General features: G+C 72.8%; 31 protein-coding genes, 2 pseudogenes and 1 riboswitch (1 of these 34 running past the window's edge). Of the genes and pseudogenes, 23 read left to right on the top strand and 10 right to left on the bottom strand.

Annotated features, from left to right (window positions below; all coding sequences use genetic code 11):
* Positions 1–73: 73 nt before the first annotated feature.
* Entirely contained in the window at positions 74–784 is a 711-nt protein-coding gene (locus IH80_RS0105730; protein WP_030958214.1) for a ribonuclease HII, read from the top strand.
* A 59-nt stretch (positions 785–843) separates the two neighbouring features.
* Entirely contained in the window at positions 844–1476 is a 633-nt protein-coding gene (locus IH80_RS0105725) for a hypothetical protein (protein ID WP_030958212.1), read from the top strand.
* 253 nt (positions 1477–1729) lie between these two features.
* Here IH80_RS0105725 and IH80_RS0105720 read toward each other — a convergent pair whose 3' ends face one another.
* Both IH80_RS0105720 and IH80_RS0105715 read right to left on the bottom strand, forming a co-directional pair.
* A complete protein-coding gene (locus IH80_RS0105720) occupies positions 1730–2356 on the bottom strand; it encodes a hypothetical protein (RefSeq protein WP_030958210.1) in 627 nt (208 codons plus the stop codon).
* 215 nt (positions 2357–2571) lie between these two features.
* A complete protein-coding gene (locus IH80_RS0105715; RefSeq protein ID WP_030958207.1) occupies positions 2572–4731 on the bottom strand; it encodes a RecQ family ATP-dependent DNA helicase in 2160 nt (719 codons plus the stop codon).
* A gap of 122 nt (positions 4732–4853) precedes the next feature.
* Here IH80_RS0105715 and IH80_RS0105710 point away from each other — a divergent pair, with 122 nt between their 5' ends.
* The 7 genes from IH80_RS0105710 (at position 4854) to IH80_RS0105680 (ending at position 15529) form a co-directional block, all read left to right on the top strand.
* Positions 4854–6119: a DUF4192 domain-containing protein gene (locus IH80_RS0105710; RefSeq protein WP_063757249.1), complete on the top strand. Its 1266-nt coding sequence runs from the start codon at positions 4854–4856 to the stop codon at positions 6117–6119.
* Between the two features lie 209 nt (positions 6120–6328).
* Positions 6329–8317 carry a glycogen debranching N-terminal domain-containing protein gene (locus IH80_RS0105705; RefSeq protein WP_051808839.1) on the top strand — a complete coding sequence of 663 codons (1989 nt, stop codon included), beginning with the start codon at positions 6329–6331 and terminating at the stop codon, positions 8315–8317.
* A 327-nt stretch (positions 8318–8644) separates the two neighbouring features.
* Positions 8645–9391, top strand: a complete 747-nt coding sequence (locus IH80_RS0105700) for an NUDIX hydrolase (RefSeq protein ID WP_030958204.1) — start codon at positions 8645–8647, stop codon at positions 9389–9391.
* Positions 9392–9632: 241 nt separating this feature from the next.
* On the top strand, positions 9633–11423 hold the full coding sequence (locus IH80_RS0105695) for an ATP-binding cassette domain-containing protein (RefSeq protein WP_030958202.1): 1791 nt from the start codon (positions 9633–9635) through the stop codon (positions 11421–11423).
* A 137-nt stretch (positions 11424–11560) separates the two neighbouring features.
* Positions 11561–12502, top strand: coding sequence for a FadR/GntR family transcriptional regulator (locus tag IH80_RS0105690; protein WP_308296282.1), 942 nt, complete (start codon positions 11561–11563; stop codon positions 12500–12502).
* A 380-nt stretch (positions 12503–12882) separates the two neighbouring features.
* A complete protein-coding gene (locus tag IH80_RS0105685; protein WP_030958198.1) occupies positions 12883–14466 on the top strand; it encodes an RNA polymerase sigma factor in 1584 nt (527 codons plus the stop codon).
* Between the two features lie 136 nt (positions 14467–14602).
* Positions 14603–15529, top strand: coding sequence for a S1 family peptidase (locus tag IH80_RS0105680; RefSeq protein WP_051808835.1), 927 nt, complete (start codon positions 14603–14605; stop codon positions 15527–15529).
* 112 nt (positions 15530–15641) lie between these two features.
* Here IH80_RS0105680 and IH80_RS0105675 read toward each other — a convergent pair whose 3' ends face one another.
* On the bottom strand, positions 15642–15875 hold the full coding sequence (locus tag IH80_RS0105675) for a DUF7455 domain-containing protein (protein WP_030028922.1): 234 nt from the start codon (positions 15873–15875) through the stop codon (positions 15642–15644).
* Positions 15876–16322: 447 nt separating this feature from the next.
* On the opposite strand from IH80_RS0105675, the gene IH80_RS0105670 reads away from it, so the two are divergent.
* The 3 genes from IH80_RS0105670 to IH80_RS0105660 all read left to right on the top strand — a co-directional run bounded on the left by IH80_RS0105670 (position 16323) and on the right by IH80_RS0105660 (position 20692).
* The gene (locus tag IH80_RS0105670) at positions 16323–18443 is read left to right on the top strand and encodes a DNA gyrase/topoisomerase IV subunit B (RefSeq protein ID WP_030958196.1); all 2121 of its coding nucleotides are present in this window, start codon (positions 16323–16325) and stop codon (positions 18441–18443) included.
* A gap of 174 nt (positions 18444–18617) precedes the next feature.
* Positions 18618–19103, top strand: coding sequence for a DUF485 domain-containing protein (locus tag IH80_RS0105665; protein ID WP_051808833.1), 486 nt, complete (start codon positions 18618–18620; stop codon positions 19101–19103).
* Positions 19100–20692, top strand: a complete 1593-nt coding sequence (locus IH80_RS0105660; RefSeq protein ID WP_030958193.1) for a cation acetate symporter — start codon at positions 19100–19102, stop codon at positions 20690–20692. Before IH80_RS0105665 ends, IH80_RS0105660 begins: the two co-directional genes overlap by 4 nt.
* A gap of 65 nt (positions 20693–20757) precedes the next feature.
* On the opposite strand, the gene IH80_RS0105655 is transcribed toward IH80_RS0105660, so the two are convergent.
* The 3 genes from IH80_RS0105655 to IH80_RS0105645 all read right to left on the bottom strand — a co-directional run bounded on the left by IH80_RS0105655 (position 20758) and on the right by IH80_RS0105645 (position 24423).
* On the bottom strand, positions 20758–21459 hold the full coding sequence (locus tag IH80_RS0105655; RefSeq protein ID WP_030958191.1) for a DUF7342 family protein: 702 nt from the start codon (positions 21457–21459) through the stop codon (positions 20758–20760).
* Positions 21456–23057, bottom strand: coding sequence for a sensor histidine kinase (locus IH80_RS0105650; RefSeq protein ID WP_234432137.1), 1602 nt, complete (start codon positions 23055–23057; stop codon positions 21456–21458). The genes IH80_RS0105655 and IH80_RS0105650 overlap by 4 nt, the downstream gene beginning before the upstream one ends.
* A gap of 130 nt (positions 23058–23187) precedes the next feature.
* Complete coding sequence (locus IH80_RS0105645) at positions 23188–24423, bottom strand: citrate synthase (protein ID WP_030958187.1); 1236 nt, start codon at positions 24421–24423, stop codon at positions 23188–23190.
* A 65-nt stretch (positions 24424–24488) separates the two neighbouring features.
* Here IH80_RS0105645 and IH80_RS0105640 point away from each other — a divergent pair, with 65 nt between their 5' ends.
* Positions 24489–25664 carry a citrate synthase/methylcitrate synthase gene (locus tag IH80_RS0105640; protein ID WP_199819216.1) on the top strand — a complete coding sequence of 392 codons (1176 nt, stop codon included), beginning with the start codon at positions 24489–24491 and terminating at the stop codon, positions 25662–25664.
* A gap of 24 nt (positions 25665–25688) precedes the next feature.
* Positions 25689–26834 carry a CobW family GTP-binding protein gene (locus tag IH80_RS0105635; protein ID WP_051808829.1) on the top strand — a complete coding sequence of 382 codons (1146 nt, stop codon included), beginning with the start codon at positions 25689–25691 and terminating at the stop codon, positions 26832–26834.
* Here IH80_RS0105635 and IH80_RS0105630 read toward each other — a convergent pair.
* Positions 26831–28900 carry a restriction endonuclease gene (locus IH80_RS0105630; protein WP_030958184.1) on the bottom strand — a complete coding sequence of 690 codons (2070 nt, stop codon included), beginning with the start codon at positions 28898–28900 and terminating at the stop codon, positions 26831–26833. The two genes, IH80_RS0105635 and IH80_RS0105630, sit on opposite strands and share 4 nt — an antisense overlap.
* Positions 28901–29007: 107 nt before the next feature.
* The gene (locus tag IH80_RS0105625; protein ID WP_030958182.1) at positions 29008–31464 is read right to left on the bottom strand and encodes a DNA gyrase/topoisomerase IV subunit A; all 2457 of its coding nucleotides are present in this window, start codon (positions 31462–31464) and stop codon (positions 29008–29010) included.
* Positions 31465–31703: 239 nt separating this feature from the next.
* On the opposite strand from IH80_RS0105625, the gene IH80_RS0105620 reads away from it, so the two are divergent.
* From IH80_RS0105620 to IH80_RS0105605, 4 genes are all read left to right on the top strand, one after another.
* Positions 31704–33071 carry a M16 family metallopeptidase gene (locus tag IH80_RS0105620; RefSeq protein ID WP_030958180.1) on the top strand — a complete coding sequence of 456 codons (1368 nt, stop codon included), beginning with the start codon at positions 31704–31706 and terminating at the stop codon, positions 33069–33071.
* Positions 33072–33091: 20 nt separating this feature from the next.
* Entirely contained in the window at positions 33092–34459 is a 1368-nt protein-coding gene (locus tag IH80_RS0105615; RefSeq protein WP_030958178.1) for a M16 family metallopeptidase, read from the top strand.
* A 214-nt stretch (positions 34460–34673) separates the two neighbouring features.
* A riboswitch (cyclic di-AMP (ydaO/yuaA leader) is annotated at positions 34674–34833 on the top strand.
* Positions 34834–34845: 12 nt separating this feature from the next.
* Positions 34846–35646 carry a M23 family metallopeptidase gene (locus IH80_RS0105610; protein ID WP_030958177.1) on the top strand — a complete coding sequence of 267 codons (801 nt, stop codon included), beginning with the start codon at positions 34846–34848 and terminating at the stop codon, positions 35644–35646.
* 209 nt (positions 35647–35855) lie between these two features.
* Positions 35856–36533: a GntR family transcriptional regulator gene (locus IH80_RS0105605; RefSeq protein WP_030958176.1), complete on the top strand. Its 678-nt coding sequence runs from the start codon at positions 35856–35858 to the stop codon at positions 36531–36533.
* Positions 36534–36772: 239 nt separating this feature from the next.
* On the opposite strand, the gene IH80_RS0105600 is transcribed toward IH80_RS0105605, so the two are convergent.
* Positions 36773–37054: an HPr family phosphocarrier protein gene (locus tag IH80_RS0105600; RefSeq protein ID WP_030026990.1), complete on the bottom strand. Its 282-nt coding sequence runs from the start codon at positions 37052–37054 to the stop codon at positions 36773–36775.
* A 184-nt stretch (positions 37055–37238) separates the two neighbouring features.
* Between IH80_RS0105600 and IH80_RS0105595 the strand changes: the two genes are divergently transcribed.
* The 4 genes and pseudogenes from IH80_RS0105595 to IH80_RS41855 form a co-directional block, all read left to right on the top strand.
* Positions 37239–40022, top strand: a complete 2784-nt coding sequence (locus IH80_RS0105595; protein WP_030958175.1) for a bifunctional GNAT family N-acetyltransferase/acetate--CoA ligase family protein — start codon at positions 37239–37241, stop codon at positions 40020–40022.
* Positions 40023–40072: 50 nt separating this feature from the next.
* A complete protein-coding gene (locus IH80_RS0105590) occupies positions 40073–40669 on the top strand; it encodes a DUF5998 family protein (RefSeq protein ID WP_030958173.1) in 597 nt (198 codons plus the stop codon).
* Positions 40669–41871, top strand: coding sequence for an alkaline phosphatase family protein (locus IH80_RS0105585; protein ID WP_030958171.1), 1203 nt, complete (start codon positions 40669–40671; stop codon positions 41869–41871). The genes IH80_RS0105590 and IH80_RS0105585 overlap by 1 nt, the downstream gene beginning before the upstream one ends.
* Before the next feature lie 55 nt (positions 41872–41926).
* A pseudogene (locus tag IH80_RS41855) lies at positions 41927–42346 on the top strand (thymidine kinase); the annotation flags it as partial.
* 153 nt (positions 42347–42499) lie between these two features.
* Here IH80_RS41855 and IH80_RS0105580 read toward each other — a convergent pair.
* Positions 42500–43606 (bottom strand): annotated as a pseudogene (locus tag IH80_RS0105580) (DUF2254 domain-containing protein); the annotation flags it as partial.
* A gap of 302 nt (positions 43607–43908) precedes the next feature.
* Between IH80_RS0105580 and IH80_RS0105575 the strand changes: the two are divergent.
* Positions 43909–44421 carry the beginning of a glycoside hydrolase family 15 protein gene (locus tag IH80_RS0105575; RefSeq protein WP_030958168.1) on the top strand. The gene runs 1335 nt beyond the window's last position, so the window shows 513 of its 1848 coding nt (coding positions 1–513); it begins with the start codon at positions 43909–43911; its stop codon lies beyond the right edge, outside the window.

The following is a 44421-nucleotide window of genomic DNA, read 5'->3' as shown; positions in this document are numbered from 1 at the left end:
GGCCGGTCCCGTGCCGGTCGGGGCGGGGCGGGGGTGTGCAGTGGGCTCGGGGCGGCGTAACCTTGCTGGCGCCATGCCGTACGAAGCACCCACCCACACCGTCGAGCGCTCCCTCCGTGCAACCACCGGCGCCAAGATCATCGCCGGGGTCGACGAAGTCGGACGAGGGGCCTGGGCCGGTCCCGTCACCGTGTGCGCGGCCATCACGGGCCTGCGCCGGCCGCCCGCCGGGCTCACCGACTCCAAACTGCTCACCCCCAAGCGGCGCAACGCCCTGCTCGACGTCCTGGAGGGCTGGGTCACCGCGTACGCGCTCGGGCACTCCACGGCCGAGGAGATCGACGAACTGGGGATGACGGCCGCGCTGAGGCTCGCGGCGGAGCGCGCGCTGGAGGCCCTGCCGGTGCGGCCCGACGCGGTGATACTCGACGGCAAGCACGACTATCTCGGCCCGCCCTGGCGGGTTCGTACGGTGATCAAGGGCGACCAGTCCTGCATCGCCGTCGCCGCGGCTTCGGTCATCGCCAAGGTCCGTCGCGACCGCATGATGGCCGAACTCGGCGAACAGGGCGGCGGAATCGAGGACTTCGCCTTCGCCGCCAACGCCGGCTACCCCTCGCCCGTGCACCGGGCGGCCCTGGAGGAGCGGGGACCCACCCCCTACCACCGGCTGTCATGGTCTTACCTCGACGCGCTGCCCAGGTGGCGCCACCTGAAGAAGGTGCGCCGCAGCGAGGAGTCGATGGAGCTGGAAAACGGAGGCCAACTCGGCTTCGAATTCTGATCGCACCCATGTGCCACCGACCGGTACGTTTCGTACCGGTGTTTGATAGATATCAACTCATGCCTCTCACCCCCGCCATCGAGGAGCCTCAGATTCACGAGAGTGCCCAGGGTCCCCGCGTCACGCCGGCCGCGAGCCGCACCGCGCAGACCCCCCGCCCCGTACCTGGTCCGCGTCCCGCCGCCGTCCCGCGGCCCGGCCGCCCCGGTCCCGCCCGGCCCGCACCCCCCGCACAGCGTGCGGCGCAGGCCACCCCCGGACCCGCACCCGCAGCCCCCACCGCACCGTCCGTCTCCGCGGCGGTGCCGCAGATCCAGCTGATCCCGGCGTCCGCCGAGGGTGCGCTGGACGCGGCCGAAGAGGCCGTGGACCTGCTGCTCGACACCGGGCGCGCGCCCGGCGACATCCTGGTGCTCACCGTCGGCGACCCGCACCCGTGGGCCGCTCACGAGCTGTCCTTCGGCGAGGCCGCGTACTGGGCCCTGCACGACGCCGGGGACGACGTCTTCTACGCGGACGCGGCTCAGGTCGAGCGTGCCGCCGGCCGTCCCGTCGTGGTCTTCGCGGCCAACGGCGGTTCGGTCGACACCGTCGCGGCCTCCCTGCCGGTCGCGCTCACCCGGGCGGGTGCGCTGCTGATCGTGTGCGGCGACCCGAAGCAGATCAACTCCGTGCTGGGTGCGGGCGTCTGACGCCCTGTACCCCGGCACGGGCGAGGGGCGGGGCGGGCGTCGAGCCGGCCCCGCTGAAGCCCGGGCCGCGACCCGGGCCGAGGCGCGAGCCGTGGCCTGAGCCGCCGCCCGTGCGGGCCCCCCTGCAGGTGCCGGAAGCCTGATCCGCCGTACGCCCGGTCCCGGGTGTACGGCCGTGAGGCCTGCCCGCGACCCGGCTCTGCCATCGCGAACGAGCTCCGAGGGCCGCGTGGGGCCGAGAGTCGCTACGGATTCAGCGCGCGGCGGTCCGGCGCAGGGCCTCGACCGAGCCGCCACCGGTGTGCAGGGCGAGCGGGGCGAATTCGGCCACCGTGTCGCCGAGCCGCTGCGGGCGCGAGTCCGAGCTGGGCCGCCGGCCGCCCCGGCCTTCGCCCAGCACATGCCAGCCGTCACGGGTCAGCGTGATGTACGCACCGCAGCGCAGCCCGTGCAGCGTGCAGGCGTCCCGCAGACCCCACATCCACGCCCCGTCCTCCGGGGTCCACCGCTCGTCGCCCTCGCGGCAGTAGAGCAGCACGGCCGTCCGTACCGGGGTCCGTCGCCGCAAGTCGTGCGGAAGGACCCGGCGCAGCCGGGACAGCAGGGCGTTGCGGTACTCCCAGCCGTCGGCCGACGCGGAGCGCTGCACGAAGGAAGCGCTCGCCACGAGCTGTTCCTCCGGGCCGAGGACGGCGATCACCGCGGTCGAGGGCACCGGGCTGTGCCGGGAGTGCAGCCCGCTGACGACCTCGCGCGGATTGCGCAACAGGGGAATGCCCGCCGACGTCCACTCGGACGGTTCCAGCAGTCTGCCGTGCCGACTCGCGCCGGTGGCAGATGCCAGAGACGAAGTCGAAGGCGGCGTGAATCCGAAGGTCACGTTCCTCCCTTCGGGTACACGCCCGCGGACGGGCACGGCTGGAGTCAGGGCGCGCCGCAGCGCGGCCCAGGAGGGTGCCGAGGAGCCGAGCGGGAGCACTCCAATTCTCGCGTGGCTTCCGAGCATGCGGCAACGAGCAATTGATGACGCCGACCGGAATTCGCCGGTATGCCGCTCATATCCTTGCCCCGCCACGCCGAGAACGACGCATCGGGTCACCCCTGGAGCGCCAGCACCAGCGGGAACACCTCCTTTGCGCCTGCACGTCGCAGGAGCCGGGCGGCCACGGCGAGTGTCCAGCCGCTCTCCGCGCGGTCGTCCACGAGGAGCACCGACCCGGGAGTCCGCTCCAGCGCCGCAGCCAGCTCCTGCGGAACGGCCAGGGCGTGGTGGAGACCTCGGACCCGTTGGGCGCTGTTGGAGGACGCCAGCCCGAACTCGGGTACCTGATCGGTGTAGGCGACCGTACCCAGCAGGGGCATCCGCCCCACCTCGGCGATCCGTGCGGCCAGCGAACCGACCAACTGGGGGCGGCTGCGCGACGGCAGCGCGACCACACCCACCGGACGTTCCGGTGCGTCCGGTGCTCCCGAGGCCCAACCGCCGGGGCCCCGGGCCCAGTCGGCGAGCACCGCGACCACGGCCTGCGCGACATCATCCGGAACCTGTTGGTCGGGAGCCTGGGGGGCGAGCATCGGGCGCAGCCGGTTGCCCCAGCCGATGTCGGACAGCCGGCCCAGGGCCCTGCCCGTCGAGGCCTGCTCCCCTGCGGGAATACGCCCCTTGAGGTCCACACCGACCGCGGCGAGACCGGTCGGCCACATCTTGCGCGGCTCCAACTCCACACCGGGGCGGCCGAGCTCGCCGCGCGCGGTGTCCAGCGCGGTGGTGGACACCTCGGCGGTGAACCGCGCCCCCGCGCAGTTGTCGCAGCGGCCGCAGGGTGCGGCCTCCTCGTCGTCGAGCTGTCGGCGCAAGAACTCCATCCGGCAGCCCGTGGCCGCCGCGTAATCGCGCATGGCCTGCTGCTCGGCGGCCCGCTGGCGGGCCACCCAGGCGTAGCGCTCGGCGTCGTACACCCACGGCTCACCCGTCGAGGTCCAGCCACCCTTGACGCGGTGCACGGCGCCGTCGACGTCGAGCACCTTGAGCATGGTCTCCAGCCGCGTGCGGCGCAGGTCGACCAGCGGCTCCAGGGCGGGCAGCGACAGCGGACGCCCCGCCTGGGCCAGGACGTCGAGGGTGCGGCGCACCTGTTCCTCGGGCGGGAAGGCGACCGACGCGAAGTACTGCCAGATCGCCTCGTCCTCCCGGCCGGGCAGCAGCAGGACCTCCGCGTGCTCCACGCCACGGCCCGCACGGCCGACCTGCTGGTAGTAGGCGATCGGCGAGGAGGGCGACCCCAAGTGCACGACGAAGCCCAGGTCGGGCTTGTCGAAGCCCATCCCGAGGGCGGAAGTGGCCACCAGCGCCTTGACCCGGTTCGCCTGCAGGTCGTCCTCGGCCTGCTGGCGGTCGGCGTTCTCCGTCTTGCCGGTGTACGAGGACACGGTGTGCCCGCGGTGGCGCAGGTACGCGGTGACCTCTTCGGCCGCCGCCACCGTCAGCGTGTAGATGATCCCCGATCCGGGCAGCTCGCCGAGGTGGTCCGCGAGCCAGGCCAGCCGGTGCGCCGCGTCGGGCAGCGTCAGGACCGCCAGGCTGAGGCTCTCGCGGTCCAGCGGGCCGCGCAGCACCAGCGCGTCCGTGCCGGCGCCGGTGCCCAGTTGCTCGGCGACGTCGGCGGTCACGCGGGCGTTGGCCGTGGCGGTCGTCGCGAGGACCGGGACGCCCGGCGGGAGGTCCGCCAGCATGGTGCGCAGCCGGCGGTAGTCGGGGCGGAAGTCGTGCCCCCAGTCGGAGATGCAGTGCGCCTCGTCCACCACGAGCAGGCCGGTGGCCGCCGAGAGCTTGGGGAGCACCTGGTCGCGGAAGTCCGGGTTGTTCAGCCGCTCCGGGCTCACCAGCAGGACGTCGACCTCGCCCGCCGCGACCTCGGCCTGGATCCCTTCCCACTCCTCAGGATTGGCGGAGTTGATGGTGCGGGCGCGGATCCCGGCCCGGGCCGCTGCCTCGACCTGATTGCGCATCAGCGCGAGGAGCGGCGAGACGATCACGGTCGGTCCGGCGCCCGCTGCCCGCAGCAGCGACGTCGCGACGAAGTACACGGCGGACTTGCCCCAGCCCGTGCGCTGGACCACGAGCGCCCGCCGCTTGTGCGCGACGAGGGCCTCGATCGCGAGCCACTGGTCCTCGCGCAGCCGGGCGGTGCCCGTGGGGTCCCCCACGAGACGGGCGAGTACGGAGTCGGCCGAGGACCTCAGGTCTGCGTTCATGCCCCCATGCAACCCGATGCCTCCGACATCGCGCCAATGCTGCTCGCACGCTGTGGAAGTTGAAGCGTCAACACTTATCCACAGGGCTTTCGGGATCGGATCACGCACGGGACCTTCGGAGCATGACGAACAACAGCGAATCCCGTCGTCCGTCCGACCGGTCCTTCATCAGTCCGGCCGGAACCACCAGTGAACCTCAGATCACCCTGCGCAGCCCGGCCGAACTGGCCGATGCGTTGCCCTACATGCTCGGCTTCCACCCGTCCGACTCCCTCGTCATGGTCGCCGTGCACGGCGAGGGCGGGCGCTTCGGCGGCCGGCTCCGCGTCGGCATCCCCACTGCTGCCGCCGAGTGGGAGGACACCGCACGACAGGTCGCGGACTGCCTCATCCGGGGCAGCGAACGACGCGGGGGCAAGCCCGACGGCATCGTCGTCTACCTCTGCCAGGAGCCCCGCGGGGAGGAGGACGGCCAGAGGGTGATGACCCGGCTGCGGCCGTTCGCCCAACGGATCAGGCTGGCCTGCGGCGCCCTGGACGTGCCGGTGCTGGAAGCGCTGTGCCTGTCAGCGGGCCGCTTCTGGTCCTACGTCTGCCCCGACGAACGGTGCTGCCCCGCCGAGGGCAGCCCCCTCGCCCCGGTCGGCACCTCGGTGATGGCCGCCGCCGCCACCTTCGCCGGGCTCCGGATCCGCGGCTCCCTCGAAGAGATCGAGGGCAGGCTGGCACCCCTGCGCGGGGCCCTGGCCGAGGAGACGGAGCGGGCACTGGACCGGGCCGCCGCCGCCCTGATGCCGAGGATCCTCCACGGGGCCACCCGGGAGGAGGTCGGAGCCGAGACCATCACGCTGGCACAGGACCTGATGCGGCGCATGACCCTGGCGCCACCCGTGGAGGGCGGCGCCCGGGGCGACGACTGGGACGACGCGCTGCTCGGCCACGACGAGGCCGCCACACTGATCCTCGGCCTCCAGGACCGCGAGGTCCGGGACATCGCAGCCGAGTGGATGGAGGGGGAGGAGGCGGCCCCCGCCCTGCGCCTGTGGCGGGCCCTGGCCCGCCGCTGCGTCGGCGCCTACGGCGAGCACGCCGCGGCCCCCCTCACCCTGGCCGGCTGGGTCTCCTGGTCCACCGGAGACGAACCGACCGCCCGGATCGCCCTCGGCCTGGCCCTGCGGGCCGATGCCGAATACCGCTTCGCCCAACTGCTCCACCACGCCTGCAACGAGGGGATCGACCCCGAAGGACTGCGGCAGTGCCTGAGGGAGGAGCGCCGCCGCCGGGAGCCCCGGCGCAGCCGCTCCGCCGCCGTCACCAGGCCGCCCGGCCGACGGGGCCGGACGGCACCCCGCCGAGGCTCCCGCCGCACTGCCGGGAGCGGGCAGTGAGCGCGCGCCGGCCGCCGTACGGCCGGCCCGCACGGCCGCTCCTCAGCGCTCTGAGCCCGGCCTCGCGGAGCGGGCTCCGGCCGCATGGCACCCGTCCGGAGCCGCGGCCCGTGACCCGGGCGGGGCCGGGGGCGTTCAGCTGGGGGGAGGTGCCGCCCCGGCCGCGCCGCCGCCCAGCTGAACCCACCGGAGCGCAGACAAGGCGACACATGTCTCACCCCGCACCTCCCCGCCCAGCCGGCGTGCCCGCGGCCCGCAGACCCGAGCTGCCGCCCGTGCACGGCGCCGTCATCTGCGTCGCCGCGCCCTGTCTGGTCATCTCCCCGGAGCACGGCCAGCTGACCGGGCAGGGGATCGACGGGTTCTACCGCTCCGGCCGCCGGCTCCTCTCCCGCTGCGTGCTGCGCGTCGGAGGCCGGGAACCGGTCGCCCTCCAGGGGCGCAGCCTCGGCGCGGACCGCGCCGCCTTCAGCGCGACCGTGCGCACCGGCGCCGAGCCCGGCCCCGACCCGGACATCGGTGTGGAACGGATCCGCCACGCCGACGGCACCGAACGGATCACCCTGCGCAGCTTCACGGCCCGGCCGGTACGCCTCCCCGTGGAGGTGCTGCTCGGCACCGACCTGGCGGAGCTGGCCGCGGTGGCCGCCGGCCGGGCCGGGCCGGAGCTGCCCGCCGGAGTACACGCCGCCGGCCTGCGCTGGAGCACGGGCGGAGCACAGGCCGTCACCACGGCGGAGCCCGCGCCCGACGACGCCGTGGCCTCGGCCGGACTGCTGCGCTGGCAACTCGAACTGGGCCCGGGCGAAACCCGCACCATCGAGCTGCGGACCGTGCAGGACCGGGTCGTGCGGGCCCCCGTCGGCCACGTCGCCAACCCGCTGGCCGACGCCCGGGCCGAAGGGGACGACCCGAGGACCGAGGCGTGGTTCCGGGCGAGCGTCGAGGACCTGGGCGCGCTGCTCTCGCGGGACCCCGAGCAGCCCGGCGACGTCTTCGCGGTGGCCGGGGTGCCCTGGCGGCTCGGTCTGGCGCCGGCGGAGTCGCTCTGGGCCGCCCGCATGGCGCTGCCACTGGGGACCGGGCTCGCCGCCGCCACCCTGCGCATCCTCGCCCGGACGCAGGCTGCGGGACACGGCGCCGACGCCGGCAGGATCCCTGGCCCCCTGCGCGGAGCGGGCCCCCAGCTGCCGCCGGCCTGCACCGGCACCGAGGCGACCCTCGCCTTTCCGGCGGTGCTGGCCGAAGCCCGCCTCTGGGGCATGGCCGAGGAGGAGGTCGCCCGGCTGCTGCCGGCGGCCGAACGGTGCCTCGACTGGCTGCGCGGCGCCTTCGGCGAGGACGGCTTCCTGGCCGATCCCCACCCCGGCCCCCGGCGCTGTGAGACCCAGGCCCACGCCCACCGGGCCGCCGTACTGGGCGCGGACCTCCTCGCCGGATGCGGTCGACCCGGTGCCGAGGAGTGGCGGGAGCGGGCGGCCGCGCTGCGCGAGCGGTTCCGGGAAAGGTTCTGGATCGACGGCCCGGACGGCGGCCGTCCGGCTGCGGCCCTGCACCCCGACGGGCGGCCGCTGCCGCGACTGACCGGAGCCGCCTCCCACCTGCTCGACACCGGCCTCGCCGGCGGCGGCCGGCTCGCCCCCGGGCTCCTCGACCGGACCCGGGCCGAGCAGCTGGCCCGGCTGTTCGGTGCCCCCGCCATGGACTGCGGCTGGGGGCTGCGGAGCATGGCCCTCAAGGAGCCCGGACACAACCCCTTCGGCCACCGCTCGGGTGCGGTAAGGGCCTACGAGAGCGCCGTCGCCGTGTCCGGCCTGGCCGCGGCGGGCTTCGAGAAGGAGGCGGCAGGCCTGCTCAGAGGTCTCCTGGACGCGGCGGAAGCCTTCGGATACCGGCTGCCGGAGATGTTCGCCGCCGAGCAGCGCACCGCCGGCAGCGTTCCCGTTCCCCACCCGGCGGCCTGCCGCCCCGCCGCCGTGGCCGCGGCCGCGGGGATCCACGCGCTGACCGCCCTCGCCGGAATCCGCCCCGACGCCCCTGCGGGCACCGTCGCCCTCGTACCGCTCCCCGGTGCCCCCCTCGGCGCGATCCGGCTCGCGGGTCTGCGGGTGGCGGGGGAGCCCTTCGCCGTCCGGGTCAGCCGACTCGGCCTCGGCATGGTGGAGGAGGCCGCGGATGCGCTCCAACTGGGTGGCTAGTGCTGTGACCGGAAAGGTTCCGGGTCGCGACGCCCGGCACGGCACCTCGCCGCGTTGTCGGACCGCGCACGTCCGTCCGGTACGAGCCGCGGCCCTCCGCCTTGCGATGCACCGCACCGGACGCCGCGACCCGGCCAACCTTTCCGGCCACAGCACTAGATGGGTGCCGGGGCCGGGCTTCCTGCGAGTTGTGATGTTCCGACCGGGGCTCGCGGCCCGCGCACATCGCGGGCCGGGCCCGCCCGGCACACCTGCCGGCCCGTGGGCCATTGTCTTCAAGGTCACCAAAGCGCTGTTTATCGTCAGGCAGACGACTATGATCGCTTCATGTCGCCCTACGACCCGTCGGCCTATCCGCCCTTTGCAGTCACCGTCGACCTGGTCGTGCTCACCGTGCGGCGCCACGCGCTCTGCGCGTTGGTCGTCCGGCGGGGTGAGCAGCCGTTCCAGGGGCGCTGGGCGCTGCCCGGCGGATTCGTCCGCGACGAGGAGGACCTCGCGGCCGCGGCCGCCAGGGAGCTCTCCGAGGAAACCGGCCTGTGCGCGCACGACCCCGCCATGCCGGGCGCGGGCAACGGGGCGCACCTCGAACAGCTGGCCACCTATGGCGACCCGAAGCGGGATCCGCGCATGCGGGTCGTCAGCGTGGCGCATCTGGTGCTGGCTCCGGACCTCCCCGCGCCCCGGGCCGGCGGCGACGCCAACAGCGCGCGCTGGGCCCCCGTCGACGAACTGCTGGCCCTCGGCGGCGAAGGCTCCGCAGGGCTCGCCTTCGACCACGCGCAGATCCTCGCCGACGGTGTGGAGCGGGCCCGCTCGAAGATCGAGTACTCCTCCCTGGCCACGGCGTTCTGCCCGCCCGAGTTCACCGTCGGGGAACTGCGCAGGGTGTACGAGGCCGTGTGGGGGGTGGCCCTGGATCCGCGCAACTTCCACCGCAAGGTCACCGGTACCCCCGGCTTCCTGGTGCCGGCCGGCGGAACGACGACCCGTCAGGGCGGGCGCCCGGCGCAGCTGTTCCGAGCCGGCGGGGCTACCCTGCTCAATCCGCCGATGCTGCGCCCGGAGGTCTGACGCCGCGGCGCACGCACCACGGGTCCCGCACCGGCCGACGGCCGCACCCGGCCCCCGGCCGCCCCCGGCCCCCGGCCGAGGACGGGCCCCCGGTGGAGGGCACGCCCCTGTCTGGAGGCGAGCCTGACGGAACGATCGGCATTCCATCGGACCGGTTGCGCCGAAAATCGGACATATCGCGTTATCTTGCTTGGGGTACTCACTCTGCCGCTGAGCGGTCTCACCCCCCGCGAGAGAAGCGATGCTCCAGGCCATCGGACTCACCAGCAAACCACGTTCCGACGCCCCGCCCCTGGTGGACGACCTCACCTTCGAGGCCCGCCCGGGGCAGGTGACCGCCCTGCTCGGCGAGCCGGGATCGGGCAAGACGACCGCCCTGCGGCTCATGCTCGAACTCGAACCGGGCCGCGGGGTCACCTACTTCCGCGGCCGCCCGCTGCACCGGATCCCGCACCCCGGCCGTGAGGTCGGAGTGGTGCTCGGAGACGTACCGGGTAATCCGGCGCGGTCCGTCCGCAACCAGCTGCGGATGCTCTGCGCCGCCGCCGGGGTGCCCGCCTCCCGGGCCGACACCATGCTCGAGGTCGTCGGCATCGCGGGCCTGCGCGACGAGCGCCTCGGCTCGCTGTCGCTCGGCATGGAACGCAGGGTCGCCCTCGCCGCGGCGCTGCTCGGCGATCCCTGCACCCTGCTCCTCGACGAGCCCACCACAGGCCTCTCCCCCCGGGAACGCGGCTGGCTGCACGGGCTGCTGCGCGGCCACGCCTCCCACGGGGGAGCCGTGCTCTTCACCACCGCCGACGCCAAGGAGGCGGCCCGGAGCGCCGACCGCGTCGTCAGCATCGAGGGCGGCCGCCTCGTGGCCGACCAGGAAGCCGTGGAGTTCGCGCGCACCCGGCTGAGGCCCAGGGTCGCCGTGCGGACCCCGCACGCCGCCCGGCTGGCCGACGTACTGGGCAGGGAAGCCCGCGCGGCCCAGCGCGCGGTGGAGATCGTCGAGGAGAGTGGCAGTCGCCTGTCGGTGTACGGCAGCAACTGCGCCGAGGTGGGGGAGGCCGCGTTCCGCCACGGCGTACTGGTCCACCAGCTCGCCGACGAAACGGGCGACGCCGGCGCGCCGACGCCCCCGGTCCCGCACGCCAGGGCCGCGGCCGCCCCCGGGGCCGGCACCGCGCCGGAGCGTGCCGAGGCTTCCGAGGACTCCGGTGGCCGTGCCCGGCGAGCCCGCTCCCAGGGACCGGTCTCGGCCGTGCGGCGCGTGGGCGGGCCGCTGCGGCCCCTGCGCTACGAGCTGCTCCGCGTGTTCGGCACCGCCACCCCCGCCCTCACCGCCGCCCTCGTGCTCGTGGTCTCCGTCCTCACCGCCCTGGTGCTGGCCCGGGCCGGGCAGACCCCGCAGGCCAGGCTGCTCGCTGCCTGGCCCGGGCTGCTGCCGCTGCCCCCCGCAGCCCTCGGCGCGGGTCTGCTCGGCGCGCTGGCCTTCGGCGAGGAATACCGCTACCCCGCCCTCGCCGCCGACCGGGGCACCGTGCCGCGGCGGCTCGGGCTGCTCACCGCGAAGCTCGGTGTCTGCGCCGCCCTCGCCCTGTTGCTGGGCGCCGCCGTGGTCGCGGCCGATGCCGCCGCCCTGGCACTCGTCTTCGACAGCGGCCCCCTGCGGGCCCCGGCGGAGTGGCTCTCGCCGGCGGCGAGTTGGACCGGCCTGCTGATCGGCTGCGCCTGGGCCGGCGTGCTGGCCTCCGGCGTCTTCCGGTCCGCCACCGCGGGACTGGCGGCGGTGCTCGCCGTACCCGTGGGTGTGGTTCCGCTGGTGCGCGAGGCACTGGAGGGGTCGTCCGCGTACCCCGTGACCGGCCTGGCGTCCCGGCTGCGGGGCCTGTCCTGGGTGCAGTGGCCGCCGGAGGCGGACCGGCTGCTGGTGGGGGCCCTCCGGGTGATGACCCAGCCTGTTGCGACCGCCCTGCTGTTGTCGCTGATGGTCCTGTTGTGCGCCTATGGGTTCACCGGACTGCGCAGCAGGGTCCGTTGGTGATCGTTCCGGTGCCGGAGCGGTCACGGACGGGACCGTTGTCGTCCATGTCGCGTCAAGCGGACCGCAACTCCCCGCAATAGGTCCGGTTCTTTACGATAAGTCGTCAATTGCGTAGGTGGCGCCGATCACCCTTTCGTGTGCTTTTCACCAAAGACCTCAAGGGTCATGGAGGCACGACCGACAAAGGATTCGTGAGTACCCTTGCGCACACCATGATGACCGCCGCCCGCCATGCCGACTCCGGCCTCGCCGGCGCGGGCGAACTCGACCGCTACCCCTACGCGGAGGCCCCCGGGTCCGACCGCGTCGGACCACCCCACTGGGACGGCGCCGACGTCGAGTTGAGCCGGGTGGGCCGCCGCGCGGCAGGCAGCCGCGGCCGTGGGCTGCACGGCCAACTCGTCCAGCAGCTCGGCCAGATGATCGTCTCCGGCGACCTCGGTGCCGACCGCCCGCTGGTCCCCGAGGAGATCGGCCAGCGCTTCGAGGTCTCCCGCACGGTCGTCCGCGAATCGCTGCGGGTCCTGGAGGCCAAGGGCCTCGTCAGCGCCCGCCCCAACGTGGGCACCCGGGTCCGCCCGGTCGCCGACTGGAACCTGCTCGACCCCGACATCATCGAGTGGCGCGCCTTCGGGCCCCAGCGCGACGACCAGCGCCGCGAGCTCGGCGAGCTCCGCTGGACGATCGAACCGCTCGCCGCCCGCCTCGCCGCCGGCCACGGCCGCCCGGACGTCCAGCAGCGCCTGGCCGACATGGTCGAGATCATGGGACACGCCCTCGGCCAGGGGGACTCGATCACCTTCGCGCGCGCCGACAACGAGTTCCACGCACTCCTCATCCAGGTCGCCGGCAACCGCATGCTGGAACACCTCTCCGGCATCGTCTCGGCCGCCCTGCAGGTCTCCGGCAGCCCGATGACCTCCTGCGACCGCCCGAGCGAGACCTGCGTCGCCCACCACGCACGAATGGTCGAGGCCCTCGCCGCGGGAGACGCGACGGGCGCGGAGAACGCGATGCGCCAGCTTCTGACGGTTCATCCGGAGGTCGAGCGCGTGGTTCCCGCCCCGCGCGAGCACTGACGGGCGGGCGCGCGGGGGTGTACGACATGTCGCCGGGCCCGGCCGGGCCCGGCGACACCGGCGTGCGGACCTCCTCCGGATCTCCCTCTGGAGCCGCCACGGCCCCTCCGCGACCGCGGGGGCGCGACCGTATGACCGGCGCCCGCGGATACGGGGTGTGACTCGGGCCACGAAGATTGGGCGTAACGCTCCGCGAGGTCGCGCGATGACTTAAGAGGTGATGGCCGACGGAGGGAAGACAGCAGCCCTTGGGGGTGCTGTGCAGCTCCCCGGCCCCTGCCCGCGCCGCCGGCCCATCCCCGGTCGGTGGTCGTCGGCTCCGGTCCAGCACCACCAGGCCCGGGGTCGGAAGCCGTTCCCATCGTTCCGAGAGGTTGTTCGTGTCGGCCAGCACATCCCGTACGCTCCCGCCGGAGATCGCCGATTCCGAGTCTGTGATGGCGCTCATCGAGCGGGGCAAGGCCGAGGGGCAGATCGCCGGCGATGACGTGCGTCGGGCCTTCGAGGCTGACCAGATTCCTGCGACCCAGTGGAAGAATGTTCTGCGCAGCCTCAACCAGATCCTCGAGGAAGAGGGTGTGACGCTGATGGTCAGTGCCGCGGAGTCGCCCAAGCGCACCACCCGCAAGAGTGTCGCAGCGAAGAGCCCGGCCAAGCGGACGGCCACCGAGCCCGTCAGGAAGACGGCGGCCAGGACGACGGCGGCGCAGCCCGCTGCCCCCGCGGTCCCGGCGGCCGGGGCGGTGGACCCCCAGACGCCGGAAGACCTCGTCGAGGAGGCCGCGGCGGAGCCCGTCGCCAAGAAGGCGGCGGCGAAGAAGACGGCCGCTAAGAAGGCCGCGCCCGCCAAGAAGGCCGCCGCGAAGAAGACGGCTGCGAAGAAGACCGCGGCCAAGAAGGACGCCGACGAGGCCGGCGAGGACGAGAACCCGGACGAGGGGCCCGACGCGGTCAAGGCCGAGGGCGACGAAGAGGACGAGGGCGGGGAGAACAAGGGCTTCGTCATCTCGGACGACGAGGACGACGCCCCGGCCCAGCAGGTCGTGGTGGCCGGTGCCACCGCCGACCCGGTCAAGGACTACCTCAAGCAGATCGGCAAGGTCCCCCTCCTCAACGCCGAGCAGGAGGTCGAGCTCGCCAAGCGGATCGAGGCGGGCCTGTTCGCCGAGGACAAGCTGGCGAACTCCGACAAGCTGGCCCCCAAGCTCAAGCGCGAGCTGGAGATCATCGCCGAGGACGGCCGCCGCGCGAAGAACCACCTGCTGGAGGCCAACCTCCGCCTCGTGGTCTCCCTCGCCAAGCGCTACACCGGCCGCGGCATGCTCTTCCTGGACCTGATCCAGGAGGGCAACCTGGGCCTCATCCGCGCGGTCGAGAAGTTCGACTACACCAAGGGCTACAAGTTCTCCACCTACGCGACGTGGTGGATCCGCCAGGCGATCACGCGCGCCATGGCTGACCAGGCCCGCACCATCCGCATCCCCGTCCACATGGTCGAGGTCATCAACAAGCTCGCCCGCGTGCAGCGCCAGATGCTCCAGGACCTGGGCCGCGAGCCCACCCCGGAGGAGCTGGCCAAGGAACTCGACATGACCCCCGAGAAGGTCATCGAGGTCCAGAAGTACGGCCGCGAGCCGATCTCGCTGCACACGCCCCTCGGCGAGGACGGCGACAGCGAGTTCGGTGACCTCATCGAGGACTCCGAGGCCGTCGTCCCGGCCGACGCCGTGAGCTTCACGCTCCTGCAGGAGCAGCTCCACTCGGTGCTCGACACCCTGAGCGAGCGCGAGGCCGGCGTGGTCTCGATGCGCTTCGGCCTCACGGACGGCCAGCCCAAGACCCTCGACGAGATCGGCAAGGTCTACGGGGTCACGCGAGAGCGGATCCGTCAGATCGAATCGAAGACGATGTCGAAGCTACGGCACCCGTCCCGCTCCCAGGTGCTGCGCGACTACCTGGACTGAGCAGGCCTGCGGGCCTCGGCTGCGGAAGGCGCCGGGGCCCGGCGCCGACAGCCGCAGCGGTGGTCGCGCGGGTGCGCTCGGCCACCGGGCATCCCACTCTGGGTGGAGTCATGCACACTCGGAGTCAGGAGGCCTCATGCGTCGTCCCTTTGCCCGTGTCCTGGCGGGCGCGCTGACCCTGGCGGCGGGAGCGGCCGCGGCGCCGCTCGCCCAGATGCCCCGGGCGGCCGCGGACAGCGTGGTGATCGGCGGGAAGCCGGTGAAGGCGGCCGACAGCCCCTGGGTGGTGGCCCTGGCCAGCCGTGACCGGTTCGGGGGTACGCGGGACGGGCAGTTCTGCGGGGGCGTCGTCGTCGCCCCGACCAAGGTCGTCACCGCGGCGCACTGCCTGGGACAGCAGGTGCTCGGCGGCCCGGTCGAATCAGTGTCCGATTTCCGGGTGATCGCCGGCCGTACGGAGCTCCGGGGGGCCGACGGCCGGGAGATCGCGGTGCGGGGTGCGCGGGTGAACCCCGACTACGACCCGCAGAGCAACGCCGGGGACCTCGCCGTGCTGGAGCTGGCGGAGGCCGTACCGGCGCACCACGTGCTCCCCATGGCGGAGGCGGGCCACCCCGCGTACGAGGCGGGTACCGCCGCGGACGTGTACGGCTGGGGCGACACCAGTGGTTTCGGTGACTATGCGTACGCCCTGCGCGCGGCGCGCGTGACCGTGCTGGCGGACGAGGTCTGCGGGCGCGCCTACCCCGGCGACGCGGACGGACAGTACCGGGCCGAATCCATGGTGTGCGCGGGGGACGGCGGGGGCGGCAGGGACGCCTGCCAGGGCGACAGCGGCGGACCGCTGGTGGCGCAGGGGCGGCTCATCGGGCTGGTCTCGTGGGGCCGGGGCTGCGGCCGCGCCGACAGCCCGGGCGTGTACACGCGCATCGCTCCGCTGGCCGGCTTCGTGACGGCCCCGGAGAGGGCCGGGCGGCCGCGCAGGGCCCAGGAAGCCGCCTGGGCGCACGGGGGGACCTCCGGGGCCCGGGCAGGGTCCGTACAGGGGCATCGTGCGGATTAGGAGGCACCGGCGGCGGACGTGAGGACGGGCGGCATCCCTGGGTCTCAGGGGTGCCGCCCGTCGACCGGCCTGGCCGGTCCTGGCTCGTCGGATGCGAGGTTCGGCCTGTGTGTCAGCGGTCCTCGGGTTCGGCATGGGCAGCCGGAGCGGACGTGAGCCGCTCGGTCTCATCCTGTATTTCCGCGGCGATCTTCTTGAGTTCCGGCTCGAACTTGCGCCCGTGGTGGGCGCAGAAGAGCAGTTCACCGCCGCTCAGCAGGACGACGCGCAGATATGCCTGGGCGCCGCAACGGTCGCATCGGTCAGCGGCCGTCAGCGGGGTCGCGGGTGTCAGAACAGTAGTCACGTCGCCTCTTCTCTAGCTCGACGAGCTGTCGTACCAGGGTCAACATCCAACCAGGCCGAAAACGTTCCCGCTCGCGGCTTTTCCTCGAAACTTCCTTCCGAAGCTGGCCGGCTGTTGCCGGTTGGCGGCGAAGGAGCCGTATTGCGTTGCTTTACGGTTTCGCGTTGTCAGTCGTGCGCTTGTTGCAGTTCCATCCTCCCCGGCGTGAGTGCCAGGTTGTTCATGAGGACGTGCCCGAACCCTAAATGGTTCATGCGCGGAAGGGAACGTGATGTTTCCTTCACCCGCCCGGAGGATCGAACATCCGTGCGGATCTGGACTAGGCTGAGGAAAGCGCGAGGGTGGCGTTGCATCGGCTCTACCTGGCCTCGGTACCCTTCGACGGGTACCCGAGCCACCCCTGCGCCCGACCGGGCCAGAAAAGAAATTCAGCGAGGAGCGAACTGCGTGACCGCCGACACGTCCGTGCCTTCCAGCGCGCTGCTGTCCGGAGCAGACCGGGACGGTTCCAACTACACCGCGCGGCACCTGCTCGTCCTCGAAGGGCTTGAGGCCGTCCGCAAGCGCCCCGGCATGTATATCGGCTCGACCGACAGCCGGGGCCTCATGCACTGCCTGTGGGAGATCATCGACAATTCCGTCGACGAGGCCCTGGGCGGGTACTGCGACCACATCGAAGTGATCCTCCACGAGGACTCCTCGGTCGAGGTCAGGGACAACGGCCGCGGCATCCCCGTGGACGTCGAGCCCAAGACCGGCCTGTCCGGCGTCGAGGTCGTCATGACCAAGCTGCATGCCGGCGGAAAGTTCGGCGGCGGCTCCTACGCGGCCTCCGGCGGCCTGCACGGCGTCGGCGCCTCGGTCGTCAACGCCCTCTCCGCCCGCCTGGACGTCGAGGTCGACCGGGGCAGCTCCACCCACGCCATCAGCTTCCGCCGCGGTGTCCCCGGCATGTTCACCGAGCAGGGCCCCGACAGCCCCTTCGACCCGGCGAACGGCCTGCGCAAGGTCAAGCGCATCGCCAAGGGCAAGACCGGCACCCGGGTCCGCTACTGGGCCGACCGCCAGATCTTCCTCAAGGACGCCCGCCTCAGCCTGGAGACGCTCTACCAGCGCGCCCGCCAGACCGCCTTCCTCGTCCCCGGCCTGACCCTGGTCGTCCGCGACGAGCGGGCCATCGACGGGGCCGGCAAGACCGAGGAGACCTTCCGCTTCGACGGCGGCATCAGCGAGTTCTGCGAGTACCTCGCCCAGGACAAGGCCGCCTGCGACGTGCTGCGGCTGACGGGATCGGGCACGTTCAAGGAGACCGTCCCGGTCCTCGACGACCGCGGCCACATGACCCCCACCGAGGTCACCCGCGAGCTCGGCGTGGACATCGCGCTGCGCTGGGGCACGGGCTACGAGACCAACGTCAAGTCCTTCGTGAACATCATCGCCACCCCCAAGGGCGGCACCCACGTCACCGGCTTCGAACGCTCCGTGACCAAGACCGTCAACGAGGTGCTGCGCTCGGCCAAGCTGCTGCGCGTCGCCGAGGACGACGTGGTCAAGGACGACGCGATGGAGGGCATGACGGCCGTCGTCACCGTCCGCCTCGCCGAGCCGCAGTTCGAGGGCCAGACGAAGGAGGTGCTCGGCACCTCCGCCGCCACCCGGGTCGTCGCCGCCGTGGTCGCCAAGGAGCTCAAGGCCTTCCTGACCTCGACGAAGCGCGACGACAAGCAGCAGGCCCGCGCCGTGATGGAGAAGATCGTCGCGGCCGCCCGGACCCGCATCGCGGCCCGCCAGCACAAGGAGGCGCAGCGCCGCAAGACCGCGCTGGAGACCTCTTCGCTCCCGGCCAAGCTGGCCGACTGCCGCAGCGACGACGTGGACCGCAGCGAGCTCTTCATCGTCGAGGGCGACTCCGCGCTCGGCACCGCGAAGCTCGCCCGGAACTCCGAATTCCAGGCGCTCCTGCCGATCCGCGGCAAGATCCTCAACGTCCAGAAGTCCTCCGTCTCGGACATGCTCAAGAACGCCGAGTGCGGCGCGATCATCCAGGTCATAGGGGCCGGCTCGGGCCGGACCTTCGACATCGACGCGGCCCGCTACGGCAAGATCGTGCTGCTCGTCGACGCCGACGTGGACGGCGCGCACATTCGCTGCCTGCTGCTCACGCTGTTCCAGCGGTACATGAGGCCGATGGTCGAGGCAGGCCGGGTCTTCGCGGCCGTGCCCCCGCTGCACCGGATCGAGCTGGTCCAGCCGAAGAAGGGCCAGGACAAGTACGTCTACACGTACTCGGACAACGAACTGCGCCAGACCCTTCTGGAGTACCAGCGCAAGAACATCCGGTACAAGGACTCGATCCAGCGCTACAAGGGTCTCGGCGAGATGGACGCGGACCAGCTGGCGGAGACCACCATGGACCCCCGCTTCCGTACGCTGCGCCGGATCAACATCGGCGACCTGGACTCGGCCGAGCAGGTCTTCGACCTGCTCATGGGCAATGAGGTGGCGCCGCGCAAGGAGTTCATCACGAGCTCCGCGGCGACGCTGGACCGCTCGCGCATCGACGCCTGAGCCGAAGGGCACCGGTGGACGGCGGCGCCCCGGACGGCGGACGTCACGGCATGCCGGTGCCCTTCGCTCATCACCTGTTGGAGTGAAGAGCGCCGGTACACCAGTCCGGAAACCGTCCATTCCGCACATCCTTGTGGGCACGCGGCCAATGCGGCAGCGGACAAGGAGAGTTCGGTGGACAAGCACGACGGTGGCGATGCCGGAACGATCCGGCTGGACGACCCCTGGTACGACGCGCTGGCCGTCGGCTGGGGCGAGGGCGAGGAGCCGTCCCCGCCGCGTCCGGCCGCTGCCGGCCCTCCCGCGCCCGGCGCATCCGACATCTACCTGGAAGTGCAGCGCAGCGCCGCCTTCCAGGAGGTCCGCAGTCGCTACCGCCGGTTCGTCGTCCCCGCGACCGCCGGATTCCTCCTCTGGTACGTCGCCTACGTCGTCGCCGCGACCGCCGCGTCCGGCCTGATGGCCCGGCCCGTCCTGGGGGCGGTCAACGTGGCCATGCTGGCGGGGCTCGGCCAGTTCCTCAGCACCTTCCTGCTCACCTGGGCCTACGCCCGGCACGCCCGGCTGCGCCGGGACCGGGCGGCACTGGACCTGCGCTGGACGGTCTTCGAGCAGGAGCGCGGTCAGGACCGCAACCGGGCGAGGAGGGCGGGCCGGTGACCTCCGAGCACCAGACCCTGGCGCTGATGCTGTTCAGCCTGTTCATCGCGGTGACCCTGGGCATCACCACCTGGGTCAGCCGCAACCGGCACGGCTCGGCCGAGGAGTTCTACGCCGGCGGGAGGCTCTTCTCGCCGATGGAGAACGGTTTCGCCATCGCGGGCGACTACATGTCCGCCGCCTCGTTCCTCGGCATCTCCGGTCTGATCGCCCTCTTCGGCTACGACGGCCTGCTCTACTCGGTGGGATTCCTCGTCGCCTGGCTGGTGGTGCTGTTCCTCGTCGCCGAACTGGTCCGCAACTGCGGGCGCTTCACCCTCGCCGACGTGGTCGCCGCCCGGATGAGCGAGCGCCCGGTGCGGATCGCCGCCGGTACCTCCTCGGTCGTCGTCTCCGTGCTCTACCTGGTCGCGCAGATGGTCGGAGCGGGCAGCCTGGTCGGGCTGCTGCTGGGCAACTCGAGCGCCGCGGCCCGGACCCTCACCGTGATCGGGGTGGGCGCCCTGATGGTGGTCTACGTGTCCTTCGGCGGCATGCGGGCCACCACCTGGATCCAGATCGTGAAGGCCGTGCTGCTGATGGGCGGTGCGATCACCCTGACCGTGCTCGTGCTGCTGCGCTTCCACGGCGACTTCGACCGGCTGCTCACCACCGCCGCCGAACGCAGCGGGTACGGGCTCGACTTCCTGAGTCCCGGCCTCAAGTACGGCGGGGACTGGACCGCCCGCTTCGACTTCATCAGCCTCGGTCTCGCGCTGGTCCTGGGGACCGCCGGACTGCCGCACATCCTGTCGCGCTTCTACACCGTGCCCACGGCCCGGGCGGCCCGCCGCTCGGTGGTGTGGGCGATCGCGCTGATCGGCGGCTTCTACCTGATGACCATCGTGCTCGGCTTCGGGGCGGCGGCCCTGGTCGGACCGGACGCGGTACGGGCCTCCAACGCATCGGGGAACACGGCCGTCCCACTGCTCGCGGCCCACCTCGGCGGCGGCGCCGAAACCACCGGTGGCGCCGTGCTGTTCGCCTTCGTCGCCGCCATCGCCTTCGCCACCATCCTGGCCGTGGTGGCCGGCATCACCCTCGCCTCGTCCGCCTCCGTCGCACACGACCTGTACGCCTCCCTCAAGCGCAGGCACGCCAGGCAGCGCAGCGAGGTGTCGGTCGCCCGGGCCGCGGCCGTCGGGATCGGGGCGGTGGCCATCGCCCTCGGGCTCCTCGCCCAGGACCTGAACGTGGCGTTCCTGGTGGGGCTGGCCTTCGCGGTGGCCGCCTCGGCCAACCTGCCGGTGCTGCTGTACTCCCTCTTCTGGCGCGGTTTCACCACGCGGGGAGCCGTCTGGTCGGTGTACGGGGGCCTGGTCCCGGCGGTACTGCTGGTACTGGTCTCGCCGGTGGTGTCGGGCAGCCCGGAGTCGCTGTTCCCGGGGGCGGACTTCCAGCTCTTCCCGCTGCAGAACCCGGGGATCGTCTCGATCCCGCTGGGCTTCCTGGCGGGCTGGCTGGGCACCGTCACCTCGGGCGAGGAGCCGGACGAGGCGAAGCACGCGGAGACGGAGGTCCGCTCGCTGACCGGCGCCGGAGCCGTGTGAGCGCAGGCACCCGCGCGGAGGGGGCCCGCCCGGTGCGGCCCGGCCGGCGGGCCCCGCCGGAGGCGTCAGGCCGGGCCCTCCGACGGGAGCCAGGTGTAGCGGTGCTCCGGGCGGCCGGTCTCCCCGTAGCGCAGGGCCAGCGAGACGCGGCCGGAGCGTTCGAGGAGCTTCAGGTAGCGCTGGGCGGTCTGGCGGCTGATGCCCGCCCGGTCGGCGATCTGCTGGGTGGACAGGGGGCCGTCGGCGGATCGCAGGACCTGCCGGACCAGCTCCGCCGTGGTGGGGGAGTGGCCCTTGGGGAGCTCGTTCACGGAGCTCGCGCCGGCGAGGGCGCCGAAGATCCGGTCCACCTCGGCCTGTTCGGCCTCACCGCCCGTTTCCAGGGCGCGGCGCAGCGAACCGTACGCCTCCAGCCGGGTGCGCAGCCCGGCGAAGGTGAACGGTTTGACCAGGTACTGGAGGGCTCCGAGGCGCATGGCTGCCTGCACGGTGGCGAGGTCGCGGGCGGCGGTGACCATGATCACATCGGTCCCGTCGCCGCGCTGGCGCAGGCGGCGGACCAGGTCCAGGCCGTTCTCGTCGGGGAGGTAGTGGTCCAGGAGGACCAGGTCCACCGGGTGGGCGGAGAGGAAATCCAGGGCCTCGGCGGCCGAATGTGCCTGCGCGATCACGTGGAAACCGGGAACCTTCGCCACGTACGCCGCGTTGATCCGGGCAACACGCACGTCGTCGTCGACGACCAATACGTGGATCGGGGTCTCGTTCATCGCAGGGCCTCCGGGAGTACGACGGAGAATTCCGCCCCTCCGTCCGCTGCTTCACCGGCCCGGGCGCTGCCGCCCTGCCGCTCCGCGAGGCGGCGTACGAGGGCGAGGCCCAGCCCGCGCTGGCGGTGGGCCCTGGGCTGCTTGGTCGACCAGCCCTCGGTGAAGATCTCCTCGCGGCGCCCGGCGGGGACTCCGGGGCCGCTGTCGCGCACCCGCAGGACGGCGGCCCGGCCCTCCGCGCGCAGTTCCACCTCGACCCAGGGCGCCGCTCCGCCGGCGGCGGCGTCCAGGGCGTTGTCCACCAGGTTGCCGACGATCGTGACGAGCCCGCCCGGGTCGACCAGGCGGTCGGGAAGGAGGCTGGCGGCCGCCAGCCGCAGGGGGATGCCGCGCTCGGCCGCGACGGTCGCCTTGCCCACGAGGAGGGCGGCGAGCAGCGGGTCGTGGACCTTCTCGGTCACCTGCTCCGCGGTCGTGCGGTGCACGCCGACGACTTCGGTGAGGAACTCCACCGCCTCCTCGTGCAGGCCCAGCTCCAGCAGGCCGAGGAGGGTGTGGAGGCGGTTGGCGTGTTCGTGGTCCTGGGCGCGCAGGGCGTCGATCAGGCCCCGGGTGGAGTCGAGTTCGCGGCTCAGGTGCTCCAGCTCGGTGCGGTCGCGCAGGGTGGCGACGGCGCCCCCGTCCGCGGTGGGCATGCGGTTGGCGACCAGGACCCGGGGGCCCTGGACGGTGAGCAGGTCCCGGCCCGTCACGCGGCCGGAGAGCACGTCGGCGGTGCGGCCGGCGGTGAGGAGGTCGTCCAGCGGGCGTCCGGCGAAGGTGCCGGTGGAGTCGGGGGCGAGGCCCAGCAGGCGGGCGGCCTCGTCGTTGACCAGCCGGACGCGGCCGTCCGGGGCGAGGGCGATCACGCCTTCGCGGATGGAGTGCAGCATGGCCTCGCGTTCGGCGAGCAGGCCGGCTATGTCGGAGAAAGCCAGGTCACGGGTCTGGCGCTGGATCCTGCGGGAGAGGAGGTAGGCGGCGAGGGCGCCCGCGGCCAGGGCGCCGCCGGCGTACGCGAGCAGGCCCGGGACGGCCCCGAGCAGGCGGTCGCGGACGCTGTCGTAGGCGATGCCGACCGAGACAGCACCGACGATCTCGCCGTCGGCGGCGACGAGCGGGACCTTGCCGCGTGCGGAGCGCCCCAGGGTGCCGTCGTCGATCTCCATGACCTCGCGGCCGGCCAGGGCGTCGCTGGGGTCGGTGGAGACGGGCAGCCCGATCCGCCCGGGGCTGGGGTGCGAACGGCGGATGCCGTCCAGGTCGAGGACGACCACGTACTCGGCGCCGGTCGCCCGGCGGATCCGCTCGGCGGAGGCCTGCACCGGGCTGTCCGCCGACGCCCCGGAGTCCAGGAGGCCGGCGGCGATCGAGGGGTCGGCGGCGGCGCTCTGCGCGATGGCCAGGGCGCGCCGCATGGCCTGGTCGTCGAGCTGGGCGCCGAGCGGTGCGAGGAACAGTCCCGTGGCCAGGACGACGACGCCGGCGGCGATGGCCAGCTGGGTCAGGAGGATCTGCGAGACCGCCCGTCTGGGCAGCCCGAGGCGCCGAGCGCTCATGTGGGGGAACCGCATGGGCAGCAACGGTAGGTCGGCCCCGGCGCAAGCGGAACGTTTGCGCCCCGCTTGTCGGATACGCCACTCACGTCCCGCGCGGTCCGGGCGCCGTCGGTGGGGCGGCGGACGTCGTTCAGGGCATCGGCCGGGGCGGGCGGGGCCCGTGGTACTGGCCGCTCGGCCGCATGCGCAGGGGGCGTTCCTGGTATTCCTCCAGCGCGTGGGCGATCCAGCCCGCCGTGCGGGCCACCGCGAAGACCGTCTCCCCGGCCTCGGCGGCCATGCCGCACGACACCGTCAGGACCGCCAGTGCCAGGTCCACGTTGGCGTGCAGCCCGCCCTGACGGGCCATCACCGAGGCGACCTCGCGGGCCGCGGCCAGGGCGGGACCGGCCTGGTCCAGCCCTTCCAGGCGGGCGAACAGCGCCCCTGCCCGGGGGTCCTCGCCCTGGTAGAGGCGGTGGCCCAGGCCCGGGACCCGGCGCCCGGCCCGCAGGTATTCGGCGATCACCGGCGCGGCTCCGCCCTGTTCGAGGACTTCCACCAGCATCCGGTGCGCGAGCCGCCCGGCGGCACCGTGCAGCGGCCCTTCGAGCGCGCCGAGCCCGGCCGACACCGCCGCGTACGGATGCGCGCGCGCCGACGCCGCCACCCGGACGGCCAGCGTGGAGGCGGCCAGGTCGTGGTCGACCAGCAGCGCCAGCGCCAGGTCCAGCACGGCGAGCGCGTCCGGGTCCGGCTCCCGCGGGGTCAGCCGGGACCACAGCTGCCGGGCGATCCGGCCGTCACCGGCCCACCCGGTGCCCACCGCGGGCAGTGCGCCGACCAGCGTCGGGATCAGGCAGCGGGCGGAGCCGAGGACGGCCTCCTCCGACAGGTCGAAGCGCAGCGGATCCGCCACCGCGGCGGCGGCGACCGCCACCCGCAGCCGGTCGACCGGGCCGCTGTGGGCCGGCAGGGCGTCCACCGCCCTCCGGGCCGCCTCCAGTGCCTCCGGGGGAGCGGTGAACCGGGTTCCGGGGGTGAGCGTTCCCGTCCAGAGCCACTCGGCGACCTCTTCGTAGCGGTACCGCGAGGCCAGGGCCACGGCATCGACGCCCCGGAAGTAGAACCGGTCGGGCTCGATGAGGGTGAGCGCCGTGCGGACGGAGAGCTCGCCGACGGCGGGAGCCGCCGCCTCCCGCCGGCTGCGCCGGGCCAGCGCCTCCACCTCGGCGGCGTCGAAGCTGCTGCCCCGCCCGGCCGGATCGCGTCGGCTGGCGAGCTGGCCCCGGCTGACATAGGCGTACACCGTCGCCGGCTTCACGCCGAGCACCCGGGCCGCTTCCTGCGTGCTGAGCCTGCGGCCGCCGCCCGTCTGGTCACTCATGCCGAACACCCTACAGATGGACGCTGACATTGATTCAATCAACATTGACAAGGATTGAGTCCATCATGGATGGTCGATGCATGAACACCACCGACAGCACCATCGAAGGACCGCGGGGCCTCGCGGGAGTCGTGGTCACCGAAACCGAGCTGGGCGACGTCCGGGGCCGCGAGGGCTTCTACCACTACCGCCAGTACTCGGCCGTGGAGCTCGCCGCCGGCCGCAGTTTCGAGGACGTGTGGCACCTGATGTTCCGCGGCACGCTCCCGGCGGACGCCGCCGAGCGAGCCGCCTTCGCCGCCGAGACCGCCGGGCTGCGCCGACTGCCCGAAGAGGTGCGCGAGGCCCTGCCGGGCATCGCCCGCGCCGGCCGGCTCTCCGGACCGCTCGCCGGCCTGCGCACCGCGCTCTCGCTCCTCGGCGCGTCCGCCGGCTTCCGCCCGGTCTACGACCTCGACCCGGCGCGCCGCGCGGCGGACGCCCTGGCCGCCTGCGCCGCGGTGCCGACCCTGCTGACCGCCCTGCACCGGCTCGGCCTGGGCCTGGAGCCGGTCGAGCCGCGCGACGACCTCCCCTACGCCGCCAACTACCTCTACATGCTGACCGGCGAGGAGCCCGATCCGGCCCGGGCCCGCGCGGTCGAGCGGTACCTGATATCGACCGTCGACCACGGCTTCAACGCGTCGACGTTCACCGCCCGCGTGATCGCCTCCACCGGCGCCGACGTCGCCGCCTGTCTGACCGGGGCCATCGGCGCGCTCTCCGGCCCGCTGCACGGAGGCGCCCCCAGCCGGGCCCTGGACACCCTCGACGCGATCGGCACCGTGGACCGGATCGGGCCGTGGATCCGCGAACGGGTCCTCGCCGGCGACCGGATCATGGGCTTCGGGCACCCCGTCTACCGCACCGAGGACCCCCGCTCGCGGATGCTGCGCGACATCGCCCTCGGCTTCGGCGGCCCCCTCGTGGACTTCGCCGTGGAGGTGGAGCGCCAGGTGGAGGAGATCCTCGCCGAGCTGAAGCCGGGCCGGGAACTGCACACCAACGTGGAGTTCTACGCGGGCGTGGTCATGGAGCTGTGCGGACTCCCGCGCGAGATGTTCACCCCGACCTTCTGCGCCGCCCGGGTCGTCGGGTGGAGCGCGAACATCCTGGAGCAGGCCACCGATTCGAAGATCATCCGACCTGCCGCCCGGTACACGGGCCCCACCCCGCCGCAGCCGGTGCCGCTCATGGACTGACCGGACCTGGCTACGATCGACCGGGTGAACAGCAGGCAGCCCATCCCCGTCGTCGTCCTCGCCGGATTCCTCGGATCCGGGAAGACCACCGTGCTGAACCATCTCCTCGCGAGCCGCGGCGGCACCCGCATCGGGGTCGTCGTCAACGACTTCGGTTCCATCGAGATCGACGCGATGTCGGTGGCCGGCCAGGTCGGGGACTCGATGGTCTCCCTCGGGGGCGGCTGCCTGTGCTGCGCCGTCGACGGCAGCGAGCTGGACGCCTACCTGGAGAAGCTCTCCGCGCCCGTCCACCGGATCGACGTGATCGTCATCGAGGCGAGCGGCCTGGCCGAGCCCCAGGAGATGATCCGCATGCTGGTGGCCAGTGAGAACCCGGCCGTCCGGTACGGCGGCCTGGTGGAGGTCGTGGACGCGGCCGAGTTCGACGCGACCAGGGCCCGGCACCCGGAGACCGACCGCCACCTCGCCGTCGCGGACCTGGTGGTGCTCAACAAGACCGACCGGGTCGACGCGCGCGAACGGGCCAGGATCGAGACCGAACTGGCCGCGCTCTGCGCGCCGGGCACCCCGGTCGTGGGCGCCGACCACGGCCGCATCGACCCCGAGCTGCTCTTCGACCGCCGGCCCCGGACCGAGACCCGGGGACAGTTGTCCTTCGAGGACCTGCTCGCGGAGGCCGAGGGCCACGACCACTGCACCCACGCGCACGCCGCCTACGAGAGCACGGAGTTCCGCTCGGAGTCGGCCCTCTCCCCGCGCCGGCTCATGGACTTCCTCGACCGGCGCCCCGCCGGGCTCTACCGGATCAAGGGCTTCGTGTGGTTCGGGGTCCCCGGACACGACGAGCGCTACGAGGTCCAGGCCGTCGGCCGCTTCCTGCGCTTCGCCCCGCAGCCCTGGGGGCGGGGCGAAGCGCGCCTGACGCAGCTGGTCCTGATCGGCGCGGGCACCGACGGCGAGGCACTGGTGCGCGCGTTGGAGGCCTGCCGGGAGGAAGCCCCGCAGGACGCGAACCCCGAGAGCATGTGGGGCGTGCTCCGGTACGTCGACCGGCCCGTGCCTGCGGCCCCACCCGAAGGCGAGGCCGAAGCCGAAGCCGAAGCCGGGATCGGGGCCGGGATCGAGGCCGGGATCGAAGCGGTGCCCGGTCCGGACGTCGAGGTCTAGGCGACCTCGACGCCGTACTCGCGCAGCAGGTCCTCCAGGCCGCCCCGGTAGCCCTTCCCGCCGATCACGAAGTCCCAGTCGCCGTTCGACCGGCGCCGGAACGAGCCGAGCACCAGCGCGGTCTCGCCGGCCCGGCCGTCGGAGACCTCAAGCTGCCCGGCCTCCGCGCCCGCCGCGTCCAGCAGCCGGATCCGGGCATCGGTGAAACCGGCCAGGTCGGCGAGTGGATCGGCCTCCGGGTCCACGGCGGCCACCAGCACCAGCCGGTCGGCCTCGCGCGGCAGCGCGTCGAAGGAGACCTCCAGCGCCGCCTTGTCGGGCGCCGCGTGCACCCGGGCGCGTACCGAACCGTCCGGTGTGCGCGGGTTGTTGAAGAAGACGAAGTGGTCTTCGCTGAGCACCCGGTTGCCGGCGCAGACCAGGGCGCACACGTCCAGCGCGACCCGGCCGGACCAGGTCATGCCGAGCACGTTGTGGTCGGCCGGCGGCTCGGGTTCGGGAGCGCGCTGCGCCGGGACCGCCGCCTCCCGGCCGCCCCCGAGGCGTCCGCGCAGCCCGTACTGGTGCAGGAGCTCCACGAGCTTCTCCCCGGGAACCAACTCCAGCGGCTTGCCGTTGGAGAAGGTGTACGACGTCGGCCCGAAGGACGAGGTGGTGACCAGCACCCCCTTGTTCGCGCCCTTGTCCTGGACCGTGCCGTACAGGTCCCGTACCGCCGTGGGCGGCACGGTGTTCCGGTAGCGCTTGACCTGGACCACGATCCGTCCGCCCGTGATCGGGGACGGGTCGTTCGCCTCGATGTCCACACCGCCGTCACCCGACCGCTGCGTGGTCACCGCCTCCATGCCCATCGCCCGGAAGAGCTCCGCCACCAGGTTCTCGAAGGCGATCGGGTCCATCACGAAGAGGTCCGGCTCGTCCTCGCCGCCGGCCGAATGTCCGCCGTGGCTGACGACTCCTCCGCCGACCTCGTCGGGCCTGCGCCCGGGGCGTACGGCCGTCAGCTGGTCGGGCCGCGCCGACAGCTGCCCGCGCAACCCCTCCACCAGGCAGTCCACCGCGCTGACCTGCTCCAGCCGGAGCCCGGTGAAAGTGCTGCGCGGCGCCGCCACCGAGGCGAGCACGAACTGCGCCTCCTGACCCGTGACGGGGTCGGGGCAGTCGACGAAGCCGTTCACCACGACCGCGTCCAGCACGCCGAACTCGTCCGCCGCGTACATCTCGCGCACCACCAGCAGCATGGACTGCGCCAGCAGGTCCCGGTACAGCCCCCGTCGCTCCGTGACCGGGCGGGGCTTCACCTTGTCCTGGTCCGTGCTCGGCAGGTACTGGACCGACCGGGCCTCCGGGACCACCGCGTACCCCGGCAGCTCCCAGTCGAGGACCAGCTCGCGCTTCGCCGGGTCGTACGCCGCCGCCACCTGCCGGGGCAGGGCCTCGGGCCAGGCCGTGGAGGTGTACAGCGCGGCCGAGAAGTACTCGACCACCGCTTCCGGGTCGCCCGCGCGCAGCGCTCCGGCCAGCTCGGTGAGTCCGTCGTTGTGCGCCCGGATCCCGGCGAGCTGCTGCGCCGCCCACCGGTCGTACTGCTGCCGGTACGCCGCCACTTGCTGCCGGCGCTGCGCCTCGGCGGCGTTGGCGGCCTGCCAGGCCTGGGTGTAGCGGGCGTGCGCCTCCCGCTCGGCCTGCGCTCGGCTCGCCGAGCCGAGGGTCCAGCCGCTGCTCTGGTGCTGGAACTGCTCGATGCGGGGCATCGGCACCGGTTGCGCCAGGGTGCCGGGGCTGAACGGCTCCAACTGTTCGGACCGCACCAGGGAGGCCATCCGGAACGCCGGAGCCCGACAGCCCGCGACCAGCAGGCCCTGCAGGGCGGCCACCTCGGCGTCGATCTCGGCGGTGCGCCGCCGCGCCTCGGCCTCCCGGTGCTGCCGGTGGCTGCGGGCCGCCTCCCGTTCGTACGCGCGTTGTCGGCGTTCCGCCTCGCGGTGCTGGATCTGCTGCGTCTGCTGCATACGGCGCTGGGCCTCGGCCCAGTCCCCGATCAGTCCGCCCGACCGACGACTCATCAGCTCTGTGTTCTCCCGCCCCACCCGACAGTGCCAAGAGGGAAAACACTAGTCGCCATTCGGGTGGTACGTCCCCCTGACGTACCACCCGAAAGGGCTGGAACCTCCTACAGTGCGGGTCCCGCCAGCGTCGCCACCGCCGCCGGCAGCGGCGCCCCCGAGCCGTCCCGGCGCGGATCGGTCGCCGGCAGCTCGGCCGGGGCGCCGTTCGCCGCCGCCGCCCGGGCGGGCGCGCCGCCGGCCCAGGCCAGCACCAGCAGGTCCTCGCCCTTCAGGAACCGCTGGCAGCGCACGCCGCCGGTGGCCCGGCCCTTGCGCGGGTACTGGTCGAAGGGGGTCAGCTTCCCCGACAGCATCGAGTCGTCCAGGGTCCCGTGCGAGCCGGCGACCGTGAACACCACGGCGTCCCGGCCCGGGTCGACCGCCGAGAAGTGGATCACCTTGGCGTTCTGGGAGAGCTTGATGCCCGCCATACCGCCCGCCGGACGGCCCTGCGGGCGCACCTGGCCCGCCGGGTAGCGCAGCAGCTGGGCGTCGTCGGTGATGAAGACCAGGTCCTCCTCGCCCGTGCGCAGCTCGACCGCGCCGACGATCCGGTCACCGTCCTTGAGGGTGATGACCTCCAGCTCCTCCTTGTTGGCCGGGTAGTCCGGCACGACGCGCTTGACCACGCCCTGCTCGGTGCCCAGCGCCAGACCCTGCGAGGACTCGTCCAGCGAGGTCAGGCAGACCACCTTCTCGTCCGGCTCCAGCCCGGAGAGGAACTCCGAGACCGGCGCGCCGCCCGCGAGGTTGGGCGCGGCGTGCGTGTCCGGAAGCTGCGGCAGGTCGATCACCGAGAGCCGCAGCAGCCGGCCCGCGGAGGTGACCACGCCCACATCGGCCCGTGCTGTCGCGGCGACCTGCGAGACGATCAGGTCGTGCTTGGCCCGGGCGCCGCCCTCGTCCTGCGGCAGCGGCTCGCCGTTCGCCGTACGGGCCAGCAGGCCCGTCGAGGACAGCAGCACCCGGCACGGGTCGTCCGCGACCTCCAGGGGGACGGCCGCCACCGCGGTGCCCGCCGACTCCAGCAGGACCGTACGGCGCTCGGTGCCGAACTTCTTGGCGACGGCGGCCAGTTCCGCGGAGACCAGCTTGCGCAGCTCGTTGTCGGACTCCAGGATCCCGGTCAGCTCGTCGATCTCGCCCGTCAGCCGGTCGCGCTCGGACTCCAGCTCCAGGCGGTCGAACTTGGTGAGCCGGCGCAGCGGGGTGTCCAGGATGTACTGGGTCTGGGTCTCGCTCAGCGAGAACCGCTCCATGAGCCGGGCCTTGGCCTGGGCGGAGTTCTCGCTGTCGCGGATGAGCCGGATGACCTCGTCGATGTCGATGAGGGCCACCAGCAGGCCCTCGACGAGGTGCAGGCGGTCCCGGCGCTTGGTGCGGCGGAACTCGCTGCGCCGCCGGACGACCTCGAAGCGGTGGTCGAGGTAGACCTCCAGCAGCTCCTTGAGGCCGAGGGTGAGCGGCTGGCCGTCCACCAGTGCCACGTTGTTGATGCCGAAGGACTCCTCCATCGGCGTCAGCTTGTAGAGCTGCTCCAGCACGGCCTCCGGGTGGAAGCCGTTCTTGATCTCGATGACCAGGCGCAGGCCGTGGGCGCGGTCGGTGAGGTCCTTGACGTCGGCGATGCCCTGGAGCTTCTTGGAGCCGACCAGGTCCTTGATCTTCGCGATGACCTTCTCGGGGCCGACCGTGAAGGGCAGTTCGGTGACGACCAGACCCTTGCGGCGGGCCGTCACGTTCTCCACGGCCACCGTCGCGCGGATCTTGAAGGAGCCGCGGCCGTTCTCGTAGGCGTCCTTGATGCCCGAGAGCCCGACGATCCGGCCGCCCGTCGGCAGGTCGGGACCCGGGACGAAGCGCATCAGCGCCTCCAGGTCCGCGTGCGGGTGGCGGATCAGGTGGCGGGCGGCGGCGATGACCTCGCCGAGGTTGTGCGGGGGCATGTTGGTCGCCATGCCGACCGCGATCCCCGACGCGCCGTTGACCAGCAGGTTCGGATAGGCGGCGGGCAGCGCCACCGGCTCCCGCTCCTGGCCGTCGTAGTTGGCGGTGAAGTCGACGGTGTCCTCGTCGATCGACTCCGTCATCAGCGACGTGGCGTCGGCCATCCGGCACTCGGTGTAACGCATCGCGGCCGGCGGGTCGTCGTTGCCGAGCGAACCGAAGTTGCCGTGGCCGTCGACCAGCGGCAGGCGCATCGAGAAGGGCTGGGCCATGCGCACGAGGGCGTCGTAGATCGAGGCGTCGCCGTGGGGGTGGAGCTTGCCCATCACCTCGCCGACGACGCGGGCGCACTTCACGTACCCGCGGTCGGTACGCAGACCCATCTCGTTCATCTGGTAGACGATGCGGCGGTGCACCGGCTTCATGCCGTCCCGGGCGTCGGGCAGGGCGCGGGAGTAGATCACCGAGTACGCGTACTCGAGGAAGGAGCCCTGCATTTCGTCGACGACGTCGATGTCGAGGATCTTCTCCTCGAAATCCTCCGGCGGCGGGGTCTTCGTGCTGCGGCGGGCCATCGCTGCGCGGCTCCTTAACCAAGAATGGGATGTGCTGGGTGTCTGGCTGGTCTGGCGGGTCTGGCTGGGTCCTGCCGGTGTCCGGCGGGGTACGACGCCGACCATTGTGGCCCGAGGCGCCGACAACGCCGACTCCGACCCAGGTCTGGGCCGGGAACTTATCCGGTGGCCGACGCGCTTGCATACAGTGGCAGGTCTGACGGAAATCTCTGCATCGCGATCGAAGGGACCACATGCCCATGGGTCACACGGCCACAGCCCAGGCCGGCTCCGGCGGCCTGACAGCGACCGAGCACCGGCTGGCCAACGGCCTGCGCGTGGTGCTGTCCGAGGACCACCTGACCCCGGTCGCCGCGGTCTGCCTCTGGTACGACGTCGGCTCGCGCCACGAAGTCAAGGGGCGTACCGGCCTGGCTCACCTCTTCGAGCACCTGATGTTCCAGGGTTCGGCGAGCGTACCGGGCAACGGCCACTTCGAGCTCGTCCAGGGCGCCGGCGGTTCCCTCAACGGCACCACCAGCTTCGAGCGCACCAACTACTTCGAGACGATGCCGACCCACCAGCTGGAGCTCGCGCTCTGGCTGGAGGCGGACCGGATGGGGTCCCTGCTGGCCGCCCTGGACGACGAGTCCATGGAGAACCAGCGCGACGTCGTCAAGAACGAGCGCCGCCAGCGCTACGACAACGTCCCGTACGGCACCGCCTTCGAGCGGCTGACCGCCCTGGCGTACCCCGAGGGCCACCCGTACCACCACACCCCGATCGGTTCCATGGCCGATCTGGACGCCGCGTCCCTGGAGGACGCCCGCACCTTCTTCCGCACGTACTACGCGCCCAACAACGCGGTGCTGTCGGTCGTCGGGGACATCGACCCGGAGCAGACCCTCGCCTGGATCGAGAAGTACTTCGGCACCATCCCCTCCCACGACGGCAAGCAGCCGCCCCGCGACGGTTCGCTGCCCGACATCATCGGGGAGCAGCTGCGCGAGGAGATCGTCGAGGAGGTCCCGGCCCGCGCGCTGATGGCCGCCTACCGGCTGCCGCACGACGGCACCCGCGAGTGCGACGCCGCCGACGTGGCCCTGACCATCCTGGGCGGCGGCGAGTCCTCGCTGCTGCACAACCGCCTCGTACGCCGCGACCAGACGGCCGTCGCCGCCGGCTTCGGCATGCTGCGCCTGGCCGGGGCGCCGTCCCTGGGCTGGCTGGACGTCAAGACCTCCAGCGGCGTCGAGATCCCCGCCATCGAGGCGGCCGTCGACGAGGAGCTCGCGCGGTTCGCCGCCGAGGGCCCGACCGCCGAGGAGATGGAGCGCGCCCAGGCGCAGCTGGAGCGCGAGTGGCTGGACCGGCTGAGCACGGTGGCCGGCCGCGCCGACGAACTGTGCCGGTACGCGGTGCTGTTCGGCGACCCGCAGCTGGCCCTCACCGCCGTCCAGCGCGTCCTCGACATCACCGCGGAGGAGGTGCAGGCCGTGGCCGCGGCCCGACTGCGCCCGGACAACCGCGCGGTGCTCGTCTACGAGCCGCTCGCGGCGGACGGGGCCGAGGGCGAAGAGGGCGAAGGGAACGCCGACAGCGACGAGAACGAGGGGGCGGAGCAGTGAGCGACACCGCAGCCGTCACGATGACCTTCCACCCGCGCCCGCAGGCCGGCGAGCCGCAGCCGTGGGCCTTCCCGGCCCCCGAGCGCGGGACGCTGCCCAACGGGCTGACCCTGCTGCGCTGCCACCGCCCGGGCCAGCAGGTCGTCGCGGTCGAGATCAACCTCGCCGCGCCGCTCGACGCGGAGCCCGAGGGCCTGGACGGCGTGGCGACCATCATGGCGCGCGCCCTGTCGGAGGGCACCGACAAGCACTCCGCCGAGGAGTTCGCCGCCGAGCTGGAGCGCTGCGGGGCCACCCTCGACGCGCACGCCGACCACCCGGGCGTGCGGGTCTCCCTGGAGGTCCCGGCCTCCCGGCTGGCCAAGGCGCTGGGCCTGCTCGCCGAAGCGCTGCGCGCCCCCGCCTTCGCCGACGCCGAGGTGGACCGGCTGGTGCGCAACCGGCTCGACGAGATCCCGCACGAGCTGGCCAACCCCCAGCGCCGCGCCGCCAAGCAGCTCTCCAAGGAGCTCTTCCCGGCCTCCCTGCGGATCTCCCGGCCGCGCCAGGGCACCGAGGAGACGGTCGCCCGGATCGACTCCGCCGCCGTACGCGCCTTCTACGAGGCCCACGTGCGCCCCGCCACCGCCACCGCGGTGGTCGTGGGCGACCTGACCGGCATCGACCTGGACGCCGTGCTGGCGGACACCCTGGGCGCCTGGACCGGCGACACCGCCGAGGCCCGCCCCGTGCCTCCCGTGACCGCCGACGACACCGGCCGCGTGGTCATCGTCGACCGGCCCGGCGCGGTCCAGACGCAGCTGCTGATCGGCCGCATCGGGCCGGATCGCCACGACCGTGTCTGGGCGGCCCAGGTCCTCGGCACGTACTGCCTCGGCGGCACCCTCACCTCCCGCCTGGACAAGGTGCTGCGCGAGGAGAAGGGGTACACCTACGGCGTGCGGGCCTTCGGCCAGGTGCTGCGCTCCACCGCCGACGGCAAGGGCGCCTCCATGCTCGCCATCAGCGGCTCGGTGGACACCCCCAACACCGGACCGGCGCTGGAGGACCTCTGGAAGGTGCTGCGCACCCTCGCGGAGGGCGGTCTGACCGACGCCGAGCGCGATGTGGCCGTGCAGAACCTGGTGGGCGTGGCCCCGCTGAAGTTCGAGACGGCCGCCTCGGTCGCCGGCACCCTGGCCGACCAGGTCGAGCAGGAGCTGCCCGACGACTACCAGGCGCAGCTGTACGCGCAGTTGGCCGAAACCGGCACGGTGGAGGCGACCACGGCGGTCGTGAAGGCGTTTCCGGCGGACCGGCTCGTCACGGTCCTGGTGGGCGACGCCGCGCTGATCGAGGAGCCGGTGCGGGCCCTCGGGATCGGTGACGTCACGGTCGTCACCAACTGACGTCACGGGCGCCCGGATGACGGGCAACTGACGCACTTCGCAGGAGGCTCCGGCGGGTTTCCGCCGGAGCCTCTTTTGTCCGTTTAGTGGTGAGGTTGCTCGTATGTGATGTGGCGTACGCAACAAAAAGGCGCGTCTGTTTGGCGATTGACTGATGATCCGCCTAGCGTCGGCCGTGCTGTCCGTCAGTTGTGCCCGCCGCACCCGCGGCACCGGGCAGCAATCGCCGAGTCCCCGTCAGGCGCGAGCCTGGGGAGCCGGGGACCCACATCAGTCCCTGGGGTGAATCGGACCCCCTCGCAAGAGGAGGCCCGTAGGAGACCTTCCTGCTCCGAACCCGTCAGCTAACCCGGTAGGCGAGAAGGAAGGAAAGGATCAAACCCTTCATGGCGTTTGGCAGTCGTCCCGCTGGTACCGGCAAGCACCGTGGTTCCAGCCGCCTGAGCAAGAAGACCGCCGGCTACGCCGGTATCGCCGCGATCGCCACCACGGGTGTGGTCGGCTCCCTCGCTGCCCCGGCCTTCGCCGCGGACAACCACAGCAGCTCCGCCCCGGAGAACGGGCTGGGCGCCGTCGTCGTCGCCGAGGACCTCGCGGGCGACATCCAGGACCAGGCCGAGTCCCAGCAGCGCGCCGCCGAGCACGCCGCCGCCAAGGCCCAGGCCGAGGCCGACGCCAAGCAGAAGGCCGCAGAAGCCAAGCGCCTCGCCGAGGCCAAGGCGAAGGCCGAGCGCGAGGCCGCCGAGCGCGCCGCCCGCGAGGAGGAGCGCAAGCGCCTCAACACCTTCGTCTCGCCGCTGGACGACTCGTACGTCAGCACGCAGTACAAGGCGGGCGGCGGCATGTGGTCCTCCGGCAGCCACACCGGCATCGACTTCCACGCCGCCTCCGGCACCTCGGTCCACGCGGTGGGCTTCGGAACCGTCGTCGAGGCCGGCTGGGGCGGCGCGTACGGCAACAACGTCGTCATCAAGCACAACGACGGCACCTTCACGCAGTACGGCCACCTGTCCTCGCTGAACGTCTCCGTCGGCCAGCAGGTGACCCCGGGCCAGCAGATCGGCCTGTCGGGCTCCACCGGCAACTCCAGCGGCCCGCACCTGCACTTCGAGGCCCGCACCGGCTCGCAGTACGGCTCGGACATCGACCCGATCGCCTACCTGCGCTCGCACGGCGTCAGCCTCTGACCCCCCGGCGCCGCTCACCGCGCCGCGCGCACGGCGCACAGCTTCACGAAGACCCCGCCTCCCGAGCCGGGGTCTTCGTGTTTTTGCGTCCGGGTGCAATGTTTCGGATTTCCGTCCGCTCTCGAAATTATGCTGTGCTGCAATAGAGTCGTGACGTGCGCGTGTGTGCGCATGGGGGCTGGCGATCGGAAATAGGCGGAGGTTCGGTCTTGCGTATTCCTGCGCACGCGGTATGCACGGCAATTCGCGACGACATCGTCTCCGGGGTGTTCGAACCGGGCGGTCGGCTGACCGAGGAGGTGCTGGCCCGCCGGTACGGGGTCTCGCGCGTCCCGGTCCGCGAGGCCCTGCGGACCCTGGAGTCCGAGGGCTTCGTGACCACGCGGCGCCACGCCGGGGCCTGCGTGGCCGAGCCGACGGCTCAGGAGGCGGCGGACCTCCTGGAGCTGCGGATGCTGCTGGAGCCCCTGGCGGCGGCCCGGGCCGCCCGGCGCCGCACCGACGCGCACCTCAAGGTGCTGCGGGGGCTGGTGAGGCTGGGTCAGGAGCGGGCCAGGCGGGGGCAGGGCGAGGACCTGCGCTCGCTCGGGAGCTGGTTCCACGAGACCCTCGCGCAGGCCTCCGGCAGCCCGGGGCTGATCGCGCTGCTCACGCAGATGCGGCACAAGGTGGCGTGGATGTTCGTGGTGGAGGCGCCGGCCCGGCCCGCGGAGTCCTGGGCGGAACACGGCGCGATCGTGGACGCGGTGGCGCGCGGGGACGCCGAGCGGGCGCGGACGCTGGCCGCGATCCACGCCGACCGCGCGGCCGGCGCGCACCGGCTGCGGAAACGGACGGCGGTGAGCACTTCGCAACCTGCCGTAAACATGTCGAGCGGGCACCATTAACAGGAGCCGTATACAAAGGACGGCATCGCGCGAATTCGGTGCGCGGGATAATGTGCTGCGCGAATTCCTGCGGATCGTGTGCGGCCTCGCGCTCCCGATTGCGCCGGACCTTTTCGAGGGAGCCGAATTCCCGGGGTGCGGTTCCCCCGGCCTTCCGTCAGCGGAAAGCGGCGCAGCCGCGGCCCCCGTCCGGGGGCCGCGGCTGCGCCGCTCGTGTCGTGCGGGGTGAACCCGAAGGGTCAGACGGTCTCGGGGAGCTCTTCGAGGCCCTCGGCGACCAGCTTCGCGAGGCGGTCCAGTGCGGCCTCCGCACCCTCGGCCTCGGAGGCGAGGACGATCTCCTCGCCGCCCTGCGCGCCCAGGCCCAGCACCGCCAGCATGGAGGCGGCGTTGACGGGGTCGCCGCCGGACTTCGCGATGGTCACCGGGACGCCGGAAGCGGTCGTCGCACGGACGAAGATCGAGGCGGGACGAGCGTGCAGGCCCTCGGCCCAACCGACGTTGACGCGGCGCTCTGCCATGGTGATGCCCTTCAGGTTCTTACGGTTGTCTAGACCAGTCTCTCACGGCACCCCGAATGCTCCGACCGACCTTCGGCCTGGATTTCGCCGCTGCTCGACTTCCCCAGCTTGCACCGCTGTGTACCGGCTTGACCACTGCGCCGCGCGAGCGCTGTCCGCCCCGGTCCGGCCGTAAGGTATGCGCATGACCACAGAGTCGGACCCGTCCTACCCGGCCCACTGGGAGGCCGACGTCGTCCTCCGCGACGGCGGCACCGCCCGGATCAGGCCCATCACCACCGAGGACGCGGGCCGGCTCGTCAGCTTCTACGAGCAGGTCTCGGACGAGTCGAAGTACTACCGCTTCTTCGCGCCCTACCCCCGCCTCTCCGACCGCGACGTGCACCGCTTCACGCACCACGACTACGTGGACCGGGTGGGCCTGGCCGCGACCATCGGCGAGGAGTTCATCGGCACCGTCCGCTACGACCGCATCGGGCCCGACGGCCGGCCCGCCTCCGCCCCCGCCGACGAGGCGGAGGTCGCCTTCCTCGTCCAGGACGCCCACCAGGGCCGCGGGGTCGCCTCCGCACTCCTCGAACACATCGGCGCGGTGGCCCGCGAGCGCGGCATCCGCCGGTTCGCCGCCGAGGTGCTGCCCGCCAACACCAAGATGATCAAGGTGTTCACGGACGTCGGCTACCAGCAGAAGCGCAGCTTCGAGGACGGGTCCGTCCACCTCACCCTCGACCTGGAACCCACCGCCGAGTCCCTCGCCGTGCAGCGCGCCCGGGAACAGCGCGCCGAGGCCCGCTCCGTGCAGCGCCTGCTGGCCCCCGGCTCGGTGGCGGTCGTCGGGGTCAGCCGGTCCGGCGCCGGCGTGGGCGCGGCCGCGCTGCGCAACCTGCGCGACAGCGGCTTCCACGGCCACCTCTACGCCGTCAACGAGGCCGTCACCCGCGACCTCCTCGACGGCGTGCGGGCCTACCGGTCCGTGGAGGCCATCGGTGCCCCCGTCGACCTCGCGGTGATCGCCGTCCCCGCCGACCGGGTGCCCGACGCGGTGGCCGCCTGCGGCGAGCACGGCGTGCAGGGGCTCGTCGTCCTCTCCGCCGGATACGGGGACAGCGGCCCGGCCGGACTCGCCCGCCAGCGCGAGCTGCTGCGGCAGGTGCGCTCGTACGGGATGCGCCTCATCGGACCCAACGCCTACGGGGTGATCAACACCGCCCCGGAGGTGGAGCTCAACGCTTCCCTGACCCCCGCGCCGATGCCGGTGCGCGGCCGCACCGGCCTGTTCACCCAGTCCGGGGCGATCGGCATCGCCCTGCTGTCGGCGCTGCTCCGGCGCGGCGAAGGCCTGTCCTCCTTCGTCTCCGCCGGGAACCGGGCCGACGTCTCCGGCAACGACATCCTCCAGTACTGGTACGAGGACGAGGCGACCGACGTCGCCCTGCTCTACCTCGAAACCCTCGGCAACCCGAGGAAGTTCACCCGCCTCGCCCGCCGGACGGCGGCCGTCAAGCCCGTGGTCGTCGCCAAGGGCGGCCGCCACACCCCCGCCGGACACGTCGTCCCCGGCACCCGCCTGTCGGAGGACACCGTCTCCGCCCTCCTGCGACAGGCCGGCGTCATCCGGGTCGACACGGTCACCGAGCTGGTGGACGTCGGCCTGCTGCTGGCCTCGCAGCCGCTGCCCGCCGGACCCCGGATCGCCATCCTCGGCAACTCCGAGTCCCTCGGCGTCCTCACCTACGACGCCTGCCTCACCCAGGGCCTGCGGCCGCTGCCGCCCCTGGACCTGACGACCGCGGCGTCGCCGGAGGACTTCCGTACCGCCCTGGCCGCCGCCCTCGCCTCCGACGACTGCGACGCGGTGGTCGTGACCGCCATCCCGTGGGTCAGCGAGCACGCCCTCGCCGACGACCTGGCCGACGCGCTCCGAGAAGCCGTCGCCGAGGCCCCCGGCAAGCCGGTGGCGGTCGTGCACGTGGAACTGGCCGAGCTCGTGCAGGCCCTGTCCGCGCCCCGTGAACCCGACGCCGAGGCGCGGGACCGCCCCGCCGCGGGCAGCCCCTGGACCCCGGCCGCCACCCCGGCCCCCGCCACCGCCGCCCCGGTCCGGATCCCCAGCTACCCCGCCGCCGAGCGCGCCGTGAAAGCCGTCGCGGAGGCCGTGCGCTACGGGCAGTGGCGGCGGTCCCTCGCCGACGCCGGTCAGGTCCCCGAGTACGAGGACATCGACGAGGCCGGCGCCGCGACCCAGCTCGCCGGGCTGCTCGCCGACGTCGACGGCGGGGCCGTACTGACCCTGAGCGACTGGGACGCCCGCGAACTGCTCGCGCGCTACGGGATCCGGGTCCTGCCCACGCTCCCCGCGCCCAGCCCCGACGCCGCCGTCCGGGCCGCCGGGATCCTGGGCTACCCGGTCGCCCTCAAGACCACCGCCCCGCACCTGCGCCACCGTGCGGACCTGGGCGGCGTACGGCTCGACATCACGAACGAGGCCGAGCTGAGGCGCTCGTACGAAGAACTCACCGACGCGCTCGGCAAGCCGGCCGAGCTCCAGCCCGTGATCCAGGCCATGGTGCCGCGCGGTGTCGACACCGTGATCCGGTCCGTCCTCGATCCGGCCGCCGGCGCCGTCCTCTCCTTCGGGCTCGCCGGGGTCGCCTCCGAGCTGCTCGGCGACACCGCCCACCGGCTGGTCCCCGCCACCGACCGGGACGCCGCAGGACTGGTCCGGGCCATCCGGGCGGCACCCCTGCTGTTCGGCTGGCGCGGCAGCGACCCCGTCGACACCCCCGCCCTGGAGGAGGTGCTCCTGCGGCTCTCCCGGCTCGTCGACGACCATCCCGAGGTGATCGACGTCTCCCTGGAGCCCGTCGTCGTCGCCGTCGAGGGGACCTCCGTGCTCAGCGCCACCGTCCGGGTCGCCCATCCGCCCGCCCGCGGCGACCTCGGGCCGCGGACCCTCCCCAGTTACTGACCGGGTACGGCGCGGTAGGAGGGCACCCGAGGGGCCTTACCATTGACCCCATGGCGAAATCCGGTACGACGACCCAGGGGCTGCGCACGGCGATCGAGCGCAGCGGCTACTACCCGGCCCTCGTGGCCGAGGCGGTGGAGGCCGCGGTGGGCGGCGAGCCGATCTCGTCGTACCTGGTCCACCAGGAGACGACCTTCGACTCCAACGAGGTGCGCCGCCACGTCACCGTGCTCGTCCTGACCGGCAACCGCTTCATCGTCAGCCACACCGACGAGCAGGCCGCCGACGCCGGGTCCCCGTCCCCGTACGCGACGACCTCCACCGAGTCGGTCAAGCTCTCCAGCATCTCCTCCGTGGTGCTGAGCCGCGTCGTGGCGAACCCGGAGTCCTACACCCCCGGCACCCTGCCCCGCGAGGTCGTCCTGACCATCGGCTGGGGCGCGGTCTCCCGGATCGACCTGGAGCCGGCCGCCTGCGGCGACCCCAACTGCGACTCCGACCACGGCTACACCGGCAACTCCACCGCCGACGACCTCAGCCTGCGGGTCAGCGAGGCCGGCGACGGACCGGAGGCGGTGCGCCAGACCCTGGTCTTCGCGCAGGCCCTCTCCGAGGCGACCGCGGCGACCTCCACCTCCGCCCGCTGATGGTGTACTCCGCACCGCAGGACTGGACCGAGCCGGAGCTGCTGGACCTGGCCGGCGCGCCCGTCCCGGAGTACGGCGCCGGCTCGCTCGCCGACCTGCTGCCGACGCTCGTGGCGGGCCAGGGCGTCCCCGGCTACACCGCCGCCATCGCGGAGCTGACCCCCGCCGACCGCAACTGCGTCTTCCTCGTCGACGGCATGGGCTGGGAGCAGATCAAGGCCCACCCGGACGAGGCCCCGTACCTCGCCTCCCTGCTCGGCAGCTCGCGCGGCGGCACCGGGCGCCCGATCACCGCGGGCTTCCCGGCGACCACCGCCACCTCGCTGGCCTCCGTCGGCACCGGGCTGCCGCCCGCCCGCCACGGACTGCCCGGCTACGCCGTGCGCAACCCGGCCACCGGCGAGCTGATGAACCAGCTCCGCTGGCACCCGTGGGCGCCGCCGAAGCCGTGGCAGCCGTACCCGACGGTCTTCCACGAAGCCGACAAGGCCGGCGTGGCGACCGCGCAGGTGTCCTCGCCCGCCTTCCAGACCACCCCGCTCACCAAGGTCGCCCTGAGCGGCGGCACCTTCCTCGGCCGGATGACCGGCGAGGAGCGGATGGACGTGGCCGCCGAACGCCTCGCCGCCGGTGACCGATCGCTCGTCTACACCTACTACAGCGAGCTCGACGGGGCCGGACACCGCCACGGCGTGGACTCGGACGCCTGGCGCGGCCAGCTCATGTACGTGGACCGGCTCGTCCAGCGGCTCGCCGAGCAGCTTCCGCCGCGCACCGCGCTGTACGTGACCGCCGACCACGGCATGGTCGACGTCCCCTTCGACGAGGACGCGCGGATCGACTTCGACGAGGACTGGGAGCTGGGCGCCGGCGTCGCCCTGCTGGGCGGCGAGGGCCGGGCCCGGCACGTGTACGCGGTGCCGGGGGCGGAGGCCGACGTGCTGACCGTGTGGCGCGAGGTGCTCGGCGACCGCTTCTGGGTGGCCAGCCGCGAAGAGGCCCTGGAACTGGGCTGGTTCGGCCCGCCGGGGGAGTGCGACGAGCGCGTGCTCGGCCGGATCGGCGACGTCGTCGCGGCGGCCCAGGCCGATGTCGCGATCACCGCTTCGCGCAACGAGCCGAACGAGTCGGCCCTCACCGGAATGCACGGCTCCATGACCGCGGCGGAACAGCTCGTCCCGCTGCTCGAAATCCGCACCTGACCGGTCCGGTCACCACCCCCGTACCCGCCCACGACCCGAAAGGTCCGTACTTCCCATGCCCGAGCTGGTGTTCTTCTCCGGAACGATGGACTGCGGAAAGAGCACGCTGGCGCTCCAGATCACGCACAACCGCTCGGCCCGCGGCCTGCAGGGCGTGATCTTCACCCGCCAGGACCGGGCCGGCGAGGGCAAGCTGTCCTCCCGTCTGGGTCTGGTCACCGAGGCGGTCGAGGTCGCCGACGCCATGGACCTGTACGCCTACCTCGTGGGGGAGCTCTCCCAGGGCGGCAAGGCGGACTACGTGATCGTCGACGAGGCCCAGTTCCTGGCTCCGGAGCAGATCGACCAGCTGGCCCGGATCGTCGACGACCTCGACAAGGACGTCTTCGCCTTCGGCATCACCACGGACTTCCGCACGAAGCTCTTCCCCGGCTCGCAGCGTCTGATCGAACTCGCCGACCGGATAGAGCAGCTCGCCGATGCCCTGGGGGTCGGGGGTGCGGGCCAGGGCGCGGCGGGCGGGGTCGGTGTACTCGCGCTCGACCGACTCCTGCAGCAGGGCCAGTTCGGTGCGGACGGCCGGCAGTGTGCCGGGCGGCAGCGCGGTGAGCAGGCCCTCCAGCAGGGAGCGGAGCCGCCGGCAGATCTGGACGGACGCAGTGCCGTACTCGCGGATCTCGGTCACGGCCAGCTGGAGGTAGTCCTCCCAGTCCCGGCCCTGGACCACCAGCCGCGGCGTGCCGTGTCGGTCGCCCAGCACGTAGCGGTTGCGCAGGCCGGCCCGGCCGACCGCGTGCAGGAACGTCTCGATGTGATTCAGTACCTGGACCGCGGTGGTCGGGTCGTTCACGGCGGGGGACAGCGCCCGGACGGCGATGTCGACGAGGACCCGCAGCGCGAACGCGGGGTCCTGCTCGATGGTCCGCTCCGAGCCGAAGGCGATCAGCCCGGTGACCTCCCGCGGCTCGGGTGCCGACGTCCCGCCACGGACCTCCACGACCACCGCGCCCGGCGGCACGTAGTCCCCGACCAGGCGGGTGACCACGAGGACGCAGTCGTGGCGTTCCGCCAGCGCCGTCAGCCGTCCCGGATGGAACGCCTGGATCACGCCGCCGCGTTCGGACCGTACGCAGGCGACCGGACCGCCGTCCGCCGGCGCCCCGGGGTCCCCCGCACGCGGCGCGGCGCCGAGGACCGCGGCCTCCCCGCGGACCAGGACCGTCCCGCCCAACCGTCCGACCAGTTCGGCGATGGCGACGGGCCGGAGGTTGTGGGTGAACCGGTTGAGGTAGACGAGCAGCAGCAACAGGCTGACGGACACGGCCGCCCCGGCCATGGTGACCCCGAGGTCGGGCACGGAGTCCGACTCGATGGTGCGCAGCAGGGCGAAGGAGAAGGAGAAGGTCCCGGTGAAGGTGGCCAGCACCGCCTTCTGCAGCCGGTCCCGGTACCACAGGCGCATGTAGCGCGGGGACAGCGTGCCCGTCGCCTGCTGGACGACGAGCACGCCGATCGTCACGACGAATCCGAGCAGGGCGATCATCGCGCCGACGATGGCGGTGAGCACGCCGCCGGCCGTGGAGGCGGAGTACCGCCAGCCGGCCGGGAGCCCCTCGCTGTCCACGGAGACGGCCCATTCCGCCAGCAGTACGCCGAGGATCAGACCGAGCAGCGGCACGATCCACAGGCTGGCCTTCGTGTACTGCAGCAGCCGGAAGCGGGAGGCCCAGGACATCAGGGGCCGTAGCGGGATTCCGGTTGCCCGACGGGCGCTTTCGTGCGTCTGCGCGGCAACGGCACGGGTGACCTCCGACCTCCGGTTCACGGCTCGGGACGGCCTTCAGCCCTCACGGTAAGGCCGCTCACCGTCCTGCGCACGCCGCGGCCGGGCCCGGCCGCGGCGTCCCCGGCCTCCGCAGGACCGGCCGGACATTCCTGCCTAAGCTGACCGCGTGACACCGGTGACCCGGATCGGCCTTCTCCCGTCCGTGTTCCTTCCGGCCGGGCCGTGTACCCGCGGACCGAGAGGTGTTCCCGATGGACGAGTACCCCCTGATCGAGAACCACGGGCTGATCGGCGATCTCCAGACGGCCGCTCTCGTGACCACCGACGGAACGATCGACTGGTTCTGCTGTCCGCGCTTCGACTCGCCGAGCGTGTTCGGGTCGCTGCTGGACCGGGAGAAGGGCGGGCACTTCCGGGTCGCACCGCTGAACACGACGTACACGACGAAGCAGTTGTACTTCCCCGACACCGCGATCCTCGTGACGCGGTTCATGACGGAGTCGGGCGCCGGCGAGGTGATCGACTTCATGCCGGTGACCGGGACGACGGCCACCGACCGGCACCGCATCGTGCGGATGCTGAAGTGCGTGCGCGGCAGCATGACGTTCGAGATCGACATCGCCCCGCGGTTCGACTACGGCCGGGCCCCGCACACGCTGCACACCACCGAGCACGGCGCTGTGTTCGCGTCGGAGGGACTGGAGCTGACCGTTCACGCCGTCCGCGAACCGGGCGACGAGCGGCTGCTGAGTGCCCTGTCCGAC

The organism is Streptomyces sp. NRRL S-378, from assembly GCF_000720645.1.
In the GTDB taxonomy this organism is placed as follows: Bacteria; Actinomycetota; Actinomycetes; order Streptomycetales; family Streptomycetaceae; genus Streptomyces.
Note: the sequence above shows the minus strand (reverse complement) of the source record. Positions and strands in the feature narration are given on the sequence as shown.

Coding starts and splice junctions, on each gene's coding strand:
- IH80_RS0105645 (WP_030958187.1), bottom strand. CDS start 24,423: ATGAGTGACCAGACGGGCGGCGGCCGCAGGCTCAGCACGCAGGAAGCG.
- IH80_RS0105725 (WP_030958212.1), top strand. CDS start 844: ATGCCTCTCACCCCCGCCATCGAGGAGCCTCAGATTCACGAGAGTGCC.
- IH80_RS0105695 (WP_030958202.1), top strand. CDS start 9,633: ATGCTCCAGGCCATCGGACTCACCAGCAAACCACGTTCCGACGCCCCG.
- IH80_RS0105585 (WP_030958171.1), top strand. CDS start 40,669: ATGGTGTACTCCGCACCGCAGGACTGGACCGAGCCGGAGCTGCTGGAC.
- IH80_RS0105615 (WP_030958178.1), top strand. CDS start 33,092: ATGACCTTCCACCCGCGCCCGCAGGCCGGCGAGCCGCAGCCGTGGGCC.
- IH80_RS0105600 (WP_030026990.1), bottom strand. CDS start 37,054: ATGGCAGAGCGCCGCGTCAACGTCGGTTGGGCCGAGGGCCTGCACGCT.
- IH80_RS0105625 (WP_030958182.1), bottom strand. CDS start 31,464: ATGGCCCGCCGCAGCACGAAGACCCCGCCGCCGGAGGATTTCGAGGAG.
- IH80_RS0105610 (WP_030958177.1), top strand. CDS start 34,846: ATGGCGTTTGGCAGTCGTCCCGCTGGTACCGGCAAGCACCGTGGTTCC.
- IH80_RS0105705 (WP_051808839.1), top strand. CDS start 6,329: ATGTCTCACCCCGCACCTCCCCGCCCAGCCGGCGTGCCCGCGGCCCGC.
- IH80_RS0105710 (WP_063757249.1), top strand. CDS start 4,854: ATGACGAACAACAGCGAATCCCGTCGTCCGTCCGACCGGTCCTTCATC.
- IH80_RS0105730 (WP_030958214.1), top strand. CDS start 74: ATGCCGTACGAAGCACCCACCCACACCGTCGAGCGCTCCCTCCGTGCA.
- IH80_RS0105630 (WP_030958184.1), bottom strand. CDS start 28,900: ATGAGTCGTCGGTCGGGCGGACTGATCGGGGACTGGGCCGAGGCCCAG.
- IH80_RS0105590 (WP_030958173.1), top strand. CDS start 40,073: ATGGCGAAATCCGGTACGACGACCCAGGGGCTGCGCACGGCGATCGAG.
- IH80_RS0105700 (WP_030958204.1), top strand. CDS start 8,645: ATGTCGCCCTACGACCCGTCGGCCTATCCGCCCTTTGCAGTCACCGTC.
- IH80_RS0105715 (WP_030958207.1), bottom strand. CDS start 4,731: ATGAACGCAGACCTGAGGTCCTCGGCCGACTCCGTACTCGCCCGTCTC.
- IH80_RS0105595 (WP_030958175.1), top strand. CDS start 37,239: ATGACCACAGAGTCGGACCCGTCCTACCCGGCCCACTGGGAGGCCGAC.
- IH80_RS0105620 (WP_030958180.1), top strand. CDS start 31,704: ATGGGTCACACGGCCACAGCCCAGGCCGGCTCCGGCGGCCTGACAGCG.
- IH80_RS0105650 (WP_234432137.1), bottom strand. CDS start 23,057: ATGAGCGCTCGGCGCCTCGGGCTGCCCAGACGGGCGGTCTCGCAGATC.
- IH80_RS0105655 (WP_030958191.1), bottom strand. CDS start 21,459: ATGAACGAGACCCCGATCCACGTATTGGTCGTCGACGACGACGTGCGT.
- IH80_RS0105640 (WP_199819216.1), top strand. CDS start 24,489: ATGGATGGTCGATGCATGAACACCACCGACAGCACCATCGAAGGACCG.
- IH80_RS0105680 (WP_051808835.1), top strand. CDS start 14,603: ATGCGTCGTCCCTTTGCCCGTGTCCTGGCGGGCGCGCTGACCCTGGCG.